The sequence below is a fragment of the Variovorax sp. MSC1_012 genome, assembly GCF_023667525.1.
GTDB classification, from domain to species: Bacteria; Pseudomonadota; Gammaproteobacteria; order Burkholderiales; family Burkholderiaceae_C; genus Variovorax; species Variovorax beijingensis_B.
On sequence record NZ_JAMOZJ020000002.1, the window covers coordinates 1181036 to 1237576 of the forward strand.

General features: G+C 67.7%; 54 protein-coding genes and 1 pseudogene (2 of these 55 only partly in view). 42 read left to right on the forward strand and 13 right to left on the reverse strand.

Features of this window, described 5'->3' with window-relative positions; all coding sequences use genetic code 11:
• Positions 1-249, forward strand: partial view of a LysR substrate-binding domain-containing protein gene (locus L1081_RS31060; RefSeq protein ID WP_489417323.1) — the end only. It extends 621 nt beyond the left edge of the window; 249 of the gene's 870 nt are visible here — the last part of the coding sequence; the start codon falls outside the window, past its left edge; it ends in the stop codon at positions 247-249.
• A 29-nt stretch (positions 250-278) separates the two neighbouring features.
• Here L1081_RS31060 and L1081_RS31065 read toward each other — a convergent pair whose 3' ends face one another.
• Complete coding sequence (locus tag L1081_RS31065) at positions 279-554, reverse strand: hypothetical protein (RefSeq protein ID WP_489417324.1); 276 nt, start codon at positions 552-554, stop codon at positions 279-281.
• Positions 555-711: 157 nt separating this feature from the next.
• Between L1081_RS31065 and L1081_RS31070 the strand changes: the two genes are divergently transcribed.
• The 7 genes from L1081_RS31070 to L1081_RS31100 all read left to right on the forward strand — a co-directional run bounded on the left by L1081_RS31070 (position 712) and on the right by L1081_RS31100 (position 7375).
• Complete coding sequence (locus tag L1081_RS31070) at positions 712-1629, forward strand: LysR family transcriptional regulator (RefSeq protein WP_319435317.1); 918 nt, start codon at positions 712-714, stop codon at positions 1627-1629.
• Between the two features lie 127 nt (positions 1630-1756).
• On the forward strand, positions 1757-2149 hold the full coding sequence (locus tag L1081_RS31075; protein WP_489417325.1) for a cupin domain-containing protein: 393 nt from the start codon (positions 1757-1759) through the stop codon (positions 2147-2149).
• 47 nt (positions 2150-2196) lie between these two features.
• A complete protein-coding gene (locus L1081_RS31080; RefSeq protein ID WP_489417326.1) occupies positions 2197-3270 on the forward strand; it encodes a TRAP transporter substrate-binding protein DctP in 1074 nt (357 codons plus the stop codon).
• Positions 3270-3890 carry a TRAP transporter small permease subunit gene (locus L1081_RS31085; protein WP_489417327.1) on the forward strand — a complete coding sequence of 207 codons (621 nt, stop codon included), beginning with the start codon at positions 3270-3272 and terminating at the stop codon, positions 3888-3890. The genes L1081_RS31080 and L1081_RS31085 overlap by 1 nt, the downstream gene beginning before the upstream one ends.
• The gene (locus L1081_RS31090) at positions 3887-5287 is read left to right on the forward strand and encodes a TRAP transporter large permease subunit (protein ID WP_489417328.1); all 1401 of its coding nucleotides are present in this window, start codon (positions 3887-3889) and stop codon (positions 5285-5287) included. Before L1081_RS31085 ends, L1081_RS31090 begins: the two co-directional genes overlap by 4 nt.
• 22 nt (positions 5288-5309) lie before the next feature.
• A complete protein-coding gene (locus L1081_RS31095) occupies positions 5310-6029 on the forward strand; it encodes a DUF2848 family protein (protein ID WP_489417329.1) in 720 nt (239 codons plus the stop codon).
• A gap of 14 nt (positions 6030-6043) precedes the next feature.
• Entirely contained in the window at positions 6044-7375 is a 1332-nt protein-coding gene (locus L1081_RS31100; RefSeq protein ID WP_489418016.1) for an amidase, read from the forward strand.
• A 234-nt stretch (positions 7376-7609) separates the two neighbouring features.
• Here L1081_RS31100 and L1081_RS31105 read toward each other — a convergent pair whose 3' ends face one another.
• Positions 7610-7978, reverse strand: coding sequence for a hypothetical protein (locus tag L1081_RS31105; protein ID WP_489418026.1), 369 nt, complete (start codon positions 7976-7978; stop codon positions 7610-7612).
• On the opposite strand from L1081_RS31105, the pseudogene L1081_RS31110 reads away from it, so the two are divergent.
• Together L1081_RS31110 and L1081_RS31115 are read left to right on the forward strand one after the other, a co-directional pair.
• A pseudogene (locus tag L1081_RS31110) lies at positions 7863-8525 on the forward strand (hypothetical protein); the annotation flags it as partial. The gene L1081_RS31105 and the pseudogene L1081_RS31110 sit on opposite strands and share 116 nt — an antisense overlap.
• Before the next feature lie 639 nt (positions 8526-9164).
• A complete protein-coding gene (locus tag L1081_RS31115) occupies positions 9165-10964 on the forward strand; it encodes a hypothetical protein (RefSeq protein WP_489418017.1) in 1800 nt (599 codons plus the stop codon).
• Positions 10965-11069: 105 nt separating this feature from the next.
• Here L1081_RS31115 and L1081_RS31120 read toward each other — a convergent pair whose 3' ends face one another.
• A complete protein-coding gene (locus L1081_RS31120; RefSeq protein WP_489417330.1) occupies positions 11070-11444 on the reverse strand; it encodes a hypothetical protein in 375 nt (124 codons plus the stop codon).
• Between the two features lie 22 nt (positions 11445-11466).
• On the reverse strand, positions 11467-12417 hold the full coding sequence (locus tag L1081_RS31125) for a LysR substrate-binding domain-containing protein (RefSeq protein ID WP_489417331.1): 951 nt from the start codon (positions 12415-12417) through the stop codon (positions 11467-11469).
• A gap of 52 nt (positions 12418-12469) precedes the next feature.
• Here L1081_RS31125 and L1081_RS31130 point away from each other — a divergent pair, with 52 nt between their 5' ends.
• Both L1081_RS31130 and L1081_RS31135 read left to right on the forward strand, forming a co-directional pair.
• Positions 12470-13468, forward strand: coding sequence for a tripartite tricarboxylate transporter substrate-binding protein (locus L1081_RS31130; RefSeq protein WP_489417332.1), 999 nt, complete (start codon positions 12470-12472; stop codon positions 13466-13468).
• Complete coding sequence (locus L1081_RS31135) at positions 13468-14781, forward strand: FAD-dependent oxidoreductase (RefSeq protein WP_489417333.1); 1314 nt, start codon at positions 13468-13470, stop codon at positions 14779-14781. The genes L1081_RS31130 and L1081_RS31135 overlap by 1 nt, the downstream gene beginning before the upstream one ends.
• On the opposite strand, the gene L1081_RS31140 is transcribed toward L1081_RS31135, so the two are convergent.
• On the reverse strand, positions 14756-15004 hold the full coding sequence (locus L1081_RS31140; protein ID WP_489417334.1) for a hypothetical protein: 249 nt from the start codon (positions 15002-15004) through the stop codon (positions 14756-14758). The genes L1081_RS31135 and L1081_RS31140 overlap by 26 nt on opposite strands.
• On the opposite strand from L1081_RS31140, the gene L1081_RS31145 reads away from it, so the two are divergent.
• The 13 genes from L1081_RS31145 to L1081_RS31205 all read left to right on the forward strand — a co-directional run bounded on the left by L1081_RS31145 (position 15003) and on the right by L1081_RS31205 (position 34301).
• Positions 15003-16313: a hypothetical protein gene (locus L1081_RS31145; protein WP_489417335.1), complete on the forward strand. Its 1311-nt coding sequence runs from the start codon at positions 15003-15005 to the stop codon at positions 16311-16313. The two genes, L1081_RS31140 and L1081_RS31145, sit on opposite strands and share 2 nt — an antisense overlap.
• Before the next feature lie 292 nt (positions 16314-16605).
• Positions 16606-19278, forward strand: coding sequence for a pyruvate dehydrogenase (acetyl-transferring), homodimeric type (gene aceE, locus L1081_RS31150; protein WP_489417336.1), 2673 nt, complete (start codon positions 16606-16608; stop codon positions 19276-19278).
• Positions 19279-19286: 8 nt separating this feature from the next.
• Complete coding sequence (locus tag L1081_RS31155; protein ID WP_489417337.1) at positions 19287-20570, forward strand: 2-oxo acid dehydrogenase subunit E2; 1284 nt, start codon at positions 19287-19289, stop codon at positions 20568-20570.
• 12 nt (positions 20571-20582) lie between these two features.
• Positions 20583-22346 (forward strand): dihydrolipoyl dehydrogenase, encoded by a 1764-nt coding sequence (gene lpdA / locus L1081_RS31160; protein WP_489417338.1) that lies wholly within the window; start codon positions 20583-20585, stop codon positions 22344-22346.
• A 9-nt stretch (positions 22347-22355) separates the two neighbouring features.
• The gene (locus L1081_RS31165; RefSeq protein WP_489417339.1) at positions 22356-23156 is read left to right on the forward strand and encodes an alpha/beta fold hydrolase; all 801 of its coding nucleotides are present in this window, start codon (positions 22356-22358) and stop codon (positions 23154-23156) included.
• 17 nt (positions 23157-23173) lie between these two features.
• Positions 23174-25459: an NADP-dependent malic enzyme gene (locus L1081_RS31170; RefSeq protein ID WP_489417340.1), complete on the forward strand. Its 2286-nt coding sequence runs from the start codon at positions 23174-23176 to the stop codon at positions 25457-25459.
• Positions 25460-25472: 13 nt separating this feature from the next.
• Complete coding sequence (locus tag L1081_RS31175; protein ID WP_489417341.1) at positions 25473-26870, forward strand: C4-dicarboxylate transporter DctA; 1398 nt, start codon at positions 25473-25475, stop codon at positions 26868-26870.
• 32 nt (positions 26871-26902) lie between these two features.
• Positions 26903-28237: an FAD-dependent oxidoreductase gene (locus L1081_RS31180; protein WP_489417342.1), complete on the forward strand. Its 1335-nt coding sequence runs from the start codon at positions 26903-26905 to the stop codon at positions 28235-28237.
• A gap of 48 nt (positions 28238-28285) precedes the next feature.
• Positions 28286-29470 carry an acetyl-CoA C-acyltransferase gene (locus L1081_RS31185; RefSeq protein WP_489417343.1) on the forward strand — a complete coding sequence of 395 codons (1185 nt, stop codon included), beginning with the start codon at positions 28286-28288 and terminating at the stop codon, positions 29468-29470.
• A gap of 39 nt (positions 29471-29509) precedes the next feature.
• Entirely contained in the window at positions 29510-30265 is a 756-nt protein-coding gene (gene phbB / locus L1081_RS31190) for an acetoacetyl-CoA reductase (RefSeq protein WP_489417344.1), read from the forward strand.
• A 10-nt stretch (positions 30266-30275) separates the two neighbouring features.
• Positions 30276-30929: a DUF6781 family protein gene (locus L1081_RS31195; RefSeq protein ID WP_489417345.1), complete on the forward strand. Its 654-nt coding sequence runs from the start codon at positions 30276-30278 to the stop codon at positions 30927-30929.
• A gap of 172 nt (positions 30930-31101) precedes the next feature.
• On the forward strand, positions 31102-32937 hold the full coding sequence (locus L1081_RS31200; RefSeq protein WP_489417346.1) for an ATP-binding protein: 1836 nt from the start codon (positions 31102-31104) through the stop codon (positions 32935-32937).
• Complete coding sequence (locus L1081_RS31205; protein ID WP_489417347.1) at positions 32934-34301, forward strand: sigma 54-interacting transcriptional regulator; 1368 nt, start codon at positions 32934-32936, stop codon at positions 34299-34301. Before L1081_RS31200 ends, L1081_RS31205 begins: the two co-directional genes overlap by 4 nt.
• Before the next feature lie 57 nt (positions 34302-34358).
• Here L1081_RS31205 and L1081_RS31210 read toward each other — a convergent pair whose 3' ends face one another.
• The 4 genes from L1081_RS31210 to L1081_RS31225 are packed head-to-tail and all read right to left on the reverse strand — an operon-like array spanning position 34359 to position 37644.
• Positions 34359-35576: an FAD-dependent oxidoreductase gene (locus L1081_RS31210; RefSeq protein ID WP_489417348.1), complete on the reverse strand. Its 1218-nt coding sequence runs from the start codon at positions 35574-35576 to the stop codon at positions 34359-34361.
• Positions 35577-35580: 4 nt separating this feature from the next.
• On the reverse strand, positions 35581-35898 hold the full coding sequence (locus tag L1081_RS31215) for a Rieske 2Fe-2S domain-containing protein (RefSeq protein ID WP_489417349.1): 318 nt from the start codon (positions 35896-35898) through the stop codon (positions 35581-35583).
• An 8-nt stretch (positions 35899-35906) separates the two neighbouring features.
• Positions 35907-36377 carry a nuclear transport factor 2 family protein gene (locus tag L1081_RS31220; protein ID WP_489417350.1) on the reverse strand — a complete coding sequence of 157 codons (471 nt, stop codon included), beginning with the start codon at positions 36375-36377 and terminating at the stop codon, positions 35907-35909.
• Position 36378: 1 nt separating this feature from the next.
• Positions 36379-37644 (reverse strand): SRPBCC family protein, encoded by a 1266-nt coding sequence (locus tag L1081_RS31225; RefSeq protein WP_489417351.1) that lies wholly within the window; start codon positions 37642-37644, stop codon positions 36379-36381.
• Positions 37645-37772: 128 nt separating this feature from the next.
• Between L1081_RS31225 and L1081_RS31230 the strand changes: the two genes are divergently transcribed.
• Positions 37773-38687: a LysR substrate-binding domain-containing protein gene (locus L1081_RS31230; RefSeq protein WP_489417352.1), complete on the forward strand. Its 915-nt coding sequence runs from the start codon at positions 37773-37775 to the stop codon at positions 38685-38687.
• Between the two features lie 24 nt (positions 38688-38711).
• Here the strand turns inward: L1081_RS31230 and L1081_RS31235 are convergent, their stop codons facing one another.
• Positions 38712-39428 (reverse strand): GntR family transcriptional regulator, encoded by a 717-nt coding sequence (locus L1081_RS31235; RefSeq protein ID WP_489417353.1) that lies wholly within the window; start codon positions 39426-39428, stop codon positions 38712-38714.
• Between the two features lie 60 nt (positions 39429-39488).
• Between L1081_RS31235 and L1081_RS31240 the strand changes: the two genes are divergently transcribed.
• From L1081_RS31240 to L1081_RS31315, 16 genes are all read left to right on the forward strand, one after another.
• On the forward strand, positions 39489-41183 hold the full coding sequence (locus tag L1081_RS31240; RefSeq protein ID WP_489417354.1) for a thiamine pyrophosphate-dependent enzyme: 1695 nt from the start codon (positions 39489-39491) through the stop codon (positions 41181-41183).
• Positions 41184-41242: 59 nt separating this feature from the next.
• Complete coding sequence (locus L1081_RS31245; protein ID WP_489417355.1) at positions 41243-42217, forward strand: tripartite tricarboxylate transporter substrate-binding protein; 975 nt, start codon at positions 41243-41245, stop codon at positions 42215-42217.
• Between the two features lie 4 nt (positions 42218-42221).
• On the forward strand, positions 42222-42944 hold the full coding sequence (locus L1081_RS31250) for a VOC family protein (protein WP_489417356.1): 723 nt from the start codon (positions 42222-42224) through the stop codon (positions 42942-42944).
• Between the two features lie 98 nt (positions 42945-43042).
• Positions 43043-43342 (forward strand): YlcI/YnfO family protein, encoded by a 300-nt coding sequence (locus L1081_RS31255; protein ID WP_489417357.1) that lies wholly within the window; start codon positions 43043-43045, stop codon positions 43340-43342.
• Positions 43339-43650: a type II toxin-antitoxin system RelE/ParE family toxin gene (locus L1081_RS31260; RefSeq protein WP_489417358.1), complete on the forward strand. Its 312-nt coding sequence runs from the start codon at positions 43339-43341 to the stop codon at positions 43648-43650. The genes L1081_RS31255 and L1081_RS31260 overlap by 4 nt, the downstream gene beginning before the upstream one ends.
• A complete protein-coding gene (locus L1081_RS31265; protein ID WP_489417359.1) occupies positions 43637-44590 on the forward strand; it encodes an AraC family transcriptional regulator in 954 nt (317 codons plus the stop codon). The genes L1081_RS31260 and L1081_RS31265 overlap by 14 nt, the downstream gene beginning before the upstream one ends.
• 221 nt (positions 44591-44811) lie before the next feature.
• On the forward strand, positions 44812-45531 hold the full coding sequence (locus L1081_RS31270) for a pirin family protein (RefSeq protein ID WP_489417360.1): 720 nt from the start codon (positions 44812-44814) through the stop codon (positions 45529-45531).
• A 140-nt stretch (positions 45532-45671) separates the two neighbouring features.
• A complete protein-coding gene (locus L1081_RS31275; RefSeq protein ID WP_489417361.1) occupies positions 45672-46325 on the forward strand; it encodes an isochorismatase family protein in 654 nt (217 codons plus the stop codon).
• Positions 46326-46342: 17 nt separating this feature from the next.
• Positions 46343-46618, forward strand: a complete 276-nt coding sequence (locus L1081_RS31280; protein ID WP_489417362.1) for a DUF1427 family protein — start codon at positions 46343-46345, stop codon at positions 46616-46618.
• A gap of 104 nt (positions 46619-46722) precedes the next feature.
• Positions 46723-48615 carry an amidohydrolase family protein gene (locus L1081_RS31285; protein WP_489418018.1) on the forward strand — a complete coding sequence of 631 codons (1893 nt, stop codon included), beginning with the start codon at positions 46723-46725 and terminating at the stop codon, positions 48613-48615.
• Entirely contained in the window at positions 48615-49010 is a 396-nt protein-coding gene (locus L1081_RS31290) for a DoxX family membrane protein (RefSeq protein ID WP_489417363.1), read from the forward strand. The genes L1081_RS31285 and L1081_RS31290 overlap by 1 nt, the downstream gene beginning before the upstream one ends.
• Positions 49003-50601 carry an MFS transporter gene (locus L1081_RS31295; RefSeq protein WP_489417364.1) on the forward strand — a complete coding sequence of 533 codons (1599 nt, stop codon included), beginning with the start codon at positions 49003-49005 and terminating at the stop codon, positions 50599-50601. The genes L1081_RS31290 and L1081_RS31295 overlap by 8 nt, the downstream gene beginning before the upstream one ends.
• A gap of 41 nt (positions 50602-50642) precedes the next feature.
• Positions 50643-51464, forward strand: coding sequence for an alpha/beta fold hydrolase (locus tag L1081_RS31300; protein ID WP_489417365.1), 822 nt, complete (start codon positions 50643-50645; stop codon positions 51462-51464).
• A 19-nt stretch (positions 51465-51483) separates the two neighbouring features.
• Positions 51484-52083: an AraC family transcriptional regulator gene (locus tag L1081_RS31305; protein ID WP_489417366.1), complete on the forward strand. Its 600-nt coding sequence runs from the start codon at positions 51484-51486 to the stop codon at positions 52081-52083.
• 31 nt (positions 52084-52114) lie between these two features.
• Entirely contained in the window at positions 52115-52429 is a 315-nt protein-coding gene (locus tag L1081_RS31310; protein WP_124961874.1) for a GNAT family N-acetyltransferase, read from the forward strand.
• Between the two features lie 129 nt (positions 52430-52558).
• On the forward strand, positions 52559-54004 hold the full coding sequence (locus tag L1081_RS31315; protein ID WP_489417367.1) for a catalase: 1446 nt from the start codon (positions 52559-52561) through the stop codon (positions 54002-54004).
• Here the strand turns inward: L1081_RS31315 and L1081_RS31320 are convergent.
• The 3 genes from L1081_RS31320 to acs form a co-directional block, all read right to left on the reverse strand.
• Positions 54001-54930 carry a helix-turn-helix domain-containing protein gene (locus L1081_RS31320; RefSeq protein ID WP_489417368.1) on the reverse strand — a complete coding sequence of 310 codons (930 nt, stop codon included), beginning with the start codon at positions 54928-54930 and terminating at the stop codon, positions 54001-54003. The two genes, L1081_RS31315 and L1081_RS31320, sit on opposite strands and share 4 nt — an antisense overlap.
• Positions 54931-55042: 112 nt before the next feature.
• Complete coding sequence (locus L1081_RS31325) at positions 55043-56017, reverse strand: alpha/beta fold hydrolase (protein ID WP_489417369.1); 975 nt, start codon at positions 56015-56017, stop codon at positions 55043-55045.
• A gap of 123 nt (positions 56018-56140) precedes the next feature.
• A protein-coding gene (acs, locus tag L1081_RS31330; RefSeq protein WP_489418019.1) for an acetate--CoA ligase crosses the window boundary here: on the reverse strand, positions 56141-56541 show its final stretch. The gene runs 1522 nt beyond the window's last position; only the last 401 of its 1923 coding nucleotides appear in the window; the start codon falls outside the window, past its right edge — the gene reads right to left on this strand; the stop codon is at positions 56141-56143.

Genomic DNA, 56541 nt, shown 5'->3' on the forward strand with positions numbered 1-56541 from the left:
CGCATCGTCTATCACAGCTCCAGCCTCGCCGGCCAGCTCGCGGCCGTGGAGAGCGGCCTGGCCGTGGCCGTGTTCACGCGCTGCAGCGTTCCGGCCCACCTGCAGATATTGCAGAACCTGCCCACCGGCTTCGATCTGCCGAAGCTGAAATCGATGGATGTGGCGGCGCTGCGCAGCAAGGTGTCGCTGCGCTCGCCGGCGGTGGATGCCATGTACGAGCAGATGCTGAGGACCTTGAGCCCGGCATAGCTTGGTCGCTTGCAGCCAAGCTGCCCGTGCTATCCGCGCGGATCGGCTTCCGCAAGCGGACGCGTCAACGCCGTCGCCGTGTCCAGCAGGACGATGGCGCGGTCCGGGTCGTGGCCCATGTAGGGGCTGACCAGCAGCTGGCCGATCAGCCGGTCGAAACCGTACCTCACCTTCGCCGGCTCGGGGTGCGCCGCATACATGGCGCGCAGCATCGACACCACCGCACTGACCTGTGTTCCCAGGACCTCCATGGCGCCCAGGCGTCCGCTCGCCTCGAAGACTGCTTGTGGATCTGTGGTGGTCATGCGGCACTCCCGTCTCGGTGTTGAAGCGCCAGAACGTAAAAAGAGGCCTAATGGATTACATTCAGGTCTGAAATACCCAAAACTGGTGACATTTAGGCTCGGTAGTGTGAAATATGTCACGCAGGGCGTAGCCGGCAACTCCTCATAGACTCGTCCGATGAACGTGCGTTTTCTCGAAGCCTTCGTCTGGGTCGCCAAGCTAGGTAGCTTCAAGGCAGCTGCCGAGAAGATGCACACCACGCAGGCCGGCATCTCCAGCCGCATCGCCACGCTGGAAGAGCAGTTCGGCGTGCGCCTGTTCGACCGCGAGCACCGCGGCGTCATGCTTACCTACCAGGGCACCGAACTCATGCCGCATGCCGAACGCATGATCGAGATGCAGGCGCGCATGGTTGCGGCCATGGGCCAGGCCGATGCCTTCTCGGGCATGCTGCGCATCGGCGTGATCGAAACGGTGGCCCACACCTGGCTGCCCGACCTGTTCTCGCGCTTTGCCGAGAAATACCCCAACGCCACGCTGGAGCTGATCTCCGACATCACGCCAAGGCTGCGCGACGACCTGCTGCGCGGCACGCTCGACTGCGCCATCCTGTCGGAAGAGATCACGCCCGGCTTCATCGACAACCGGCGCATCGCCAACCTGGCGATGCGCTGGGTCACGAGCCCCGCGCTGGCACTCAAGTTCCCCTCGCGCAAGCTGCTGTCCTTTGCCGACATCGCCACGCAGCCCATCATCTCGTTCAACCGCGAATCGAGCGTCTACCGCAACATCGCCCAGAACGCGAGCGGCTGCACCAACCTGCGCGTGAGCTACTTCTCGTCGCTGGGCGCGATGATCGACCTGGCGCGCACGGGCTTCGGCACGGCGCTGCTGCCGCTGGCCGTGATCCAGCAGGACCTGCTGCACGGCAAGCTGGTGGTGCTGGATGTCGACCCGGTGCCCATTGCGCTGCCGCTGGTTGCCAGCATGCGGCTGGAGCCGGCGTCGCCCCTGGCCGAGGCGCTGGTCGGCATGGCGCAGATATCGTGCGATCAGTTCATCGCCACCTGCCGCGACGACGTGCTCGCGCCCTGATCCGGCCCACGCCGCGCCCGCGGCTGGGGCGCACCAATGCGCCAGGGCTGTGCATCACGAAATCCTATCGCCCGCCCAAAGAATTTCCCGTTTGACCCTGCAGGGGCGCGCGACAACACTGCGCGCCATGCACAAGCTCATGACCGGAAAAGGACATCGCGAATTCTTCGCGATCCGACCCGATGCGGATGACACCGAATGGTCGCCGGTGCCTTGCACCGCAGGACGCATCGAAGAATTGCTGCTGGCCGACAACCTCGACACCGCCGCATGCACCGGCTCGCGCACCCGCCTGGCCCGCTGGTCGGCCGGCGCGCTGATCGACCGGCCCGTGGTGCACGACTTCCACGAAGAGGTCTTCATCGTCGAAGGCGAGCTGGTGGTTGGCTGCGACGCGGAAGGCGAGGGCGGCGAAGCCTTCGGCCGCTACACCTTCGCCTGCCGTCCGCCGGGCGCGGTGCACGGCCCCTTCGTGTCGCGCACCGGCTGCGTGCTGTTCGAGATCCAGTACTACGAATGAACACCCGTTTCCAGTCCCGGCCTTTTTTCTTGTTCCAGGAGTTCCCGATGAAGCGTTCGCTGTCTTCCCTCGCATCCGTCGCCGTGGCCGCCGCACTGCTGGCCGGTGCCGCCGCCGCCCAGGTGCCGGCCGGCCCGAAGCTCGCCGTGCAGGCCATCACGCAGGTGGCGCCCAACCTGCCGCAGTACACCAAGGTCGACCAGCCGCTGCTGCGCGACGGCATCGCCAAGGCGACCGGCGGGCGCGTGGAAGTCACGCTCTCGTCCTGGCCCGAGCGCAACGTGAACGGCCCCGAAGTCCTGCGCCTGGTGCGCTCGGGCCAGGTCGACATTGCCGCCGCGCCGCTGACCACCGTCTCGGGCGACGTGCCGATGCTCGACGGCGTCGACCTCGCGGGCATGAACGCCGACATCGCCCAGGCCCGCAAGGTGGCCGACGCGATGGTGCCGGTGGCCAACAAGGAACTGCAGCGCCTGGGCATCAAGCTGGTCGCGACCTATCCGTTCTCGGGCCAGATGCTGTTCTGCCGCAAGCCCGTGGCGAGCCTGGCCGACCTCAAGGGCCTGAAGGTGCGCACCAATGGTCCGTCGGCCTCGGACCTGATCAAGTCGCTCGGCGGCCAGCCGGTGTCGCTGGCTTTCGGCGAGGTCTACACCGCGCTGGAACGCGGCACGGTCGACTGCGGCATCACCGGCGCCGGCTCGGGCAACGGCGTGAAATGGCCCGAGGTCACGACGCACCTCTACACGCTGCCGCTTTCATGGTCGACCTCCGGCTACTTCGTGAACCTCGCTTGGTGGAACAAGCTCGACCCGGCCATCCGCGCGCAGTTCGAGAAGACGATGAGCGAGGTGCAGGAAGCGCAGTGGAAGCTGGGCGTGGAAGCCACCAACGACGGCATCGCCTGCAACGTCGGCCGCGCCGCAGACTGCAAGCTGCACACGCTGATGAAGAAGCCCATGGTCGAAGCCAAGCCCGAGGCCGGCGTTGGCGCGTCATTGCAGAAGCACCTGGCCGATGAGGTGCTGCCCGGCTGGATCAAGCGCTGCGGCGAACGCTGCGCGGCGGTCTACACCGACGTGATCGCACCGATCACCGGCATCAAGTACATGGCCAAGTGATGTTCCGCGCACTCGAGTGGGTGAGCGCCAAGGCGGTGACCATCGCCGGCTGGTGCTACCTCGTGATCACCTTGCTGATCTGCTTCGACATCGCGGCCCGGCGCCTGCTGGGCTTCTCGACCGAGGCGACGACCGAAGTCACCGGCTACCTGATGGCCATCGGCATGAGCTGGGGCCTGGCGGGCACGCTGTTCGAGCGCGGCCATGTGCGCATCGACGTGCTGGTGCAGAAGATGCCGCTGAAGCTGCGCGTCTGGCTGCACCTGGCGTCGCTCATCGCGCTCATGGCCGCCTCGGGCTTTTTCGCCTGGGGCGCCTTCTCGCTGACCAAGGACTCGTGGGACTTCAGCGCCACCGACCTGTCGACGCTGCACACGCCGCTGGCGCTGCCGCAGGGCCTGTGGGCCGCGGGCCTGGGCCTGCTGCTGCTGGCCGTGGTCGCGCTGGCCGCGCGTGCCGTGCGCCAGCTCGCTACCGGCGACGCCGACGGCATGGACCGCATGCTGATGGCACGCACCTACATCGACGAAGCCGCCGAGACGCTGGAGGCCGTGGCCGAAGCACAGCAAGGCATGCAGCAGCCCGCCGTGCCCACGGCGGCAGCAGGAGTCTCCCGATGATCGCCATCGTCTTCATCGTCGCCATTGGCATCCTGATTGCCGGTGCATCGCTCTTCGGGGTGCAGGGGCATGCGGCCGCGGCCGCTTCGGCCAGCGTGCCCTGGTGGGCGCTGGCCGCAGTGCTGGTGGCCTTCGTCGGCTTCTTTGCCGGCGGCATCTACGTGGGTGCGGCCCTGGCCGTGCTCTCGCTGCTGGCGGGCTTCGGCCTGTCGGACCGCCCGTTCTGGAATTTCATCGGCGAGATGATCTGGAGCCCCTCGACCAACTTCGTGCTGGTGTCGGTGCCGCTCTTTTTGCTGATGGGGGAGGTGATGCTGCGCGCCGGCCTCTCCGAGCGGCTGTACCGCGCGCTCAACATCTGGATGGGCCGGCTGCCCGGCGGGCTGCTGCATACCAACATCGTCTCGTGCGGCGTGTTCTCGGCCGTGGCCGGCTCCAGCGTGGCCACCGCCGCGACCATGGGCTCGGTGGCGCTGCCGTATTTCGAGAAGAGCCACTACCCGCCGAAGCTGGTGCTGGGTTCGCTCGCCGCCGGCGGCGCGCTGGGCAACCTGATCCCGCCAGGCATCACCTTCATCATCTACGGGCTGATCACCGAAACCTCGGTGGGCGCGCTGTACCTGGCGGCGGTGGGGCCGAGCATCCTGGTGGTGCTGCTGTTCACCGCGGTCATCCTGTACTACAGCTACCGGCTGAAGCTGCACGGCGACGAGGCCTCGAAGGCCATCGGCTGGAAGCACCGCATCGCAAGCCTGTCGGACCTGGTGCCCACGGCGCTGCTCATTGCGCTGGTGCTGGGCACCATCTACGCCGGCTGGGCCACGCCCACCGAGTCGGCCGCGCTCGGCGTGGCGGGCAGCCTGCTGCTGGCGCTGGTCGACCGTAAGCTCAAGTGGAAGATGCTGGCCGAGTCGATGCGGGCCACCGCGCGCACCACCTCGATGATCGCGCTGATCCTGTTCGGCGCGTACTTCCTGAACTACATCCTGTCGTCGCTGGGCATTCCGCAGATGCTGGCGAAGTTCCTGACCGGGCTGCCGTTCCCGGGCTGGGTGATCATGCTGGTGATCATCGGCTTCTACCTGGCGCTGGGCACCTTCATGGAAGGCATGTCGATGGTGATCACCACCATTCCGCTGCTGTTCCCGGTGGTCACGGCGCTTGGCTACGACCCGATCTGGTTCGGCGTGGTGATCACCATGCTGGTCGAGATCGCCATGATCAGCCCGCCCGACGGCACCGTGCTCTATGTGCTGCAGGGCATGCGGCGGCAGCCCGGGCCCATCACCGACGTCTTTGCGGGTGTGCTGCCCTTCATGTTCGTCTACATGCTCGCGATCATCGTGCTGATGGTGTTCCCCGCCATCGCGCTGTGGCTGCCGGCCCATCTCATGTGACCCCCTGTTCACGGAGCCTTTCATGTCATTGACCCTTTCCTTCGCCTGTGAAAGCGTGGCGGCCGACGGCACGCGCTCGGCGCAACTTCTATCGGTGCCGGCGCGCCAGCTCGTGATTGCCGGCTGGACCGGCCGCGACGCTGCCGCCATTGCCCACCACATCGAAGAGCTCGAAGCCATCGGCGTGCCGCGGCCGTCGAGCGTGCCGCTGTACTACCGCGTGAGCGCCGGGCTGCTCACGCAGTCGGCCGCCATCGAGGCCCTCGGCGCGCAGAGCTCCGGCGAAGCCGAGCCGATGCTCTTCTGCGCCGCCGGCGAGTGGTGGCTCACGGTGGCTTCCGACCACACCGACCGCCGCGTCGAGACCTACTCGGTCGCGGTGTCCAAGCAGATGTGCGCCAAGCCGGTCGCAACCACCGCCTGGCGCTGGCGCGACGTGGCGCCCTACCAGGACGAGCTGCATCTGCGCTCGCGCATCCTGGAGGAGGGCCGGTGGATCGACTACCAGCAGGGCACCTTCGCTTCGATCCGCCCGCTGGCTGCGCTGCGCGATGGCATCTACCAGGCCGAAGGCGGCGACGAAGGCCGCTTCATGACCTGCGGCACGCTCGGCGCCATTCCCAACGGCAAGGGCGAGGGCATTCGCCCGGCCACCGAGATGGAGCTCGAGATCCACGACCCGCGCCTGAAGCGCAGCATCGTGCACCGCTATGCCGTGCAGGCGCTCGAGGTGGTCGCGTGACGGCCGCCGCCGGGATGGACATCACCACGCTGCGCGGGCGCATCGCGCGCGGCGAGGTGTCGCACGAAGCCGTGGTGGCGCGGGCGCTCGAAGACTCCGAAGCACCGGCCGCACGGCACGTGTTCACGAAGCGCTACGCACAAGCGGCGCTGGCCGCCGCGCGCCATGCCGATGCGGCGCAGCGCGCCGGCGTCGTGCTGCCCGCGCTGGCCGGCCTGCCCGTCACGGTCAAGGACCTCTACGACGTGGCGGGCGAAACCACCATGGCCGGCTCGGTCGTGTGCGAGGGCGAACCCGCGGCGGCCGCAGACGCCGTGGCCGTGGCCCGCCTGCGCAGCACCGGCGCGGCCATCATCGGCAAGACCAACATGACCGAGTTCGCCTTTTCCGGCGTCGGCATCAACCCGCACCACGGCACGCCGCGCAATCCCGCGGATGCCGCCGTGGCGCGCATTCCCGGCGGTTCGTCGTCGGGCGCCGCGGTGTCGGTGGCGCTGGGCCTTGCCGTCGCGGGCCTGGGCTCCGACACCGGCGGCTCCATCCGCATTCCCGCGGCCCTGTGCGGGCTCGTCGGCTTCAAGAGCACCCAGGCTCGGGTGCCGCGCACCGGGGCCTTCGAGCTTGCGCGCTCACTCGATACCGTCTGCGCCATGACGCGCAGCGTGGCCGATTGCCTCATCGTCGATGCCGCCATTGCCGGCACGCCGCTCGCGGTGCGCCGGCGCCCGCTGCAGGGCCTGCGCCTGGCAGTGCCGCGCACGCTGATGTTCGAGGGCATCGAGCCGGCCGTCGCGCGGGCCTTCGACCGTGCGGTGAGCGCGCTGTCGGCGGCGGGCGCCATCGTGGTCGACGTCACGCTCGCAGAACTGGCCGAGATCGCCGGGATCAACGCGCCGGGCGGCTTCTCGCCCGTCGAGGCGTCGGCCGTGCATCGCGCGCGCATCGGTGCGCAGCGCGAGCGCTTCGACCCGCGGGTCGCGGTCCGCGTGGACCTTGGCATGTCGGTCGGCGCCGCCGACTACCTCCTGATGCAGGACCGCCGCCGCGACTGGATCGGCCGCGTCGAAGCGGCGCTCGAAGGTTTCGACGCCTTGCTCTGCCCCACCGTGCCGATCGTCGCGCCGGCCATCGACGCGCTCGCGGCCGACGCCGAATTCTTCAAGGCCAACGGCCTGCTGCTGCGCAATACCTTCGCCATCAATTTCCTCGACGGCTGCGCCTTCAGCCTGCCGTGCCACCGCGACGGTGAACTGCCGGTGGGGCTGATGCTTTCCTCCGTGCGTGGGGACGATGCGCAGCTCGCGGGCGTTGCGCTGGCGGTGGAGAGATCGTTGGCCGACTGCTGATATCGCGGCCGGATTCGATGCCGTGTTACGTGGTACGTGATCCCCCACGTAACGTAGCAACAGCCAAAAGCTTGGGTGCCTGTGACGAACGGCGCTGCTTCCACCGCACGCACGAATAGCTAAAAATCCTTTCGAATCAACGACTTGCAATAAATCGCACGAGGTTTCCCCGGAGTGGAAGGGCAGTGGCACGCATGTTGCCACTTGTGACCATCCAACCAACGAGGAGGCCTCTCACATGACCGCGTCGCAGACATCGATTCCATCCACTTCCGGAGCCGTCAACAACGACGTTGCACCGGTGGTCATCGCCCAAGCTACGGTGACCCCCATCGCTCCGATGGGATCGTCCACAGTGCCGCCGGTCGCCGCCTCCGGGCCGTCCAGCATCGGATCGCTTTCCAATGCCACTCCCGGCACCGCGCTGATTCGCGACGGCGTCCGGATTCCCGTGGACGGCAGCCACGCCCTGCTCACCGGCGACCGCGTGCTGGTCCCCGAAGGCGGCCAGGCCAACGTGTTGTTTCCCGGCTCGCCTTCCAACAAGGCGCCGTTGGCCGGCGTCTTTACCGGCGGCACCGACGCAACGCTCGGATCGACCAAGCTGCCGGGCGGCCTCGAGCAGGTGAACGTCGACGTCGCCGCGGGCGACCTCAAGATCACGCCGCCCGACAACGATGCTGACGCAGCAGCAGTCGCCGTCACCAAGGCGCATACCGGCGCAGCCGGCATCGGCCTGGGCGAGTTCGCGCTTGGCGCACTCGGCGCGGTCGCGCTCGGCGCGGCATTGAGCGGCGGTGGCGGCAGCGACGGCGGAACGGTTCCGTTCTTCCTTGGCAGCGGGGGCGGTACGGGAGGCGGGCTTGATGATGGTGACAGCGACAGCGACAGTGATGCTGATGCTGATGCTGATGCTGATGCTGATGCTGATGCTGACGCCGATGCTGACGCCGATGCTGACGCCGACGCCGACGCCGACGCCGACGCCGATGCCGATGCCGATGCAGATGCAGATGCAGATGCAGATGCAGATGCAGATGCAGATGCCGATGCAGATGCCGATGCAGATGCCGATGCCGATGCCGATGCAGACGCTGATGCCGATGCCGATGCCGATGCCGATGCCGATGCAGACGCTGATGCCGATGCCGACGCTGATGCCGATGCCGATGCCGATGCCGATGCCGATGCCGATGCCGATGCAGACGCAGACGCAGACGCTGATGCTGATGCTGATGCTGATGCCGATGCTGACGCCGATGCTGACGCCGATGCCGATGCCGATGCCGATGCCGATGCCGATGCCGATGCCGACGCTGATGCCGATGCAGACGCTGACGCCGATGCAGACGCTGACGCTGACGCCGACGCCGATGCCGATGCCGACGCTGATGCCGACGCTGATGCCGATGCCGATGCAGACGCTGACGCCGATGCTGATGCTGATGCTGATGCTGACGCTGACGCTGACGCTGACGCTGACGCTGACGCTGACGCTGACGCTGACGCTGACGCTGACGCTGATGCTGATGCTGATGCTGATGCTGATGCTGATGCTGATGCTGATGCTGATGCTGATGCTGATGCTGACGCCGATGCAGACGCTGATGCCGATGCCGATGCCGATGCCGATGCCGATGCTGACGCCGATGCAGACGCTGATGCCGATGCCGATGCCGATGCCGATGCCGATGCAGACGCTGATGCAGATGCAGATGCAGATGCAGATGCAGACGCCGATGCAGACGGCGATCACCTCCTCGATCCGGGCGATGACCTCGCCGGCGGCTTGATCGGCTCGACCGATGACAACCTGGGCCTGGGTGGTTCACTCACACCGGTGCCCGGCGTCATCGATGGCGCGACCGACCTGATCGACGACATCGTGTCTCCGATCCTGGGCGAAGAGTTCACGCGGGACGATCCGAACCAGTTCGATCCGGTGGACGACTTCACCGAAACAGTGGTCGACAGCGTGGACGGCGTGGCCGCGCCCATCGTCGACGCCTTGCTGGGCGAAGGCGCCACCGATGCACTGGTCGGCCAGGTCGACCACGTCACCGACGCGCTTCAGAACGGTCTGGACAACCTCGTGGGCGAAAACGGCATCCTGAGCGGCGCGACCACGGCGCTCGGCCTCGACGGTGTCCTGGAAGACCTCGTGGGCGACGGCGGCGTCGTCGAAAACGTGGTCGAAGGCGTGCTGGGCGAGAACAGCCTGCTGAGCGGTCTGATGCAAGAAGAAGGCCTCGTAGGCGGCCTGCTCGCCGAAGACGGCCTGGTCGGTAACCTGCTGGGTGAAGACAGCGCCGTCGGCGGCCTGCTGGGCAACGTGCTGAGCGACGAAGGTGTCATCGGCGGCCTCCTGGGTGAAGACGGCGTGCTGGGCGGCCTGCTCGGCGGACCGCTGGGCCAAGAGGGCCTGCTCGGTGGCCTGCTCGGCGGTGACGGTGCACTCGGCGGCCTGCTGGGCGGCGACGGCTTGGTCGGTGGCCTGCTGGGCGGAGAAGGCACACTCGCCGGCGTGCTGGGCAGCGAAGGCCTGACCGGCAGCCTGCTCGGTCAGGACGGCGTGGTGGACAACCTGCTCGGCGTGAACGGCGTCGTCGGCGGCCTGATCGGAGACAGCCCGCTCGGTGGCCTGCTGGGCGGCGAAGACGGCCTGCTCGGCGGTCTGACCGACGGCGTGCTGGGTGACGATGGCCTGCTCGGCGGCCTGTTGGGTGAAGACGGCGTGGTCGGCGGCTTGCTGTCCGAGGACGGCGTGCTGGGCAACCTGCTCGGTGGCGATCTCCTGGGTGGTGACTTGCTTGGCGGCGACCTGCTCGACGGCGTGCTGGGCGAAGACGGCCTTGTCGGCAATCTGCTCGGCGGTGACCTCCTGGGTGGTGATCTGCTCGGCGGCGATTTGCTCGATGGCATCCTTGGTGAAGACGGTCTCGTCGGCAATCTGCTCGGTGGTGACCTCCTGGGTGGTGATCTGCTCGGCGGTGACCTGCTCGATGGCGTCCTCGGTGAGGACGGCTTGGTCGGCAACCTGCTTGGCGGCGACCTCCTGGGCGGTGATCTGCTCGGCGGTGACCTGCTCGATGGCGTCCTCGGTGAAGACGGCCTGGTCGGCAACCTGCTTGGTGGCGACCTCCTAGGTGGTGATCTGCTCGGCGGTGATTTGCTCGATGGTGTCCTCGGTGAGGACGGCTTGGTCGGCAACCTGCTTGGCGGCGACCTCCTGGGCGGTGATCTGCTCGGCGGCGACCTGCTCGATGGCGTCCTCGGTGAAGACGGCCTGGTCGGCAACCTGCTCGGTGGCGACCTCCTAGGTGGTGATCTGCTCGGCGGTGATCTGCTCGACGGCGTGCTGGGTGAAGACGGCCTCGTCGGCAACCTGCTCGGTGGTGACCTCCTGGGTGGCGACTTGCTCGGCGGTGACCTGCTCGACGGCGTGCTGGGTGAGGACGGCCTTGTCGGCAACCTGCTCGGCGGCGACCTCCTGGGAGGAACCATCGCTCCGATCACCAGCCAGGTCGATCAAGGGCTTGGCGGCAGCGGAACGCCGGTTGCCAGCATCCTGGACAGCCTGCTGGGCTGATCGATGATCCGGCCACCGTCCTTCTTCGAGAGGGGCGGCGGTGGATGCTGCTGAAAAGGGACGGGCCTTCGCGGCCTGTCCCGGACAAGCCCGCGCAGATCTGGCTCAGCGCAACGCTGCGGCCGGATCGGCGCGGCGCACTTCCATCACGCCATGCACAGTGGCCTGCTCGTAGATCGATGGCACGCGCGTGGCCAGGTGCAGCAGGATGCGCGGTGCGTGGGTCTTGACAGACCATCGCAACAGGATTCCGGCCGCCACCAGCGGCCCACCTATCCATGGATGGCCGGCCAGCGCCAGGGCGATGCCCGGGCCGATGAGAGCAATCGCCAGCGGCATGGCGTACGTCCGGTGAGACACGAAAGCCGCTGCCAGCGCGGGATTGACGATCACGCGAAAGCGCCCTTGCGGCAAGCCTTGGCGGAATTCCTCGAAAGGGACGTGTTCGGCCGTGTCCCGCATTTCGCTTTGATTGTTCATGCGCTGCATTCTGACGCGGTGTTCAGCCGCGCCCCGCCTGCTTTAGCGAGGCCGCCGCCAGTTCGATCATCCGCTTGCCGAGCACCGACGGCGCGAAGCCCTCGTGCGCGAGCGCGAAGATGCCCAGCAACGGACTGCCGACGATCGGCCGGAAGTCCAGCTCGCTGCTGCGACAGGCGCGCGCCGTCAGGTCGTCCACGATTGCAATGCCAGCGCCGCAGGCTGCCAGCGCGCAGGCCATCTGGCCGGAACGCACCTCGACCGATGACGCCGCCTCCACCTGGCTGCTGGCGCACCAGTCGGCAATGATGCGGCCCTGTGGCGTGTCCCGGCTGAACGAGATCAGGCGCTCATTCAGCACATCGCGGGGATGCAGCAAGCGTTTCGACGTCAGCGCATGACCCCTGGGGAACACGCAGACAAGGCGCCACTGTCCGATCGGTTTCGATGCCAGCAGTGCGTTGTCGGTCGGGATGGTCGAGATCGCGAGGTCTGCTTCGCGGCGGATCAGGCGGCCGAGCATTTCGCGGGTCGGCAGCGTCTCCAGGTAGATCCTGGCGGCGGGATATTCGCTTGCCAGCGCCGCCACGGCGCGCGGCACGGCGACCAGCGCGGTGCTCGGGCTGGCCAGCACGCGCAGCGACAGCCGCGCGCCCGACTTGAGCTCCTCGGCGCGCTCGGTCACCCGACGGATGCCGCCATACACCTCGGACACTTCTTCGTGGAGGGCCTGCGCTTCCGGGGTCGGCAGCAGCCGGCCCTTCTTGCGCTCGAACAGGCGCAGGCCCAGCTGCAGTTCGATGTGCGCGAGCATGCGGCTGATGCCCGGCTGCGACACGTGGAGCAGGCGCGCGGCATCCGTGACGGAGCCAGCCAGCATCACGGCGCGAAATACCTCGATCTGTCTCAGGTTCATCTGGCCTCCGGATAACACGATGTTATGGGAACGCCAGATCTTGGTATTGGCTGGCAAAGGCGCCGCTTCCTATGATCGATCGCACACCCCCAGGACGAGAGACAGGCGAATGATCGAACACCTTCCGACAATGAACCGGCGTGCGGTGCTTTCCACCGTCGCGCTTGCCCTTGCCGTCGCCTATGCAGGACGCGGCCTGGCCGCACAGGCCTGGCCAAGCAGGACGGTGCGCATCATCGTGCCGTTCGCACCGGGCGGCGGCGCCGACAGCTCGGCGCGCGTGCTGGCCGAAGTGATGGCGCCGGAACTGGGGCAGAGCGTCATCGTGGAGAACCGGCCGGGCGCCGGCAGCGCCATCGGCGTGATGGCCGCCGCGCAGAGCAGGGACGGCCACACGCTGCTCATGGGCAGCAACAGCATGGTGATCAATCCGGTGCTGAATCCGTCGACCGGCTACGACGTGGCGCGCGACTTCGACGCGGTGGGCATGGTGTCGGCGCAGCCGCTGGTCCTGGTCGTGCCTGCGTCCTCGAAGATCGCCAGCTTTGCCGAACTGGTCGCCGAAGCGAAGGCACGACCCGGCACGCTCACCGCCGGCAACAGCGGCAACGGCACGCTGGCGCACCTGACGGCCGAGCTGTTCGCGATCCAGACGCAAACCGCGATCACCAGTGTTCCCTACAAGGGTGAGAGCGCGCTGGTACCCGATCTGATCGGAGGCCTGGTTTCTTGTGGATTCCTGAACCTGCCCAGCGTGATCGCGCACATCCGCTCGGGCCGCCTGCGCGCGCTGGCCGTGTCTTCGCCCGCACCCGTGGCCGCGCTGCCGGGCGCGCCGACGCTGCGGTCGCTCGGGCAGCCCAGCCTCGAAGTGCAGGGCTGGGCCGCACTGGTCGCGCCGAAGGGCACGATTCCAAAGGAAGGCCTCGCCCGCCTGGAAACGCTGCTGGTGCAGGCCCTGGCGAGCGATGCCGTGAAGGCTCGCTTCGCTCCCTTGGGCGTCGAGCCCGTCGCGAGCGGCCGAGATGCCACGGCGCAATACCTGAAAGACGAGGGGACGCGCTGGCAACAGGTGATCAAGGCACGCGGCATCAAGGCCGACTCGTGATGGAAGACCAGAGCTTCGGCTATCGCATCGCAAGGACGATCGACGCGGATGTGGTTGTCTGCGGCGGCGGCGTTGCAGGTGCCATGGCGGCGGTTGCGGCCGCGCGCGGCGGGGCTTCGGTGGTGCTGGTCGAACGCTACGGCTTTCTCGGCGGCAATGCCACGGCCGGCGCCGTCGCGCAGTTCAACAGCTGGCAAACCGCCAACGGCCGCCGGGTGATCGGGGGCCTGGCCGACGAGGTCGTGATGCGGCTCGAGAGGTACGGCGGCGCCGGCCGGCACGCGAGCTTCGTGATGTCGACGGGCCACAGGATGGACCGCGTCGAATACGCGCCCGAGGTACTCAAGCTGGTGCTGGACGACATGATCCAGGAAGCCGGCGTGCGCCCGCTGCTGCACGCCAGCGTGCTCGACGTCCGGGCGACCGGTCGACACATCGATGCCGTGCACGTGCTGACCAAGAGCGGCGTTGTCGAATTGCGCGCGCAGGTGCTGATCGACGCTTCCGGGGACATCGATGCGCTGAAGCGCGCGGGCGCTGCTTTCCTCGAACTCGACGATGGCGAGGCACTGCAGCCGGCCACCATGATGTTCCGCTTCGGGCCGATCGACTTCGCGCGTTTCGAAGCCCTTTCGAAAACCGAGATCGCGGCCCTGGCGCGGCGCGGCTACGACGAGGGGCAGTTGGCGCGCGCCGCGTTGCACGCGAGCCGCGATCCCTTCAGCACCGACAGCTGGTTCAATATCGGCCGTCTCGGCATCGACGCCACGGACGCGATGGCCCTGGGCGCCGCCGAGATCGAGGGCCGGCGCCAGGCCTGGAATGCGGCCCAGTACCTGCGGCGATGCGTGCCGGGTTGCGAGGCAGGCCAACTGCGCGCATTCGGCACGCAGGTTGGCGTTCGCGAAACGCGCCGCATCCTCGGCGACCATGTCCTGACCAGCGAGGAACTGCTGCGCCCGGAGCAGTTCCCCGATGCGATTGCCGCCGGCGCATATCCGATCGACATCCATCCGGCTGCCGGCGGAGAGCTGCGCTACGAAGGGCTCGGCGGCGACCACGCGTACCAGATTCCATACCGCAGCCTGATTCCGGTCGGTTTCGACAACGCACTGGCGGTCGGTCGCGGCGTCTCGGCGACGCATAGCGCGCACGCCGCGATCCGCGTGATGACCATCTCGATGGCCGTGGGCCAGGCGGCCGGCGTGGCGGCTGCAATGGCCGCGCAGCCGAAGCAGGCCGGGCGCGTTCGTGCGGTGTCGATGCCGGCACTGCGCGAGCGGCTGCTCAAGGACGGGGCCAAGCTGGCCTGACCCGAAGGATCTGCGACACGGAATGTTGCTTCGACATTCCTTTTTTGTCGGCCGCAATCCGAATGCCATCCATGGCTGTCGCAAGTCGGATCCCGAAGCGACACTCCATGTCACTTTTCGCTTCGATTCGTGCGTTCTTCGCCGGCAGCAGGCGCGGGTATGGATCGTGCACCTCGTGCCGCGGCAGCTGATTGCCTTCATTCTCAAAAAAAATCTTTTTCATGATCATGTTTTCCCGGCGATGCGTTTCCGCACTGATGCTTTCGGTGCTCCTGTTCGGCTGCGGTGGCGGAGGCGGCGGTAGTCAAGGTGGCGGCGTGGCCGCCCCGATCGGCCTGGTCGGCGCCAACAGCGGCGGCCAAGGCAGTGCTGGCGGCAGCCAGGGTGGCGATGGCCAAAGCGGCGGTGGCACGAGTGGTACAGGCGGCACAAGTGATACGGGTGGCACGGGCGGCACGGATGGAGGCGTTTCGCCCACCCCGGCGACCACCGCGTTGGTGACCAGGCTCGGCAAGCCCGCGCGCGTGCTGCTCGGACTCGGCGCGGGCAATACCCTCGCGCAGATGAAAAGCCAGGACATCCATCCGGACATCGTCGACGCGTATCTCGTGGGCGTGGGCGCAGGTGCCTGGCCCACCTGGAACAGCCCGGAAGGCGCGTACATCACCTACACCGCACAGGCCGCCCAGGCCTACGGAGCGGTCCCGATGTTCACGCTCTACCAGATGGCAACGAACGGCGAAGGCAACTTGAGCATCCTCAACGACACGGCCTTCATGAACAGCTACTGGGCGCAGGTGCGATTGATGTACCGGCGCATCGCAGCCCTTGGTACGCCCGTCCTGATCAACCTGGAGCCGGACTTCTGGGGCTTCGTCGCGGCGCAGGCGCCGTCTCGCGACGCGACGCAACTGGCGGCCCTGGTGAACAGCCAGTCCGAATGCAGCGGCTTGCCGAACACCGCCGCGGGCCTGGGCCAATGCCTGGTGCAGATGGGCAGGCAGATCGCACCCAAGGCGCTGCTGGGATTCCCGCCCGCGTTCTGGAACGGCACCGCTGCCGAGGTCGGCGCGCAGATGCGTGCCGTGGGGGCGCACCAGGCGGACTTCATCGTCGCCCAGACGAGCGACCGCGACGCGGGCTGCAGGGAAGTTGCATCGCCGCCTGTGGAATGCACCGGGCGAAGCGGCCCCTTCTACTGGGACGAAAGCAACGTCGCCAGCCCGAACTTCCACGAGTCCCAGCGCCAGATTTCGGACTACCGCTCCGCACTGGGCAACGGGCTGCCGATCCTGTGGTGGCAGACGCCGATGGGCGTGCCCTCCGCCACGCCGGGCGGCACCGATTTGCACTATCGCGACAACCATGTCGACTACATGCTGCGCAACGCCCAGGAGTACGGCGACACCCATGCCTTCGCGATCGTCTTCAGTTCCGGAGGCTCCGTTCAGACCTCGATCAGCACCGATGGCGGCCAGTTCGCCCGCCTGTCGGCTCAGTATCTCGCACGCGGCGGCGCCGCCTTGAAGTAGCAGCGATCGGCAACGGCGGGGCATGGCACTCCTGCCCTTGTCGCGCCCCGCATGAGAGGCTGGCGTAGCGTCAGGGTTCACCCCAATCACCGGTCCGGCGATTCGGACGGCGTTGTCGGCGCGCATCCGGATCGTCGGCAGGGCGCTCACTTCATTCCTGCCTCGTTCCCCATGAAATCAACGACTTAGCGTGCCTTGCGCGCCGCGCGCCGCGTGGCACATCGATTGCTCTGTACCAAGGCCGGCCGCATCGCCCGATGCAGGTCCCGGCCATGACACAGGAGACAAACCGATGAGCACCATGGGTGATCTTGACCCCACGGAAACCGGCGAATGGGTCGACGCACTCGGCGCGGTCCAACAGCACCGCGGCAGCGAGCGCGCCAACTTTCTGCTGAATCGCCTCGTCGACGAGGGCCGCCGCGACGGCGTGTACGTGCCGCGCTCGCTGAACACGGCCTACAAGAACACCATCCCGCCCGAGAAGGAGGAAAAGTCGCCCGGCAACCGCGAGATCGAGCACCGCCTGCGCTCGATCGTCCGCTGGAACGCGATGGCGATCATCCTGCGCGCCAACAAGGATTCGTCCGAACTCGGCGGCCACATTGCGAGCTTCCAGTCGGCGGCCACGCTCTACGACATCGGCTTCGGCCACTTCTGGCATGCCGCCACCGACACCCACGGCGGCGACCTGCTCTTCATCCAGGGCCACAGCTCGCCCGGCATCTACGCGCGTGCCTTTCTCGAAGGCCGGCTGAGCGAGCAGCAGCTGCTCAACTACCGCCAGGAGTCCGAGGGCAACGGCATCCCGTCGTACCCACACCCGTGGCTCATGCCCGACTTCTGGCAGTTTCCCACCGTGTCGATGGGCCTGGGCCCGTTGATGGCGATCTACCAGGCGCGCTTTCTCAAGTACCTTCACGGCCGCGGCCTCGCCGACACGGCGCCGCGCAAGGTCTGGGCCTTCATGGGCGACGGCGAGATGGACGAGCCCGAATCGCTCGGTGCCATCTCGCTCGCGGGCCGCGAGAGCCTGGACAACCTCGTGTTCGTCATCAACTGCAACCTGCAGCGCCTGGACGGCCCGGTGCGCGGCAACGGCAAGATCGTGCAGGAGCTGGAGAGCGTGTTCCGCGGGGCCGGATGGAACGTCATCAAGGTGCTCTGGGGCAGCGGCTGGGACGCGCTGCTCGCCAAGGACAAGAGCGGCAAGCTCTTGCAGCGCATGGAAGAGTGCGTGGACGGCGAGTACCAGGACTTCAAGAGCAAGAGCGGCGCCTACGTGCGCGAGCACTTCTTCGGCAAGTACGACGAGACCCGCGCGCTGGTCGCAGAGATGAGCGACGACGAGATCTGGGGCCTCACGCGCGGGGGCCATGACCCCGAGAAGGTGTTTGCCGCCTATGCCGCCGCCGTCAGGCACAAGGGCCAGCCCACGCTGATCCTGCCCAAGACGGTGAAGGGCTACGGCATGGGCGAATCGGGCGAGGGCCAGATGATCGCGCACCAGGCCAAGAAGATGACGCAGGACGCGTTGCGCGGCTTCCGCGACCGCTTCCAGATCCCGGTGTCGGATGAAGAGCTGCCCAACGTGCCCTTCATCCAACTCGCCGAGGACAGCCCCGAGATGAAGTACCTGCGCGAGCGCCGCACAGCGCTCGGCGGCTACCTGCCGCAGCGCCGCCGCAAGTCAGTCGCGCTCGAGATTCCGCCGCTTTCCACCTTCGAGCGCCTGCTCAAGGACACCGGCGAGCGCGAGATCTCCACCACCATGGCCTTCGTGCAGATGCTCGGCACGCTGGTGCGGGACAAGGCCATCGGCAAGCACGTGGTGCCGATCGTGCCCGATGAGTCGCGCACCTTCGGCATGGAAGGCATGTTCCGCCAGCTCGGCATCTGGTCCTCGCTCGGCCAGCTCTACAAGCCGCAGGACGCCGACCAGCTGATGTACTACCGCGAGTCGAAGGACGGGCAGGTGCTGCAGGAAGGCATCAACGAGGGCGGCGCGATGTCCAGCTGGATCGTCGCAGCCACCTCGTACAGCACGAACAACGTGCCGATGATTCCGTTCTACATCTACTACTCGATGTTCGGCCTGCAGCGCGTGGGAGACCTGGCCTGGCTGGCCGGCGACATGCGCGCGCGCGGTTTCCTCTTGGGCGGCACCGCGGGGCGTACCACGCTCAACGGCGAAGGCCTGCAGCACGAAGACGGCCACAGCCACATCCTGGCCGGCACCATTCCCAACTGCGTCTCGTACGACCCGACCTTCGCCTACGAGGTGGTGGCCATCGTGCGCGACGGCATGCGCCGCATGTACGCCGAGCAGGAGGACGTGTACTACTACATCACCCTTATGAACGAGAACTACCCGCACCCCGGCATGCCCGAGGGCAGCGAGGCAGGCATTCTCAAGGGTCTCTACCAGCTCAGCGACGGCGGCAAGACGCCGAAGAAAGGCCACCGCGTGCAGCTCATGGGCAGCGGCACCATCCTGCGCGAGGTGATGGCCGCGGCCGAGCTGCTCAAGAGCGACTTCGGCATTGCCGCCGATGTGTGGAGCGCCACCAGCTACAACGAGCTGCGCCGCGACGGCATGGCCGCCGAGCGATGGAGCCGGCTGCACCCGACCGAGCCGGCGCGCAAGAGCCACGTCGAGCAATGCCTCGAAGGCCACGAGGGCCCCGTCATCGCGGCCACCGACTACATGCGCAACTACGCCGACCAGGTGCGCGAGTACGTGCAGGCCGCGGGCCGGCGCTACACCGTGCTGGGCACCGACGGCTTCGGCCGCAGCGACTACCGCCGCAAGCTGCGCCGCTTCTTCGAGGTCGACCGCTGGCACGTGGCCGTGGCCGCGCTCAAGGCGCTGGCCGACGACGGCGTCATCAAGCACGCCGTGGTGGCCGAGGCCATCGAGAAGTACGGGCTCGATGCCGAGCGCGCCGCCCCCTGGACCGTGTGAGGCACGACATGAGCAATGCAATCGACATCAAGGTGCCCGACATCGGCGACTTCAGCGACGTGCCCGTCATCGAGATCTTCGTGAAGGTCGGCGACACGGTGAAGGCCGAAGACCCGCTGGTCTCGCTCGAATCCGACAAGGCGACGATGGATGTGCCCGCGCCGATCTCGGGCGTGGTGACGGCCATCGGTATCAAGATCGGGGACAAGGTGAGCGAAGGGTCGATGATTCTTTCGCTGGCTACGGGCGATGCGCCTGCGGTGGCGGCCGCTCCCTCACCCCAACCCTCTCCCGCGAGCGGGAGAGGGAGTGAAGCGGCGGCGGCGGCGCTGCCTCCCGGCAATGCGGAGGTCGAAGCCGGCTTCGCGCTCGCCTACGCGGGCCCCGCCGTGCGCAAGCTCGCACGCGAACTCGGCGTCGACCTCGGCAAGATCAAGGGCACCGGCGACCATGGCCGCATCGTGCGCACCGATGTCGAGAGCTTCGCGAAGGGTGGCGGTACGTCTGCTGCAACGGCTGCGTCCAAGGCCGCACCCGCAGGCGGTGGCGTCGGCGGCATCGACCTCTTGCCCTGGCCCAAGGTCGACTTCGCCAAGTTCGGCCCGACCGAGCGCCGGGAACTGCCGCGCATCAAGAAGATCAGCGCCGCCAACCTGCACCGCAACTGGGTCGTCATCCCGCACGTGACGACGCACGACGAGGCCGACATCACCGACCTCGAGCAGTTCCGTATTCAGATGAACAAGGAGCTGGAGAAGTCGGGCGTGAAGATCAGCATGCTGCCCTTCATGATGAAGGCGGCCGTGGCCGCGCTGAAGAAGTTCCCCGAGTTCAACGCCAGCCTCGACGGCGATGCGCTGGTGCTCAAGAACTACTGGCACATCGGCTTCGCGGCCGACACGCCCAACGGGCTCATGGTGCCGGTGATCCGCGACGTCGACAGGAAGACCGTGCCCGACATCGCCAAGGAGATGGGCGAGCTCGCCAAGCTCGCGCGCGACGGCAAGCTCAAGCCCGACCAGATGTCGGGCGGCACTTTCACCATCAGCTCGCTCGGCGGCATTGGCGGCATCTACTTCACGCCGATCATCAACGCGCCCGAGGTCGCCATCATGGGCGTGTGCAAGAGCTACTGGAAGCAGCACTCCGCCGACGGCAAGACCTGGACCTCGCGCCTCACGCTGCCGCTGTCCCTGTCGTGGGATCACCGCGTGATCGATGGCGCCGCCGCCGCGCGCTTCAACGTCTATTTCGCCAACGTGCTCGCCGACCTGCGGCGCGTGCTGTTCTGAAGGAAGCTCCCAATGGCACACATGGTGGAAGTCAAGGTCCCGGACATCGGTGAATTCAAGGATGTTGCGGTCATCGAACTGCTGGTCAAGCCGGGCGAAGTCATCGCGGTCGATACCGGGTTGATCATGGTGGAGTCCGACAAGGCCTCGATGGAGATTCCGTCTAGCCATGCGGGCACGGTGAAGGAGCTGAAGGTCGCGCTCGGCGACAAGGTCAGCGAAGGCTCGGTGATCCTGGTGGTGGAGACGGCGGCGGCCTCACCTTCACCCCAACCCTCTCCCGCAAGGGAGAGAGGGAGCGAAACCGCAGCCGCACCCGCGTCCGTGCCGGCACCCACGGCCGGCAGCTACGCCGGCAAGGCCGACGTCGAGTGCGAGGTGCTCGTGCTCGGCGCCGGCCCCGGCGGCTACTCGGCCGCCTTCCGCAGCGCCGACCTCGGCATGAAGACCGTGCTGGTCGAACGCTACGCCACGCTCGGCGGCGTGTGCCTCAACGTGGGCTGCATCCCTTCGAAGGCGCTGCTGCACACGGCCGGCGTCATGGACGAGGTGAAGCTGCTCGCCGGGCACGGCATCAAGTACACCGCGCCCGAGATCGACATCGACGCGCTGCGCGGCTTCAAGGACGGGGTGATCAAGAAACTCACCGGCGGCCTCGCGGGCATGGCGAAGGCGCGCAAGGTCGAGGTCGTCACCGGCGTCGGCAGCTTCCTCGATGCGCATCACGTCGAGGTGACGGGCGAGGACGGTGGAAAGCGCGTGGTGAGGTTTGCCAAGGCCATCATCGCCGCGGGCTCGCAGGCCGTGAAGCTGCCCTTCATGCCTGACGACGAGCGCGTCGTCGATTCCACCGGCGCGCTGCTGCTCAAGGGCATTCCCAAGCGCATGCTCGTGATCGGCGGCGGCATCATCGGTCTGGAGATGGCCACGGTGTACTCGACGCTGGGCACGCGCATCGAAGTGGTCGAGATGCTCGACGGCCTGATGCAGGGCGCCGACCGCGACCTCGTCAAGGTGTGGGAGAAGTTCAACTCGCCGCGCTTCGACAACGTGATGCTCAAGACCAGGACGGTCGGTGCCAAGGCGACCAAGGCCGGCATCGAAGTGAGCTTCGAAGGCGAGAAGGCGCCTTCGGCCCCGCAGCTCTACGACCTCGTTCTGGTCGCCGTGGGCCGCAGCCCCAACGGCAAGAAGATCGCCGCCGACAAGGCCGGCGTGGCCGTCACCGAGCGCGGCTTCATCGAGGTCGACAGGCAGATGCGCACCAACGTGCCGCACATCTTCGCCATCGGCGACATCGTGGGCCAGCCCATGCTTGCCCACAAGGCCGTGCACGAGGCGCATGTGGCGGCCGAGGCGGCGCACGGCGATCCGGCGTTCTTCGATGCGCGACAGATTCCCTCGGTGGCCTACACCGACCCCGAGGTGGCCTGGGCCGGCAAGACCGAGGAGCAATGCAAGGCCGAGGGCCTGAAGATCGGCAAGGCGGTGTTCCCGTGGGCCGCTTCGGGCCGCGCGATTGCCAACGGGCGCGACGAAGGCTTCACCAAGCTGCTGTTCGACGAGGCCACGCACCGCATCGTCGGCGGCGGCATCGTTGGCACGCATGCGGGCGACCTGATCAGCGAGCTGTGCCTGGCCATCGAGATGGGCTGCGAGCCCGCCGACATCGGCAAGACCATCCACCCGCACCCGACACTCGGCGAATCCATCGGCATGGCGGCCGAAGTGTTCGAGGGACACTGCACCGACCTGCCGCCGGTGAAGAAGAAGTAGGCCGCCACCATGCCGCTCGCACTGGCTTTCGAGGCGCTGGGATCGGGGCCCCCGGTGGTGATCCTGCACGGCCTGTTCGGCGCCGGATGCAACTGGGCGCGGGTTGCACAGGCGCTGGCTGCGGACCACCGTGTCTACCTGCCCGACGCCCGCAACCACGGTGCTTCGCCCTGGGCCGAGTCCATGTCGTACGCCGAGATGGCGGGCGATGTGCTCGCGCTGGTCGAGCAAGAGCACTTGCAGCGCCCCTTCGTGATCGGCCACAGCATGGGCGGCAAGACGGCAATGGCCCTCGCGCTGTCGCACCCGCAGGCCCTCGGCGGCATCGCCGTGATCGACATCGCGCCCGAGAGCTACGCCGACCAGTTCTCGTCGTACGTGTCGGCCATGCGCAGCCTCGACATGACGAGTGCCGCCAGCCGCCGCGAGATCCGCGAGGCGCTGGCCGGCAGCCTCAGCGCCGAGGCCCCGGTCGATTTCCTGATGCAGAACCTGCGCCGGCAGAACGACCGTTTCGACTGGCGGCTCAACCTGCTGGCCACGGGCCTGTGCATGCGCGAACTCTGCGGCTTTCCCGAAGCTTTGCGCGAAGCGCGCTACGACGGACCCACGCTCTTCATCCACGGCGCGGAGTCCGGCTACGTGCGGCCCTCGTCGCTCGCGGGCATCCGCGCGATGTTTCCGCACGCGGAGGTCGAGCGCGTTGCCGATGCCGGCCACTGGGTGCATGCCGACCAGCCCGCGGCGCTCCTGTGCGGCCTGCGCGACTGGCTGGCCGATGCCGGCGCGGCAGCCCCTGCCCCTCTTTGACATTCCACGGAGACACCATGTCCGACGACAAACTGCGCGAAGCCGCCCTCGACTACCACCGCTTTCCCACGCCCGGCAAGATCTCGGTGAACCCGACCAAGCCGATGGCCACGCAGCGCGACCTTGCGCTCGCGTATTCGCCCGGCGTGGCCGAGGCCTGCATGGAGATCGCGCGCGATCCGGCCGAGGCCATGAACCTCACCTCGCGCGCCAACCTCGTGGCCGTCATCACCAACGGCACCGCGGTGCTGGGCCTGGGCAACATCGGCGCGCTGGCCGGCAAGCCGGTGATGGAAGGCAAGGCCTGCCTCTTCAAGAAGTTTGCCGGCATCGACGTGTTCGACATCGAGCTCGACGAGAACGACCCCGACGCGCTCATCGACACCATCGCGCGCATGGAGCCCACCTTCGGCGGCATCAACCTGGAGGACATCAAGGCACCCGAGTGCTTCTACATCGAGAAGAAGCTGCGCGAACGCATGAAGATCCCGGTCTTCCACGACGACCAGCACGGCACCGCCATCGTCGCGGCCGCCGCCATCCTCAATGCGCTGCGGCATGTGAAGAAGGACATCCGCGAGGTCAAGCTGGTGGCCTCGGGCGCCGGTGCGGCGGCGCTGGCCTGCCTCGACCTGATCGTGAGCCTGGGCCTGCCGATGCAGAACATCTACGTGTCCGACAGCGCGGGCGTGGTGTACACCGGCCGCAAGGAACAGATGGACCCGAACAAGGCCCGCTATGCGCAGGAGACTTCGGCGCGCAAGCTCGCCGACGTGATCGGCGGCGCGGACATCTTCCTCGGCCTCTCGGCCGGCGGCGTGCTCAAGCCCGAGATGGTGAAGGAGATGGCGCGCGACCCGATCATCCTCGCCATGGCCAACCCGGCGCCGGAGATCCTGCCGGAAGACGCGCTGGCCGTGCGGCCCGATGCGATCCTGGGCACCGGCCGGTCGGACTATCCGAACCAGGTCAACAACGTGCTGTGCTTTCCGTTCATCTTCCGCGGCGCGCTCGATGTGGGCGCGACCTCGATCAACGAGGAGATGAAGCTTGCCGCGGTGCGGGCCATCGCCGAACTCGCGCATGCCGAGATTCCCGAGGTGGTGGCGCAGGCCTACGGCGCGCTCGGCCTGCGCTTCGGCCGCGACTACCTGATCCCCAAGCCCTTCGATCCGCGGCTGATCGAGGCGGTTGCGCCCGCGGTGGCGCAGGCCGCGGTCGACAGCGGCGTGGCAACGCGGCCCATCGCCGACATGAAGGCCTACCGCCAGCGCTTGTCGCAGTTCGTCTACCAGTCGGGCAGCAGCATGCAGCCGCTGTTCGCAGCCGCCAAGCAGTCGCCCAAGCGCGTGGTCTACGCCGAGGGCGAGGACGAGCGCGTGCTGCGCGCCGCGCAGGTGGTGGTGGACGAAGGCCTGGCGCGGCCGCTGCTGCTGGGTCGCCCCGAGGTGATCGCCGAGCGCATCGCGCAGTACGGCCTGCGCCTTGCGCTGGGCACCGACTGCGAGGCCGTCGACCCGCTCGATGCGGCCGTGCATGGCGATGCGGCCGAGGCCTACTACCAGCTCAAGCGGCGCGAGGGCGTCTCGCGCCTGGTGGCGCAGACCGAGATGCGCAGCCGCGGCACGCTGCTGGCGGCGATGCTGGTGCGCCAGGGCCGTGCCGACGCCATGCTGTGCGGCACGCTCGGCGGCTACGGCGATCACCTGCGCCATGTGCGCGATGCGATCGGCCTGCGCGCGGGCGCCAGGACCATGGCCGCGATGCAGATGCTGATGCTGCCGGGGCGCCAGCTCTTCATCTGCGACACGCACGTGAACCGCGACCCCGATGCCGCGCAGATCGCCGAGATCGCGCTGCTCGCGGCCGAGGAGGTACGCCGCTTCGGCGTGACGCCGAGCGTGGCGCTCTTGTCGCACTCGAACTTCGGCGGCTCGAACGCAGCCTCGGCCGTGAAGATGCGCGAGGCGCTCGCGCTCATCAAGGCGGCCGATCCGCAGCTCGCGGTGGAAGGCGAGATGCGCGGCGACGCGGCGCTGTCCAAGACCATCCTCGACCACGAGTTTCCGGATTCGGCGCTGGAGACCGAGGCCAACGTGCTCGTCATGCCCAACGTCGACGCGGCCAACATTTCGTACAACCTGCTGCGCATGGCGGCCGGCAGCGGCATCACGGTAGGCGGCATCCTGCTGGGCGCGGCGCGCTCGGTGCACATCCTCACGCCGTCGTCCACCGTGCGCCGCATCGTCAACATGACAGCGCTGGCGGTGGTCGATGCCAACTCGCACCGCAATGCGGCCTGAGGAGGGTGCGGCCATGAACGACACCGTGACGCCGCCGGCGTCTGAAATTGTTCAGGAGATTCCCGTGGACCAACCATCCGTCGCACCCAAGCCCTTCTACAGATCGCTCTACTTCCAGGTCATCACCGCCATCGTGCTCGGGGTGCTGCTGGGGCACTTCTGGCCCGACACGGGCGCATCGATGAAACCGCTGGGCGACGGCTTCATCAAGCTCATCAAGATGATCATCGCGCCGATCATTTTCTGCACGGTGGTGGTCGGCATCGCGGGCATGGAAGACATGAAGAAGGTCGGCAAGACCGGTGGCCTGGCGCTCTTGTACTTCGAGATCGTGAGCTCCATCGCACTGGTGGTGGGCCTGGTGATCATCAACATCGTGCGCCCTGGCGCCGGCATGAACGTCGACGTGAGCCAGCTCGACGCCAAGAGCGTCGCGGCCTACACCGGCCCCGGCAAGATGCAGAGCACCACCGACTTCCTGCTCAACGTGATTCCGAACACGGTGGTCGATGCCTTCGCCAAAGGCGAGATCCTGCAGGTGCTGCTGATCGCGGTGATGTTCGGCTTTGCGCTGCACAAGTTCGGCGGCCGCGGCACGCTGGTGTTCGACGTGATCGAGAAGGGCTCGCACGTGCTCTTCGTGATCGTGGGCTACATCATGAAGGTCGCGCCCATCGGCGCCTTCGGTGCCATGGCCTTCACCATCGGCAAGTACGGCGTGAGCTCGCTGCTGCAGCTGGGCCAGCTGATGGCCACTTTCTACCTGACCTGCCTCTTGTTCATCTTCGTGGTGCTGGGGGGCATCGCGCGCTTCCACGGGTTCAGCATCTGGAAGTTCATCAAGTACATCAAGGAAGAACTGCTGATCGTGCTGGGCACCTCGTCGAGCGAGTCGGTGCTGCCGCGCATGATGGCCAAGCTGGAGAACCTGGGCGCCAGGAAGTCGGTGGTCGGCCTGGTGGTGCCCACGGGCTACTCCTTCAACCTGGACGGCACCTCGATCTACCTGACGATGGCGGCGGTGTTCATCGCGCAGGCCACCAACACCGACATGACCCTCGCGCAGCAGCTCACGCTGCTCGCGGTGCTGCTGCTCACCTCGAAGGGTGCGGCGGGCGTCACGGGCAGCGGCTTCATCGTGCTGGCGGCCACACTGTCGGCCGTCGGGCACGTGCCAGTTGCGGGGCTCGCGCTGATCCTGGGCATCGACCGCTTCATGTCGGAAGCCCGCGCGCTGACCAACCTGATCGGCAACGGCGTGGCCACGGTGGTGGTCGCCAAGTGGACCAATGACCTGGACACCGTGCGCATGAAGCGCATCCTGGACAACGAGACATCGGCCGAAGCCGACACGCCCGAGGCGGTGCTGGACAAGGTCGAGACCCACATGCCCGTGGCCCAGCCGCGCTGAGGCGGCCACATGCCTGTACGGAACAGCCCGCCATGAACAGCCCCGTGCAGAAGCACCGCGTCGTCATCGTGGGCGGTGGCGCCGGCGGCCTGGAACTGGCCACGCGCCTGGGGGATTCGCTGGGCAAGAAGGGGCGAGCGGACGTCACGCTGATCGACAAGCACCGCACCCACGTGTGGAAGCCCAAGCTGCACGAGATCGCCTCGGGCAGCATGGACATGAGCGCGCACGAAGTCGACTACCTCGCGCAGGCGCACTGGCACCACTTTCGCTTCCGGCTCGGCGAGCTGACCGGCATCGACCGCGAGCGGCGCGAAGTGCAGGTGGCGCCGTACCTGGACGACGAGGGCCGGCTGGTCACGCCCGAGCGCGCCTTCGGCTACGACACGCTGGTGGTCGCCATCGGCAGCCTCAGCAACGACTTCGGCACCCCCGGCGTGCGCGAGCACGCGCTGCGGCTCGAATCGAAGGCCGATGCGCAGCGCTTTCACCAGCGCATGGTCAACGCCTGCATCCGCGCGCATGCGCAGGCCACGCCGCTGCGGCCCGAGCAGCTGCACGTGGCGATCATCGGCGCAGGCGCCACGGGCGTGGAGCTGGCGGCCGAGCTGCACCGCACCACGCGCGAAGTGGTGGCCTACGGGCTGGACCGCGTGGATGCCGAGAAAGACATCCAGGTCAGCGTGATCGAAGCCGCCGACCGCGTGCTGCCCGCATTGCCCGCGCGCATGTCCGCCGCCACCGAGGCGCTGCTGCGCAAGCTGGGCGTGGATGTGCACACCTCCGCCAAGGTGGCCGAGGTGCTGCCCGAGGGCGTGCGCCTGGCCGATGGCCGCGTGCTGCCGGCCGAGCTGGTGGTGTGGGCCGCGGGCGTGAAGGCCGCCGATTTCATGAAGGACATCGCGGGGCTGGAAACCAACCGCAGCAACCAGCTCGCGGTGCTGCCCACGCTGCAGACCACGCGCGACCCAGACATCTTCGCCATCGGCGACTGCGCCGCCTGCGACTGGCCCGAGGCCAACGGCGGCAAGGGCGGCCTGGTGCCGCCGCGCGCGCAGGCGGCACACCAGCAGGCCTCGCACGTGGCGGCGCAGATCCGCCGGCGCCTGGGTGGAAAGACGCTTCAGCCCTACCGCTACCGCGACTTCGGCTCGCTGGTGTCGCTGGGCGAGTTCAGCACCGTCGGCAACATGATGGGCGGGCCAGTCGGCGGCAGCCTGATGATCGAAGGCCGCTTCGCGCGGCTCATGTACATGTCGCTCTACAAGATGCACGAGCTGGCGCTGCACGGCATCGTCAAGGTCTCGCTCGACACGCTCGCCCGCCTCATCACGCGGCGCACCGAACCCCACGTCAAGCTGCATTGAGCCCTCGACGCAGCCATTTCTTTCGCACCAACCCCCAAGGAGACTCTCATGTCAGACGATATCGTGATCGTGGCCGCGCAACGCACGGCGGTCGGAAAGTTCGGCGGCACGCTGGCCGGCACGCCCGCGCCGGAACTGGGCGCGCATGTGGTGAAGGGACTGCTCGAGAAGGCCGGCGTGCCGGGCGATGCGGTGTCCGAGGTCATCATGGGCCAGGTGCTCGCCGCCGGCGCAGGGCAGAACCCGGCGCGGCAGACAGTCATCAAGGCAGGGCTGCCGATTGGCGTGCCGGGCCTCACCATCAACAAGGTCTGCGGCTCGGGCCTGAAAGCCGTGATGCTCGCGGCGCAGGCCGTGAAGTGCGGCGATGCCGAGATCGTGGTGGCTGGCGGCCAGGAGAACATGAGCATGGCGCCGCACGTGCTGCCCAACTCGCGCAACGGCCAGCGCATGGGCGACTGGAAGCTGGTCGACACCATGATCGTCGACGGCCTGTGGGACGTCTACAACCAGTACCACATGGGCACCACGGCCGAGAACGTGGCCAGGAAGTACGGCATCACGCGCGAGATGCAGGACGCGCTCGCGCTCGCCTCGCAGCAGAAGGCCGCGGCCGCGCAGGACGCGGGGCGCTTCGACGACGAGATCCTGCCCTTCAGCATTGCGCAGAAGAAGGGCGAGCCGATCGTCTTCGCTGCCGACGAGTTCGTGAACCGCAAGACCAGTGCCGATGCGCTCGCCGGTCTGCGCCCGGCCTTCGACAAGGCCGGCTCGGTGACGGCCGGCAATGCCTCGGGCCTGAACGACGGCGCGGCCGCGGTGCTGGTGATGTCGGCCTCGCGCGCCGCCGCGCTCGGCCTGCAGCCGCTGGCCGTGATCCGTGCCTATGCGAGCGCGGGCCTGGACCCGTCGCTCATGGGCATGGGCCCGGTTCCCGCTTCTCAGCTCGCGCTCAAAAGGGCCGGCTGGAAGGCGCAGGACCTGGACCTGATGGAGATCAACGAAGCCTTCGCGGCGCAGGCCTGCGCGGTCAACCGCGAGATGGAATGGGATACCAGCCGCATCAACGTGAACGGCGGCGCCATCGCCATTGGCCACCCCATCGGCGCCTCGGGCTGCCGCGTGCTGGTGACGCTGCTGCACGAGATGCGCCGCCGCGGCGCCAACAAGGGCCTGGCCTCGCTGTGCATCGGTGGCGGCATGGGCGTGGCCCTGGCCGTGGAACGGGCCTGAGCGGTTTTCTTAAGTCACAACGCACCAAGGAGAAAGCAGATGAGCGAAAGCAAGCAGCAACACGTGGTCCTGGTCACCGGCGGCATGGGCGGCCTGGGCGAGACGATCTCCACCAAGATGGTCGATGCGGGCTACAAGCTCGCGGTGACTTACTCGCCGGGCAACAAGTCGCACGCCGACTGGGTGGCGCAGATGGCTGAGCGCGGCTACCAGATCCTGGCCGTGCCCTGCGACGTGGCCGACTACGACTCCTGCGCACGGGCCGTGAGCCAGGTCCAGGAAGCCCTGGGCCCGGTCGACGTGCTGGTCAACAACGCTGGCATCACGCGCGACATGACCTTCAAGAAGATGGACCAGATCAACTGGAACGCCGTGCTGCGAACCAACCTCGACAGCCTGTTCAACATGAGCAAGCAGGTGGCCGACGGCATGGTGGATCGGGGCTGGGGCCGCATCATCAACGTGTCGTCGGTGAACGGTTCGAAGGGCGCGTTCGGGCAGACCAACTACTCGGCCGCCAAGGCCGGCGTGCACGGCTTCACCAAGGCGCTGGCATTGGAAGTGGCGAAGAAGGGCGTGACGGTGAACACCATCTCGCCCGGCTACATCGGCACCAAGATGGTCACGGCCATTCCGAAGGAAGTGCTCGACAGCAAGATCCTGCCGCACATTCCCGTGGGGCGCCTGGGCAAGCCCGAGGAAGTTGCGGGGCTGATCATCTACCTCGCATCGGAAGAAGCGGCGTTCGTGACCGGCGCCAACATCGCCATCAACGGCGGCCAGCACATGCAATGAATGCACGACCATGATCCTCAAGAACGGCATCGATCAGGCCGCGCTGGTCACCAAGTTCACCGACGCCTCCGCCAGGCAGGGCGAAACCATCCGCCAGGCCGTGCACGAGGCCACGCTCAAGGCGCTGCAGAGCCGGGGGCTCACGCTCGCGAACATCCGGCAGGTGCTGGGCACGGTCACCAAGGCAGCCTCGGCCGGCGCGCAAGGCAGCAAGCTGCCCGCGCCCGACGTGGAGGCACTGCTGGCCAAGGCCTTCGCCGGCATGGACGGCGCGCTGGAGCAGGCGGTGCTGGCCAACCAGCGCGCACTGCAGCAGCTGGTCGACCAGGGCGTGAGCCTGCGCGAGACGCAGCTCAAGAAGGCGCTCGCCGACATCGAGAAGATGGAAGACACGCTGCTGGCCAGCGTTCGCAAGGCAGCGCCGGTCGACGGCCCTTGGAGCGGAGTCCTCCAGGCGATGCAGGGCAAGGGCACCGGCACCGGCGCGCGCGCCACAGCGGCGCTCGAACAGCTCATGGAAGACACGCACAAGAACCTGCGCGACGGCCGTGCGCTGAGCCTGCGCGCCTCGCAGGCGATGCTCGACAGCTACACCACGCTGGTGAGCGGGGTGCTGATCGGCATGTCCGAGGCCCTGAAGCAGGGCGGGGCGGCGAAGCGATGACCCTCGCCGGCCATCGCGCGCTGCACCGTGTTCCCCGGCCGGGTCTTCCGCGGCAGGGCCGGTGAACTGCGCCATGCCCGACCGGACGCCGACTCTGCACGAAATGTTGCAGGACGCACGCCACCGGGCAGCCACTGATGCGGCGTTCACGGCCTTGTGCAATAACGGGTTCATGATTTCACGGGAGCCGGCCCGGCGCTTCGATTTGCCTCTACACAGCTCCAGACGATGGCGCGGCCTGCCGCGCTGGTGCGGCGCGCTGGCGCTGGTGGCCGCGGCCGCCTTCGCCGGTCATCACTTCGCCATGCAGAACGGCCTCGCGCGCCTGAACGAGGCGGCCGACCACCGGCTCGACATGCTCGCAACAGGGCTCGATGCCGACCTGGCCCGTTTCGAGTATCTGCCTGCGCTGCTGGAGATGACGCCCATCGTCCCCGCGCTGCTCGGCACGCCCTCGGACGTGTCGCTGCGCGACGCGGTCAACCGCTACCTCGACGGCGTCAACGCCGCCGCGGGCGCCGAGATGCTCTATGTGCTGGACGCCGCCGGCACCTCGCTGGCGGCTTCCGACTGGAACCGTCCCGGCACCACCGTCGGCCAGGACCTGTCGTTCCGACCCTACGTGATCGATGCATTGGGGCAGGGCAAGGGCCGCTTCTACGGCGTCGGCATCACCAGCCGCAAGCCCGGCTACTACCTCTCGTACGCCCTGCGCCGCGACCAGCCCGCGCGCGGCGTGGTGGCTGTCAAGGTCAACCTGGAGGAGACCGAACGCGCCTGGCGCAAGCTGCCGGGCGACGTGGCACTGATCGACCAGCGCGGCGTGGTGATCCTCGCCACCCGCGAAGACCTCAAGTTCCGGCCGATGCTGCCGCTCGACGCTTCGCAGCGGGCCGAGGTGCAGCGCTCGCGCCCCTACGGCGAGGCCGGCCTGCAGCCGCTGCAGTGGACGCTGAAGAAGACGCTGGCGCGCGATGTGAAGGTGATCGCGCTCGACGGCGTCGACCAGTTGGCCTCGACGCGTTCGCTGCGCGGTGCACCGTGGCAGCTGCTGGCGCTCGACGACTTGGCGCCGGTGCGCGTGGGCGCGCGCAACGCCGCCATCACCGCGAGCCTTGCAATGGCGGTGCTGCTGCTGATCGCTGTCACGCTGTGGCAGCGCCGCCGCGCCGTGCGGCAGAAGCTGGCCAACCAGGCTGCGCTGCAGGCGGCGCACGACACGCTCGAGTCGACCGTGGTGGCGCGCACCGCGCAGCTGCGCGCCGCCCAGGGAGAGCTGGTGCATGCCGGCAAGATGGCGGCGCTGGGCCAGATGTCGGCCGGCGTGGTGCACGAGCTGAACCAGCCGCTCACCGCGATGCGCACGCTCTCGGAGAGCGCCGCCATCCTGCTCGACAAGAACCGCTTCGACGACGTGCGCGGCAACCTGCAGCGCATCCGGGGCATGGTCGACCGCCTGGCGCGCCTGACCTCGCAACTCAAGACCTTCGCGCACAAGAGCGAACTTCCGCTCGCGGCGGTGCCGGTGGCGCGAGCCGTGGCCGACGCGCAGGCCATCGTGGCCGAGGCGACGAAGAAGAACGGTGTCGCCATCGAGGTCGACGTGCAGCCCGCGAGCCTGAGCGTGATGGCCGAAGAAGCCGCGCTGGGCAGCGTGCTCGTCAACCTGATGCGCAACGCCATCGACGCCATGCAGGCCTCGCCCCGGCGCAGGCTGCGGCTCGAGGCGCGGCCGCAAGAGGGCCGGGTGATCCTGCGCGTGAGCGACACCGGACCGGGCATTCCACCCGACATCCTGCCGCGCCTGTTCGAGCCCTTCGTCAGCAGCAAGCCGGCGGGCACGGGCCTGGGCCTCGGGCTCGCGATCTCGGCACAATTGGTGCGGGCCATGGACGGCACGCTGGGTGCAGCCAACCTGCCGGAAGGCGGCGCCTCGTTCGTCGCCGACCTTCCGGCCGCCGTCCAGGCCATTCTTATTCCCACCCCTACAGGAGTGATCAACAAGTGAGCCTAGCCCCTGCCATCCGGGTGATGCTGGTCGAGGACGACGAAGACGTCCGTCTCAGCACGACCCAGGTGCTGACCCTGGCCGGTTTCGAGGTCGAATCCTTTGCAAGCGTGGAGCGCGCACGCGGCCACATCAGCTTCGGCGTGCCGGCCATCGTGGTCTGCGACGTGCGCCTGCCGGGCCTGAGCGGCACCGAATGGCTGCGCGAACTGCACAGCACCGATGCCGAGCTGCCCGTGATTCTGGTCACCGGCCACGGCCATATCGCGATGGCGGTGCAGGCCATGCGCGAGGGCGCCTACGACTTCATCGAGAAGCCCTTCAGCTCCGAGCGGCTGGTGGCCATCGTGCGCCACGCCGTCGAGCGCCGGCAGCTTTCGCTGCAGGTGCGTGCGCTGCGCGACGCGCTGGAGAACTGGAACGGCATCCAGTCGGTGCTGATCGGCCGGTCGGCCCAGATGCAATTGGTGCGCCGTACCGTGATGACGCTGGCCGAAACTTCGGCCGACGTGCTGATCTACGGCGAGACCGGCACCGGCAAGGAACTCGTCGCGCGCTGCCTGCACGACCACAGCGAACGCCGCCGCCAGCATTTCGTTCCACTCAATTGCGGCGGCCTGCCCGAGGCGCTGGCCGAGAGCGAGCTGTTCGGCCACGAGGCCGGCGCCTTCACCAGCGCCAACCGCGTGCGCGTGGGCAAGTTCGAATATGCCAACGGCGGTACGCTCTTTCTCGACGAGATCGAGAGCATGCCGATGGCGGTGCAGATCAAGCTGCTGCGCGCGCTGCAGGAGCGCAGCATCGAGCGCATCGGCTCCAACAAGGCCATTGCCTTCGACTGCCGCGTGGTGGCCGCAAGCAAGGACGACCTGAAGGAAATGAGCGACCGCCAGAAGTTCAGGGCCGACCTGTACTACCGGCTCGGCGTCGCCTTCATCGAGCTGCCGCCGCTGCGCGAGCGGCGCGAAGACATTCCCCTGCTGTTCGAGCACTTCACGCTGCTGGCCGCGAGCCGCTACGAGCGTTCGGCGCCGCTGCCCACCAACGCGCAGCTGGCCGACCTGATGGCTTACGCGTGGCCGGGCAACGTGCGCGAACTGCGCAACGTGGCCGACCGTTACGTGCTGGGCCTGCTCGGCGAGCGCCTGACGCAGACCCGCGGCACCGGCGAGGGCTCGCCGGCGCTGCCGCGCGCGCTGCCGCAACAGGTCGAATCCTTCGAGCGTGCGGTGATCGTGGAGGCGCTGCGCAAGCACCAGGGCGACCAACCAGCCACGGCCGCCGCTCTCGCCATCGCGCGGCAGACGCTGCACGACAAGCTGCGCAAGCTCGGCATCGCGGCGGAAGAGTTCAAGTCCCAGTGACCCGCGGAGCGGCCTGTGCCCTGACGATCGCTGGGTACAGGTAACGGAACCGCCGCCTCACAGCCTGGCGAGCGGCACCTGCAGGTCGGCGAGCTGCGCCGCATCGACGCTGGTGCGGCGCTCGATCAGCCGCCGCGCGAAGCGCAGGTCGCGCGCGGCGTTGGGGCCCAGCGCCGCAACGACCTTGCCGGCGTCCAGGAAGAACATCACGAAGCTGCTGGAGTTCCGGTCGCCGCGCACGACCACATCGTGCGCCGGCGCGGGCATGCCGAAGATCTGCAGGTTGACCTCGTACTGGTCCGACCAGAACCAGGGCAGCGGCTGATGATTCACCGCGATGCCGAGCGCGGCGCGCGCGGCGGCAATGCCTTGCTCCTGGGCGTTCTGCCACGATTCGAGCCGCATCCGCCGCCCCGCCCATTCGCAGTGCCATGCGGCCACGTCGCCCGCGGCCAGGATGTCGGGATCGGATGAGCGGCATTGCGAATCGACCAGCACGCCGCCCTCGCATGCCAGGCCTGCCTCGCGTGCGAGTTCGTCGTTGGGGACCAGGCCAACACCGGCGAGGACCGCATCGCATTCGAACTCGCGCCCATCGCCGAACGAGGCGGTGAGGCCACCTCGCGCGTTCTGCGCCAGGCGCTCGATGCCCGTGCCGAGCCGGACATCGACGCCATGGGCGGTATGGAGTTGCAGCAGATAGTCGGATATTTCCGGTGGAACAGTGCGCTCGCACAGCCGGCCCGTCGCTTCGACGACGGTCACGTCGAGGCCCTTCTTCCGGGCCGTCGCGGCCACCTCGAGCCCGATCCAGCCGCCCCCGACGACGAGCAGCCGCCTGCCGGCAGACAGCACGGCACCGAGCGCCGCCGCATCCTCGATGCTGCGCAAGCTGAAGACGCCGGGCAGATCTGCACCGGGGATGTTCAGGCGACGCGCCCGGCCGCCGCTGCAGAGAATCAGCTTGTCGTACGAAAGATGCGCTCCACGCGTCAAGTGGAGCTGCTTCGCCGCCCGGTCGATGAAGGTCGCGCCGACATTCGGCCGCCAGTCGATGCCCAGCGCATCGAAGGCCTCCGGTTTCTGCAGATGGGTCGTGTCCGCATGCGCATCCCCGGAGAGCACCGCCTTGGACAGCGGCGGGCGTTCATAGGGACGATGGGGCTCGTCGCCGATCAGCACCACGCGTCCCGCGAAACCCTCGCTGCGCAGCGTCTGCGCGGCCCAGCCGCCGGCCTGGCCGGCGCCCACGATGACGATGGTCTCGATGTCCATGGCTTCAGTCGAGCGAGAGGAACACCCGGCCCGCATCGATCTTCACCGGGTACGAGCGGATCGCCTCGGTCACCGGCGCGCAGGTCGGCTTTCCATTGCGCACGTCGAACTTGCCCTGGTGCAGCGGGCACTCGATCTCGTGCCCTTCGAGGAAGCCCTCGCACAGGCGGGCATGTCCGTGGGTGCACACGTTGTCGGTCGCATAGATCTGGCCGTCCACCTTGTACAGCGCAATGTCGCGCCCGTCGACCTGCATGCCGACGACATCATCGGTGGGCACCTCGTCGACCGCTGCGGCGTCGGTCCATTGGAAATCGCTCATGGCTGGCCTCAGAGGGGATAGATGACGGAGTTGGGGATCATTTCGCTGTCGTAGATGACCTGGCGCGAGGCGAACTTCAGCCCCTCGGCGGTGCGCACGACCACATCGATGTAGCGCCCCACGCTGAAGACGCTCGAAAGTTCGGACAGTTTGGTGCGGAACACCGCGTAGTTGGCCTCGCACTCGAAGCGGTCCGCATCGGCCTTCAGCACGAGCGGCGTTCCGACGACGTGGCGCTGGTAGTAGGGGTCGTGGAACAGGGTCTCGCGGATGCCGTAGACGCGGTCCTTCAGCATGCCCTTGCTCTCGAACGAGAGCGTGGCCAGCGGAAAGCCGCGTTCGTGGTTCTCGCGCGGCTGCAGGCGGTAGCTGCAATCGTCCGTGAAGAATTCCGGCCAGAGTTCCCATTGACCCGAGCTCACGGCCTGGGCGTAGCGGGCGTAGAGCTGGGTCAGCTCGAAGTAGTCCTGAAAGTTCATCTCAAGCCTCCATCACCTTGCGCCAGTATTCGTACATGCCCCGGATCAGGGTCTCGGTGACCATGTGGTCCGTGTCGCCGACCTCGCGGCCGCCGAGTTCGGCGAGCGTGCGGTGGAAGGGCTTCTGCTCGAAGCCTTTCTGCGAGAGCTCGATCACCTCCCCGTCGTCGGCCGAGACGAAGCCCGCCGGTCCGAAGAGATTGGCCTGGCGCAACCGACGCAAGGTCATCGCGTCGTCGTCGTCCTCGAAGCCGAAGTGCGTCCAGACGAAATCGAAGGCGCCGGGGCCGCTCGGCTGGATGTGCCGGGTCGAGACGCTGTTGACCTGCTGCTGGAAGATCACGCTCGGGAACAGCGTCATCATCACGGCCGTCGGGCCGCGCCACCACGGCTCGGGCACGATGTCCAGGAAGCGGTCGTCGTTGAGCTTCATGCTTTCCTTGAAGCTCGATACCTGGGTGACCTGGTCCGCCTTGCCGCTCGCGCCGCGCGTCGAGATCATCGCGGCGTGCCGGTGATGGCGGTCCATCTTCAGCTCCGACTTGTTGTCGGCGCGCCAGAGCCCGAAGGTGACGAACCAGGTATGCAGCAGGCCCGGGTGGTACGGGTCCTTGATGTTCTCCTGCATCAGCTTCCAGTTGCCGGGAATGCGCTGGCGGTTGTAGCCGAGGATCGTCAGCTTGCGGCCATTGAACAGCCGGTCGAAGTAGCCCAGGATTTCCGGGCCCATGAAGTCCTCGAGCGATTCCACCTCTGCATCGAAGGACGCGAACACGACGCCGCCGCGCGTGGCAACCTCGAGCTTGTTGAGGCCGTGGTCGGCCGGCTTGAAGTCGGCCGGCATCCCGCCGTTCACCTTGCCGTCCTGCTTCACGCCACGGCGAAAGGGCACGCCCTGCAGGTCGCCGCCGAGCGAATAGTTCCACTGGTGATAGGGGCAGGTGAAGCCGCCGGCCTTGCGGTTGCCGTGCCGCTCGCGGCAGAACTGCATGCCCCTGTGCGCGCACACGTTTTCCACCACGCTGATGGAGTCTTCCGCATCCCGGACCATGATCACCGAGCGCTCGCCGATCACCGTGCGTTTGAAGTCGCCGACTTCCGGAATCTCGGCCTCCAGGCCCACGTAGCACCAGTGGCCCCGGTAGAAGAGGCGCTCGAGCTCGCGCCGGTGCTGGTCGGCATCGGTGTAGGCCATGAAGGGAATGCGGCTCGTGCCCTTGTCTTCCCAGCGGATCTGCTGCGGAAAGACGGCGGATGTGTCGTCCATTTTTTGTCTCCTGTGCGGCCGCGTCGCCCGGGCCGCTCGTCTCATGGTCCCCCATGATCGGCAGTTCGGGCCCATCGTTCAATAGAATGTGCCGAATACTTTATATAGATTTCGCGAATGGGGACGCCGTGGAGCTCAAGGACATCGACCTCAACCTGCTGGTGGTGTTCAACCAGTTGCTGATCGATCGGCGGGTGTCGAAAGTGGCGACAAATCTCGGCCTCTCGCAGCCGGGCGTGAGCAACGCGCTGGCGCGCCTGCGCAAGCTCACCGACGACCCGCTGTTTCTTCGAACGCCCAAGGGCATGGAGCCGACGCCTTTCGCCGAGCAGCTGGCCGCGCCGACCGCGAGCGCGCTGCAGACGATCCATGCCGCCATCAACCAGCGGAGCTCGTTCGATCCGGCCACCTCCACACGCGCCTTCACCATCGGCATGACCGACATCGGGGAGATCTATTTCCTGCCCAAGCTGATGCAGGAGCTGGCGCGCGTGGCGCCGGGTCTCTCGATCAGCACCGTTCGCAACACGGCGGTCAATCTCCAGGACGAGATGGAATCCGGCCACGTCACGCTGGCCATCGGCCTGCTGCCGCAGCTCAAGAGCGGCTACTTCCAGCGGAGGCTGTTCAAGCAGCACTACGTCTGCATGTTTCGCCGGGGGCATGCGCTCGACAAGCGCCAGATCTCGCTGGCCGAGTTCTCAAAGGCCGATCATGTGGTCGTGGTCTCGGAGGGAACCGGCCACGGCAAGGCGGACGAGCTTCTCAGCCGCAAGAAGATCGTGCGCAAGGTCGTCCTGACCGTGCCGCACTACGTCGCGGTCGGCCATATCCTGCACGGCTCCGACCTGGTGGCCACAGTGCCCGAGCGGCTCGCCCAGGCCCTGGCCGAACCGTTCGGCCTGTCCCATGTGCGGCATCCGGCCAGGCTGCCCGAAATTGCGATCAGCCTGTTCTGGCACGGCCGCTATCACCGGGACCCCGCCGTTGCGTGGCTGCGCGCCTTGATCGTGCGGCTTCATGGGGAGGGTGGGCCGGTTTGAGCTTGCGCCGGCGCCGGGTGTCTTTCAGCGCACGGCCTCGGGTGGCAGGTAGATCCTCGCCAGCCCCTTGGCAATCGCCTCCACGATCTGCTCCTTGCGCAGCCCGATGTGCGCCTTGAGCGCCTGTTGCGCCGCCGCCTCGTCGCGCGCCTGCAGGGCCTTGAGGATCTGCAGGTGCTCCTTCTGCGTGGCATTGCGCCCCACGTTCTCCATGTCGATCCAGCGGATGAACCGGATCCGTTCGTTGAGCACGCCCAGCATTCGGCGCAGTTCCTGGTTGCGCGCCATGTCCGCGATGCGCAGGTGGAATCCCTCGTCGAGTTCGACCAATTGCTCCACCGGCGTGTCCGGCGCGGCCTTCTGGCTGGCGGCCAGGTAGGCCTTGGCCTGGGCGATCTCCTCGTCGGTGGCCCGCTGGATCGCCAGTGACAGGCAGGCGCTTTCGACGGCCACGCGGGCCTCGTACAGGTCGAGCGTCTCCTGGACATCGAGCGGCCGCCGAACGAAGCCGCGCGACGCAGGCAGCAGGAAGCCGTCGTTCACCAGGCGGGCCAAGGCTTCGCGCACGGGGGTGCGGCTCACACCCAGGCGCTGCGACAGCTCGATCTCGCTCAGGCGCTCGCCGGGCTTGAGCTGGTAGGAGATCGCCATCTTGCGCAGCGCCTCGAGAACACCCGAGCCGCGTTCGCGGCGCATTTTGGAGATGGGCGCGGATGCCCCGCGCCTGCTTGTGCTTGGCATGTTTTTAAGTATACTGAAATGAATTCTTAACTGATCACGATCCGCTGGAGCTTATCGAGAATGTCTTCCATGAACGGCGCCGATGCGATGGTGCGCATGCTGCAACTCAACGGCGTCAAGCACATCTTCGGATTGTGCGGCGACACCAGCCTTCCCTTCTATGACGCGCTGGCGCGCCTGGACCACGGCATCGACCACGTGCTCACGCGCGACGAGCGCAGCGCGGCCTACATGGCCGACGCCTATGCGCGCGTGACGGGCAGGCCCGGCATCTGCGAAGGCCCCAGCGGCGGCGGCGCCACCTATCTGCTGCCCGGCCTGGTGGAAGCCAACGAGTCGGCCATCCCGGTGCTGGGCATCACCTCCGACGTGTCGGTGGGGGCGCGCGGCAAGTTTCCGTTGACCGAACTGGACCAGCAGGCGCTCTACCAGCCGCTGACCAAGTGGAACACCACCGTCGACCGCGTGGACCAGATCCCGCATGCGGTGCGCAGCGCCTTCCGCGCCATGGTCACGGGCCGGCCCGGCGCCACGCACATCTGCCTGCCCTACGACGTGCAGAAGCACGCCATCGATCCCTCGGAGGTCTGGGCCCAGCCGGGGCACGACCGCTACCCGGCCTATCGCTTCGCGCCGGACCCCGCCGAGGTCGAGCGCGCGGCGGCCATGCTGGCGGCGGCGCGCTGCCCGGTCATCGTGTGCGGCGGAGGCGTGGTCATCTCCGGCGCCCACACCGCGCTCGAGACGCTGGCCACCCGGCTGAATGCGCCCGTTTGCCTCACGATCAGCGGCAGCGGCAGCCTGCCCGGCAGCCATCCGCTCAATGCCGGCGTGATCGGCACCAACGGCGGCGTGGAGGCCACGCGCGACGTGATCGCCCAGGCCGATCTGGTGCTCTTCGTCGGGGCGCGCGCGGGCTCCACCACCACCGAGCACTGGAAGATGCCGGCGCGCGAGGTCGCCATCCTGCACCTGGACATCGACCCAGGCACCATCGCCACCAACTACCGGACCGACGTGGCCCTGGTGGGCGACGCGCGCCTGGGCTTGGCGGCGCTGGCTGACGCGGTGCATGCGCGCAGCGCGCAGCGCCCGGCCGATGCGGTCGACGGCCGAGCCATCGTGGCGCGCAGCCGCGTGCGCAAGCAGGCCTTCTTCGCCAGCCTGGCGCACTCTGCCGACCGACCCATCAAGCCCGAGCGCGTGGTGGATGCGCTGAACCGCCTGTTGCCGGCCAAAGCCGTGGTGGTGGCCGACCCAGGCACGCCATGCCCGTACTTCGCGGCCTATTTCGATGCGCCGCAAGCGGGCCGCCACTTCATCACCAACCGCGCCCACGGCGCACTCGGCTTTTCCATGGCCGCCGGCGTCGGTGCCGCCTTCGGCCGGCCCGACGCCATGGTGGTCTCGATCATGGGCGACGGCAGCTTCGGCTTCACCTGCGGCGAGATGGAAACCATCGTGCGGCGCGGCGTGCCGCTGAAGATGATCGTGTTTTCCAATTCGGTGTTCGGCTGGATCAAGGCCAGCCAGAAGACGGGCTACGAGGCGCGCTACTTCTCGGTGGATTTCGACCGCACCGACCACGCGCGCGTGGCCGAGGCCTTCGGCGTGAAGGCCTGGCGGGTCGAGGACCCCGCCGAGCTGGAGCCGGCGCTGAAGGCGGCACTGGCGCACGACGGCCCGGCGCTGGTGGACGTGATCTCGCAACAGCTGCAAGACACGGCCGTGCCGGTCAGCCAGTGGATGGGCTGAGTCGCCGCTTCACCGAGATCCAGGCTTCACGCGCAGCATTGATGAAAGGCCAACAGAAGATGCAGATCCGATTCAACAGACGCCAGGTCCTGGCGGCCGCGGCCGCCGCTGGCTTGTGCGGCGGCGCGGCAGCGCAGTCCTCGGACGCGCCGCTGCACATGGTCGTCACCTTTCCGCCCGGCGGCAGCACCGACATCGCCGCGCGCATCATGCAGCCCGAACTCGAAAAGCGCCTGGGCCGCCCGGTCGTGGTAGAGAACAAGCCCGGCGCGGCGAGCCAGCTGGCCACCAACTACGTCGCCAAGTCGGCGCCCAACGGCAACACGGTGCTGGTGAGCTTCGACACGCACGCGATCAATCCCATCGCCAAGGCCAGGCTGCCCTACGACACTTTCAAGGACTTTGCCGGCATCACCCTGGCGGTGCGCTTTCCGCTCGTGATCGGCGCCTCGGCCTCCGTGCCGGCCAAGGACCTGCGCAGCTTCATTGCCAGTGCGCGCAAGGAACCCGCGCGCTACAGCTACGCATCCACCGGCGTGGGCTCCATGAACCACCTGGTCATGGAAGACATCAAGCGCCGCGCCGGCATCTACGTGCTGCACGTGCCCTACGGCGGCGGCGGACCGGCGGTGCAAGCCGTGCTGGGCGACGTCTCGCAGCTCACGCTGCTGAGCTACGCCGCGCTCAAGGGCCAGATCGCCGCAGGCAAGATCAAGCCGCTGGCCGTCACCGGTGCGAAGCGCCTGCCCGAACTGCCGGACGTGCCCACGGTGGCCGAGTCCGGCTTTCCGGGCTTCGAGGCCTATTCCTGGATCGGCATCTTCGCGCCCTCGGGCACGCCGGCCGACAAGCTGTCCACGCTGACCGAGGGATTCCGCGCCGCGCTGCGAGCACCCGAGGTCCATGGCAAGCTCACCCAGGCAGGCTTCGAGGTCATGGCCACGGACAGCGCCGGCGTCGACAGGCATGCCCGCGCCGAGTACGAGCGCTGGGCCGCCTTCGTGCGCGAAACCCGGCTCAAGCTGGAGGAGTGAAACCATGGTCATGGCGCTGGACCATGTGGTGATCGCGGTGGCCTCGCTGGAGCAGGCGATGGCCGACTACCGGCGCGCCGGCTTCACCGTGGCCGCGGGCGGCAAGCATCCGGGACGCAACACCGCCAATGCGCTGATCGTGTTCGAGGACGGCAGCTATCTGGAGCTGATCGCATATTCGGCGCCTTCACCCGAAGAGCGCTGGTGGCGCGTGCTGGAGGCGGCGGGCGAGGGCCTGGTCGACTTCGCGCTGCTGCCGCGCGACATCGATGCGGCCACGGCCGATGCACGCGAACGCGGCCTGGTCGAACTCACGGCCGTGCCCGGCGCGCGGAATCGGCCCGATGGCGTGCGCATCGCGTGGAGCTCGGCGCGCCAGCAGCGCCATGACCTGCCGTTCCTGTGCGCCGACATCACGCCAAGGTCGCTTCGGGTGCCCGAAGGCGAGGTCCGACGCCATCCCAACGGCGCAACAGGCATCGCCGCCGTCCAGGTCATGGTGCGGGACATGGCGGCCAGCCTGGCGCGCTACCGCATGCTGCTGGGCCCCGACGCCGTGGAGGCCGGTGTCGTGCGGCTGCAGGGCTGCGAGATTGCGCTGCATGCGGAGCGGGACAGGGCGCGCGGCGAAGGGCCGGGCGCGATCACGTTGTCGGTCGATGCGCCCCGCGAGGGCTTGCGGTTCGATCCGGCGCTCACGCACGGGGTTGCGATTCACGTCCGGTAGGCATTTTTGGCCCGTGAGGCCCTCATGTTTACCGCGACGGCGTCAACAATGCAGTCCTGTCGCTCGCTTCGCATAGCAATTGCGCTACAATGGCTTGCATGAAGACCGCCCAGTTGCCTCCCGTGCGCGTCGAGCAATCGGTTCGCGATGAAATCGAGAGCGTTCTCCGCCAAGGAGAAAGCCTGTCGCAGTTCGTGGAAAACGCGGCAGTGCAGGCTGCTCAGCGGCGCAAATCTCAGCAAGAGTTCCTGGCGCGTGGCCGCGAATCACTGAAGCGTGCGAAGAAGAGCGGCGAGTACTATTCTGCCAAGGACGCACTCGACGCGATGCAGGCGCGCCTCGATGCGCGCATTTCGCAACTTGCGCAGGGGCAGCGCGGCAAGGCCGATCGCTCGTGACCTATGCAGTCACCCTGACGCGCGAAGCGCTCGAGGATCTCCTGCATCTTGAGGACTTTCTCATCGAGTCCGCTCTGCGGCATGGAGATCTGGATCTGCCGAGCCATGCAATATCGGCCATCCGCACAGAGTTTCGAATTCTGGAGACAAACCCGTTCACCTGCCGCATTGCCGATGCCGACCCGCTCGAGCGCGAACTGGTCGTCCCGTTTGGGGCTTCCGGATATGTGGCGTTGTTTCGAATCATCAGCGAACAAGAGGTCGTGGTGGCTGCGGTCCGCCACCAGCGCGAAGATGACTATCACTAGATGGGGCTCCACCCAGTCGGCTGGTTCCATTCTTCCTTCCGGCTGCCAGCTTGGCCAACGTCTGGCCATGCAGTACGGCGTGGACGCGGTGCAGTCGCTCGTGAGCAGGACGCGCCGGGGGTGCGAACTGGGCGTTGCGCGCATGCACTATGAGTTGCCGCACCTGTTCGTGCTGGCGCCTCTGCCGGCCGAAGACGCCTTCCTGCTCAGCGTGGAAATCAATCCGGGCGGCAGCCGGCGCATCGTCCGGGACGGCGATTCACGCCAACTGGGCCTGCAGCGGGAAGGCGCCTTCCACATCGCCGACCTGTCGCAGCGCGCGTCGGCATATGTCAGCAGCCCGTTTCACTCTATGTTCTTCCACTTGTCGCGCGCCACGCTCGATGCGTTCGCCGAAGAGATGGAGATGCCCCGTCGCGTCAACGGGCTGCGCTGCGATGCCGGCACGGTGGACCCCGTGATCGCCAACCTGGGCCGCGCGATGCTGCCCGTGCTGATGCATCCGCAGGAGGCGAGCCGGCTGTTCGTGGACCATGTGGCGCTGGCCTTGAAGGCGCATGTGGTCCATGTCTACGGCGATGTGGGCGGCACCGCGCCTGTACGGACGCGGGGGCTTGCGCCCTGGCAGGAGCGCCGCGCGAAGGCTTTCCTGATCCAGCACCTTGCGGGTGACGTATCGCTGGCCGATGCGGCGCGCGAATGCGCGCTGTCGCGCAGCCACTTCAGCAAGGCCTTCAAGCAGACCACCGGGCAGACGCCGCATGCCTGGCTGGTGGGCCAGCGCATCGAGACGGCGCAGCGCCTGCTGCAGGACCCCGAGCTCTCGATCGCGCAAGTGGCGATGGCTTGCGGTTTTGCCGACCAGAGCCACCTGACCCGCGTGTTCTCGGCCCGCACAGGTACCTCGCCGGCACGCTGGCGCCGCAGCCGGGCCGACTGAAGCCCCTGCCGCCGCAAGCATCCCGCGGCGGCGTGGGCGAGCCCTGTCTGGCGCATCTGAGACACGCCCCAAAACGATGATCGAAAACTTCGATCATTGCTGCCAAAAAGTTTCGCCAACAGACCCTCGTTGAGGGAAGAAGATTCAGTCCTAGCTCGGAGATTTCCTTCGAGACCTGTTTTGAGTTCAATCGAATTCATCGAATCAGAAAGGCTTGAATCATGTTGGAAATTCGCAATGCCGACGACCGTGGACTCGCGGACTTCGGCTGGCTGAAGTCTCGCCACACTTTTTCCTTCGGCCATTACCACGACCCGGCGCAGGAAGGCTTCTCGGATCTGCTGGTGATCAATGACGACCGTGTGCATCCGGGCCGCGGCTTCGGCACCCACCCGCACCGCGACATGGAGATCTTCTCGTACGTGCTCGAGGGTGCGCTCGAGCACAAGGACTCGATGGGCACGGGCTCCGTCATCCGCCCCGGCGACGTGCAGATGATGAGCGCGGGCACCGGCGTGCGCCACAGCGAGTTCAATTCGTCCGCCACCGACCCGCTGCGCTTTCTGCAGATCTGGATCACGCCGAATGCCAAGGGCGTCGCGCCCCGCTATCAGCAGGTGCATTTCGCGCCGGAAGAAAAGCGCGGCCGGCTGCGGCTGATCATTTCGCCCGAAGGCAGCGACGGCTCGCTCGCCGTGCATCAGGACGCCCGCGTCTACGCGGGCCTGTTCGACGACGATGAAACCACGTCGCTCACGCTCGGCCCCAACCGCCATGCCTATGTGCATGTGGCGCGCGGCAGCGTCGAAGTCAACGGCCAGCGGCTGGGCGAGGGCGACGGCGCGCGCGTGCGGGGCGAACAGCGCATCGACCTGGCGCGCGGCGAAGGCGCCGAGGTGCTGGTGTTCGACCTGCGGCCGAACGAGTTGCCTTCCTTCTGACAACCCATGCGCGCCGTCGGCCGGCGCGGACGGCAAATGTCCAAACGGCCTCACTAATCGACAAGACATGCGTTCTCGCAGAAACGAGGATGCATGGCACGGAAAAGCCCCCTTTTTATCGTCAACTCACGGAGAGTCCCATGTCCATCCAAGCCACCCCCGCCGCCGGCGCCAAGCTGCTCACTCCCACCGACCACACGCTGGTGATGATCGACTTCCAGTCGCAGATGGCCTTTGCCACGCACTCCATCGATGCGGTGAACCTGCGCAACAACGCCGCTCTGGTGGCGCAGGCCGCGGCCGGCTTCAAGGTGCCCACCATCCTGACCACGGTGGCCGAGAAGAGTTTCTCGGGCCCGATGTTCAGCGAGATCACCGACGCCTTCCCGGGCCAGAAGATGCTCGACCGCACCTCGATGAACACCTGGGAAGACGCCGCCGTGATCGAGCGCGTGAACGAGATCGGCAAGAAGCGCATCGTGCTCGCGGGCCTGTGGACCGGCGTGTGCATCGTGGGCCCGGCGCTGTCGGCCATCGACCAGGGCTTCGAGGTGTATGTGATCGCCGACGCCTGCGGCGACGTCTCGGCCGAGGCGCACAACCGTGCGATGGACCGCATGGTGCAGGCCGGCGCGCAGCCGATGACCTCGCTGCAATACCTTCTCGAGCTGCAGCGCGACTGGGCCCGCACCGACACCTACGAAATGACCACCGGCATTGCCAAGAAATTCGGTGGTGCTTATGGTCTGGGCGTGACTTACGCGAAGACCATGTTCGGCGCCCACGAAGGCTGAACGCCGCGGTGAACAAGATGAAGCCCTACGTCCTGTCGCTCGCGCTTGGCCTGCTGGTCGGCGTGATCTACGCACTGTTCCAGGTGCGCTCGCCGGCCCCGCCGGTCATCGCCCTGGTGGGGCTGCTCGGGATACTGCTCGGCGAGCAGATCCCGCCGCTCATCAAGAGCGTGATCAAGCCGCAGGCCGCTGCGACGTCGTGGCTGCAGCACCAGGTCAAGCCGCATGTGTTCGGCGAACTGCCGCAATGCGCCAAGGCCGAGCCGGGCGCCTCTGCGCGCAAAGACGCATGAACGATCCGCTCGACGAACAACGCCGCCGGCTGTGCCTGGGCACGCTGGGCGCCGCCGCCCTTGCCGGAACGGCAAGCGCGCAAACCACCCGAAGGAAACCCGACATGGCTGGTACCGCCACCCCCGACCTGATCCTGCACAACGGCCGCTTCACCACGCTGGACCGCGCCAATCCCACGGCGAGCGCCGTGGCCATCAAGGATGGCCGCTTCCTGCGTGTGGGCCGCAGCGAAGACGTGCTGCCGCTGGCCGGCAGCCACACCCGCGCGATCGACCTGCACGGCAAGCGCGTGCTGCCGGGGCTCATCGACAACCACCTGCACATCATCCGTGGCGGCCTCAACTTCAACATGGAGCTGCGCTGGGACGGCGTGCGCAGCCTGGCCGACGCCATGGGCATGCTCAGGCGCCAGGTGGCCGTCACGCCTGCGCCGCAATGGGTGCGCGTGGTGGGCGGCTTTACCGAACACCAGTTCGTGGAGAAGCGCCTGCCGACCATCGCGGAGCTCAACGCGGTGGCACCCGACACGCCGGTGTTCCTGCTGCACCTGTACGACCGTGCGCTGCTCAACGGCGCCGCCCTGCGCGCCGTCGGCTACACCAAGGACACGCCCGCGCCGCCCGGCGGAGAGATCGTGCGCGACGCGGCCGGCAACCCGACCGGACTGCTGCTGGCCAAGCCCAATGCGTCGATCCTCTACGCAACCTTGGCCAAGGGCCCGAAGCTGCCCTTCGAATACCAGCTCAATTCCACGCGCCACTTCATGCGCGAGCTCAACCGCCTGGGCGTGACCGGCGCCATCGACGCGGGCGGCGGCTTCCAGAATTTTCCCGAGGACTACCAGGTGATCCAGCAGCTGGCCGATGCCGGCCAGCTCACCATCCGCCTGGCCTACAACCTGTTCACGCAGAAGCCCAAGCAGGAGAAGGAGGACTTCCTCCACTGGACCGCCACCTCGAAGTACAAGCAGGGCGACGACTACTTCCGCCACAACGGCGCGGGCGAGATGCTGGTGTTCTCGGCCGCCGACTTCGAGGACTTCCGCCAGCCGCGCCCCGACATGGCCCCCGAGATGGAGGGCGATCTCGAAGAGGTGGTGCGCGTGCTGGTGCAGAACAAGTGGCCGTGGCGCCTGCATGCCACCTACGACGAGACCATCGATCGCGCGCTCGGCGTGTTCGAGAAGGTGAACCGCGACACGCCGCTCGCCGGCCTGAACTGGTTCTTCGACCATTGCGAAACCATCTCGGAAAAATCGATCGACCGCATCGCCGCGCTGGGCGGTGGCATCGCGGTGCAGCACCGCATGGCCTACCAGGGCGAATACTTCGTCGAGCGCTACGGCGCCGGCGCGGCCGAGGCCACGCCGCCGGTCAAGCGCATGCTCGAGAAGGGCGTGAAGGTGTCGGCCGGCACCGATGCGACGCGCGTCGCCTCGTACAACCCATGGGTGTCGCTCTCGTGGCTGGTCACGGGCAAGACGGTGGGCGGCATGCAGCTGTATCCGCAGCGCAACTGCCTGGACCGCGAGGCCGCGCTGCGGATGTGGACCGAGAACGTGACCTGGTTCTCCAACGAGGTCGGCAAGAAGGGCCGCATCGAAGCCGGCATGTTTGCCGACCTCGTGGTGCCCGACCGCGACTTCTTCGCCTGCCCCGAATCGGAGATTGCCGACACCACCGCGCTCCTGACCATGGTCGGCGGCAAGGTGGTCTACGGCGCCGGCCCGTTCGCCGCGCACGACGAAGGCGCGCCGCCGCCGGCCATGCCCGACTGGTCGCCGGTGCGCCGCTTCGGCGGCTACGCCGGCTGGGGCGATGCCGCCGAGGGCGCACCGCTGCAGAAGGCGATGCGCCACGCGGCCATGTCCTGCGCCTGCGCCAACGACTGCAACGTGCACGGCCACCAGCATGCGACGGCCTGGAGCAGCAAGTTGCCGATCGCCGACCTCAAGAGCTTCTGGGGCGCGCTCGGCTGCGCCTGCTGGGCGGTGTGATGCGCTGGACCATTTCGCCCGCCGTGCGCTGGCTCGCCTTGCTGCTGCTGTGCGCGGCCTACCTGCAGGGCGGGCTCAACAAGGCCATGGACTTCAACGCGGCCATCGCCGAGATGAACCACTTCGGCCTGTCGCCCGCGGGGCCGCTGGCCGCAGCGGTGATCGTGCTGGAACTCGGCGCCGCCGCGCTCATCCTCACGGGCTTCCATCGCTGGCTCGGTGCGCTGGCGCTCGCAGGCTTCACCTTGATGGCAACCTTCGTGGCACTGCGCTTCTGGGAAATGCCGCAACCGGAGCGCTTCATGGCGGCCAATTCCTTCTTCGAGCACCTGGGCCTGGTCGGCGGCTTCGTGCTGGTGGCCTGGCACGACCTGAAGGAGCGCGCGAATGGCTGATCCCGCGGGTGCCACCCAGGCCACGAAGCCGAGCAGCAGCTTCGCACCGCTGCGACAGCCGGTCTTTGCCGTGCTGTGGGCGGCCACCGTGCTCGGCAACATCGGCAGCTTCATGCGCGACGTGGCGAGCTCGTGGCTGGTGACCGACCTGTCGGCCAGCCCCACGGCGGTGGCGCTGATCCAGACCGCGGCCACGCTGCCGATCTTCCTGCTCGCGATCCCGGCCGGGGTGCTGTCCGACATCCTCGACCGGCGGCGCTTCCTGATCTTCGTGCAGCTGGTGCTGGCGGCCGTGAGCGGCACGCTGCTGCTGCTCTCGCACACCGGCTCGCTCACCGTCGAGTACCTGATTGCGCTGACCTTCGTCGGCGGCATCGGCGCGGCGCTGATGGGGCCGACGTGGCAGTCGATCGTGCCCGAGCTGGTGCCGCGCGCCGACCTCAAGAACGCGGTGGCGCTGAACTCGCTGGGCATCAACATCGCGCGCTCCATCGGCCCGGCCGCGGGCGGCCTGATCCTCGCGAGCTTCGGCGCCGCCGTCACCTACGGCATCGACGTGCTCAGCTATATGTTCGTGATCGCGGCGCTGCTGTGGTGGAAGCGCCCGGCGGCCGTCGACAGCGGCCTGTCCGAGAACTTCCTGGGTGCCTTCCGCGCCGGCCTGCGCTACACGCGCGCCAGCCGCGAGCTGCACCGCGTGCTGCTGCGCGCGGCGGTGTTCTTCCTGTTCGCGAGCTCGGTCTGGGCGCTGCTGCCGCTGGTGGCGCGCCAGATGCTCGGCGGGAGCGCCGGCTTCTACGGCATCCTGCTCGGCGCCGTGGGTGCGGGCGCCATCGGCGGCGCGCTGGTGATGCCGCGGCTGCGCGCGCGGCTCGATGCCGACGGCATGCTGCTGCTGGCCTCGCTGCTCACCGCCGGCGTGATGGGCAGCCTGGTCTTCGCGCCGCCGCAGTGGCTCGCGGTGCTGTTGCTGCTGGTGCTGGGCCTGGGCTGGATCATTGCGCTCACCACGCTCAACGGCGTGGCGCAATCGATCCTGCCGAACTGGGTGCGCGGCCGAGGGCTGGCGGTCTACCTGACCGTCTTCAACGGCGCGATGGCGGCCGGCAGCCTGGGCTGGGGCCTGGTCGCGCAGGAGATCGGCGTGCCGTACACGCTGGTGGCGGGCGCCGCCGGCCTGGCCGTCATGGCCCTGCTGTTCCACCGCGCACGCCTGCCCACCGGCGAGTCGGACCTGCAGCCCTCGAACCACTGGCCCGAGCCGCTGGTCGCCGAGCCCGTCGCGCACGACCGCGGCCCCGTGATGGTGCAGGTCGAGTACCGCATCCGCAAGGAAGACCGCCCGGCGTTTCTCGATGCGATGAAGCGGCTGTCGCTGGAGCGCCGGCGCGACGGCGCCTACGCCTGGGGCGTGACCGAGCACACCGGCGACCCGGAGCGCGTGATGGAGTGGTTCCTGGTCGAGTCCTGGGCCGAGCACCTGCGCCAGCACCACCGTGTGTCGCATGCCGATGCGGACCTGCAAGGCGAGGCCACGCGCTTTCACATCGGCCCCGGCAAGCCCGAGGTGCACCACTTCCTGTCTCTCTGATTTCCTTCTTCTCTCTTTCTTTTCGTCAAACTGGAAAAACCATGACCACACTCACACTGCGCGACGGCACCGAGCTCTACTACAAGGACTGGGGCTCGGGCCAGCCCATTCTCTTCAGCCACGGCTGGCCGCTGAGCGCCGACATGTGGGACGCCCAGATGCTGTTCTTCGCCGAACGCGGCTACCGCGCGATCGCCTTCGACCGCCGCGGCTTCGGCCGCTCCAGCCAGCCGTGGACCGGCTACGACTACGACACCTTCGCCGACGACATCGCCGAGCTGATCGAGAAGCTCGACCTGAAGGACGTGATCCTCGCAGGCTTCTCGATGGGCGGCGGCGACGTGGCGCGCTACATCGCGCGCAAGGGCAGCGCGCGCGTGGCGAAGCTCGCGCTCATCAGCGCCGTGACGCCGCTGTTCATGAAGACGCCCGACCATCCCGTGGGGCCCGACGCGTCGGTGTTCGCCGGCATCCGCGCAGGCCTGGCCGCCGACCGCCCGCAGTTCCTCGATGACTTCAGCACGCTCTTCTACGGCACCAACCGCCCCGGCGCGAAGGTGTCGCAGGGCATCTTCAAGCAGACGCTGCAGATCGCGCTGCAGGCCTCGGCCAAGGCCACCATCGACTGCGTGACCGCGTTCTCCGAGACCGACTTCCGCCCCGACATGGCGAAGATCGACGTGCCCACGCTCGTGATCCACGGCGACGACGACCAGGTGGTGCCCATCGAGGCCACGGGCAAGCTCGCGGCCGAGATGATCAAGGGCAGCCAGCTCAAGGTCTACGCCGGCGCGCCGCATGCCACCTGCACCACGCACAAGGACCAGGTGAACGCCGACCTGCTGGCGTTCATCCAGGCCTGACCGTTCGCCGGACGCGGGCATGCAAGGCGCCTACGGCGATCTCCTGGGGCGGTACTTCGAACTGCCTTCCGCGCCCGCCCTCGTCATGCTGCCCGCGCCGAAGACGCCCTTCGTTGCCACGCGCATCACCTGCCTGCCCGACCAGCTGGGCATGAAGCAGGAGATCCCGCCGCAGGACGCCTTCGCCGTGACCCTGCACCTTGCCGGCGTCAGCCACCACGAGCTCTGGGTGCGGGGCCGGCCTTCGGTGGTGCGCGGCTACGTGCCCGGGGCGATCAGCATCGTCGACCTGCGCGACGAGGTGGCGAGCTACCTGGGCAGTCCGCTGGACGCCCTTCATTTCTACGTGCCGCGCGCGCTGGTGGACGCCGTGACCGATGCGGCGGGGCTGGCGCGCGTGAGCGGCCTTGCCTGCGCGCCGGGGCTGGTCGATCCCGTGATGGGAAACCTGGGCGCGGCGGTGCTGGCCTTGCTCGAGGGGCCGCAGCGCGCGAGCTCGGCGACGAGCGAGCACCTGGCGATCGCGATCTGCGCGCACCTGGTCCATCGCTTCGGGAACACGGCCACCGGCGATGCGGCCGCGTCCCAAGCCCCGCGGCATTCGCGGTGCATGCACTGAACGCCACCTCCGACCATCCAGGACCTTTTTCATGACCACGCCTTCCTCACCCTCCGTTCAAGACAACCCGTCGAAGCACCGTTTCGAGTTCGCATCGCAAGGCGAACGCGCGGTCGCGATCTACAGCCTGGCGGGCGACGTCATCACCTTCATCCACACGCTGGTGCCCGAGGCACTGCAAGGGCAGGGCGTGGCCCGGCAGCTGGTGCTCGCGGGCCTGGCTTCCGCGCGCGAGCGCGGCCTGCGCGTCATTCCGCAGTGCCCGGTGTTCGCGGCTTACATGCGCTCGCATCCCGAGACGCACGACCTGCTGGCCGGCGAAGGCCGCACGCTGCTGGGCCTCTGAGGCGGCCTGGCGGCTGCTTTGCACATTCGTGCGCCCCCCGGGGGCATTCAAGGCGGGCGACTCTTGTTCAAGACACGGGCGCGTCGGCGCGGTACACATCCCGTCGAGACATCCCGCATCAAGAATTCCATGACCCACCCCCACAGCAGACCCCCGACCCTGACCACCGCGGGCGGCGCGCCCGTCGCGGACAGCCAGCACTCGATCACCGCGGGTCCGCGCGGACCGATCCTGCGGCAGGACTACCAGATGAGCGAGAAGCTGGCCTACCTGGCACGCGAACGCATTCCGGAACGGGTGCTGCACGCCAAGGGCGCGGCCGCCTTCGGCACGCTGCGCATCACGGGCGACATCTCGCGCCACACGCGCGCACGGGTGCTCCAGCCGGGGCAGTGCACGCCCGTGCTGGTGCGTTTCTCGGGGCTGGCGGGCGAGCAGGGCTGCGCGGACGCGGAGCGCGACCTGCGCGGCTTCGCCATCAAGGCGTACACCGAGGAAGGCAACTGGGACCTGGTCGGCAGCCACCTGCCGGTCGCCTGCATCCGCGATCCGCAGAAATTTCCCGACCTGGTGCGGGCGCTGAAGCGGCATCCGGTGCGGCACGTGCGCTCGCCCACGGCGATCTGGGACTTCTGGTCGCTCTCGCCCGAGAGCCTGCACCAGATCGTGATGCTGTTCTCCGACCGCGGCCTGCCGGCAGGCTTTCGCCACATGCACGGCTATGGCACGCATGCCTTCGGGCTGGTCAACGCAGCCGGCGAGCGGGTCTGGGCCAAGTTCCACCTGCGCACGCTGCAGGGCATCCGGTGCCTGACACATGCCGAGGCCCGCGAGCTGATCGCCGACGACCGCGAAAGCGCACAGCGCGACCTGTTCGACGCGATCGAGCGGGGGGAGCTTCCGCGCTGGTCGCTGCAGATCCAGGTGATGGACGAGGCGCAAGCGGCGCAGCTGCCGTTCAACCCGTTCGACGCGACCAAGGTCTGGCCGCAGCGGGAGTTCCCGCTCGTCGAGGTCGGCGTTCTCGAGCTCGACAAGAACCCCGACAACTACTTCGCGCAGGTCGAGCAGGCCACCTTCAATCCGGCCAACATCGTGCCCGGCATCTGCTTTTCGCCCGACAAGCTGCTGCAGGGGCGGCTGCTGGCCTATGCCGACGCACAGCGCTACCGCGTGGGGACGCACCACGAGGCCCTGCCGGTGAACCGGCCGAGGTCGCCGGTGCATACCTATCACGCGGACGGCGCGATGCGCCTGGACGTTCCGGCCCGCACCGATGCCTACTATGAGCCCAACTCGTTCGGAGGACCGCGCCCGGACCGCACGCTCGTCGAACCGCCGCTGCCCCTGGACGGCGACGCCATGCGCTTCGATGATCGCCAGGGGCTCGGGGACCATGCGCAGGCTGCCGCCCTGTACCGCCGCATGGACGACGGCCACAGGCACCGGCTGCACGAGAACATCGCAAGATCGATGGCCGGGGTGCCCGAGGCGATCCAGAGACGCCAGATTGCGCACTTCCGGCTCGTCGACCACGCGCTGGGCGAGGGCGTTGCGCAGCGGCTCGGCCTCTAGCTTCCGACCCGCATCCTGCGCCGCCAGGTGCCTGGCGGGGCGCCGGAATGCTGGGAGAAAACGCGGGTGAAGTGGCTTTGATCGGCAAAGCCGCAGGCCGCCGCAACGTCCGCCAGCGGCATGTCGAAGTCGATGAGCAGCGCGCGAGCCTGCTCCAGCCGCTGCGCAATCAACCATTGATGCGGCGTGTACCCGGTGGTCTCGCGAAAGGCGTGGATGAAATAGCTGCGCGACAGACCGCACGCATCGGCGATCTCGGTGATCGAGATGCTGCCGTCGATGCTGCTGCGCAGCATCTCCTTGGCCCGCACCTCGTGCGCGCGCGACAGGAGCCGGTGGGTCCGGGGCGCCGTCGCGGCCGCGCCGCCGTACGTTTCAACGAGGTAGCTCGTCATGGCGACACTCAGCTGATCGACGAACAGCGTGCTCGCGCCGGCGGGGTGCTCCAGTGCCGGCGTCAGGGCCGCCGCCAGGTTGAGCAGCACCTCGTCCCGGACGCCCACCACGCGGGCGAGGCTTGCAACGCGCTTTCCGTCCTTTTCGTCGATGGCCCGCTCGAGGCTGGCATGCGAGATCTCGAGCAGCACGAAATCGAACGGGCGCCGGATGTCCGCGCGGTAGCGGTCCGAAAAACTGCGGATGTAGATGGAGCCCTTGTCGAAATCGTGGCTGGAGGCGCGGGGCCCATCGAGAATGCGCCGGCTGTGGCCATCGCGCAGCGAGACTCCGAGCAGCACGCCGCGCGCGCTCGCCTCGGTCTCCACGTGATGGAGCTGGGGCACGTCCATCGTCTTGCGATGGATCGCGATCCCGTTCGCGCGCAGGCCCTGGTCCCGTTGAAGATGATGGGCCGTGCAGCCCAGGGTGTCCTTCGGGGCGGGATCGAGGCGCTGCGATGAGGAAGCTTCCTGGATCGACGGGGGCATGGTGCTGTCTTGTTTGCGATGGAAGGCCTGGGTGCCTTGCTGGAGATTCTGCACCGAGTCGAGCGCCGCGGCAGGAGGCCCTGACGGCCTCCTGCGGTCTCAGCCGGCGGCCTCAGCTCTTGAAGAACGCGAGCAGGTCGGGATTGATGAGGTCGGCATGGGTTGCGCACATGCCGTGCGGCAGTCCCGGGTAGACCTTCAAGGTCGCGTTCCTGATGAGCTTCGCGGTCATCTCGCTCGAGATCCCGATCGGCACGACCTGGTCGTCGTCGCCGTGCATCACCAGCGTCGGCACGTCCATCTTCTTTAGGTCCTCGGTGAAGTCGGTCTCCGAGAATGCCTTGATGCCGTCGTAGTGCGCCTGGATGGAACCCATCATGCCCTGCTGCCACCAGTGCTCGCGGATGCCTTCCGAGATCTTCGCGCCGGGACGGTTGAAGCCGTAGAACGGCAGCGTGAAGTCCTTGAAGAACTGCGGCCGGTTGCTGGCCACAGCCGCGCGGATGCCGTCCAGCACCTCGATGGGCACGCCGTTGGGATTGGCCGCGGTCTTCCGCATCAGCGGGGGCACCGCGCTGATCAGCACGGCCTTGGCAACCCGCTTGCTGCCGTGCCGGCTGATGTAGCGCGCCACCTCGCCGCCGCCCGTGGAATGGCCGACATGGATGGCCTTGCGCAGGTCGAGCGCTTCGGTGAGCGCGGCCAGGTCGTCGGCGTAGTGGTCCATGTCGTGGCCGGTCGCGCCCTGGCTCGAACGCCCGTGCCCGCGCCGGTCATGCGCGATGACGCGAAAGCCCTGGCGCAGGAAGAACAGCATCTGGCCGTCCCAGTCGTCCGCGCTCAGCGGCCAGCCGTGCGAAAAGACGACGGGCTGTCCGCTGCCCCAGTCCTTGTAGTAGATCTGGGTGCCGTCCCTGGTCGTGATGGTGTTCCTGGAGGTTGTGCCTTTTCCGCTCGGAAGCGGGGACGCGGCGCTTGCCGCGAACGGCATTCCCGCGGCCGCGGCCAGGCCGGCGCCGGTGGCGAGCAGTTGCCGTCGCGAAGGAACGGAAGAGGGGGTGCCGAGGGGGTCTGGTTCAAGTGCCATGTTCGTTCAAGAGGGATTGGAAAGGTCTGGAGGCCGCAGACGAGCCTACGCATCACCGATCGAACTGGCTTGAACGATCTAACACTCAGTTGTCTGTTTGTTCGCAGGAATGCCCGACACCACTCAATTCCGCTCCGACAATTGCGCCAGGATGGCCGGGTTCTCCAGCGTCGACGTGTCCTGCGTGATCGGCTCGCCCTTGGCCACGGAGCGCAGCAGCCTGCGCATGATCTTGCCGCTGCGCGTCTTCGGCAGGTTGTCGCCAAAGCGGATGTCCTTGGGCTTGGCGATCGGGCCGATCTCTTTTGCGACCCAGTTGCGCAGCTCGTTCGCGATCTTCTTCGCCTCGTCTCCGGTCGGGCGCGCGCGCTTCAGCACGACGAAGGCGCAGATCGCCTCGCCGGTGGTGTCGTCGGGGCGGCCGACCACCGCGGCTTCGGCCACGAGCGCGGTGCACGACACCAGCGCCGATTCGATCTCCATCGTGCCCATGCGGTGGCCCGAGACATTGAGTACATCGTCGA

Bases quoted from the DNA above. Each gene is read 5' to 3' on its own strand.
- L1081_RS31130 (WP_489417332.1), top strand. From the start codon at position 12,470: ATGATCGAACACCTTCCGACAATGAACCGGCGTGCGGTGCTTTCCACC.
- L1081_RS31265 (WP_489417359.1), top strand. From the start codon at position 43,637: ATGACTATCACTAGATGGGGCTCCACCCAGTCGGCTGGTTCCATTCTT.
- L1081_RS31195 (WP_489417345.1), top strand. From the start codon at position 30,276: ATGATCCTCAAGAACGGCATCGATCAGGCCGCGCTGGTCACCAAGTTC.
- L1081_RS31300 (WP_489417365.1), top strand. From the start codon at position 50,643: ATGACCACACTCACACTGCGCGACGGCACCGAGCTCTACTACAAGGAC.
- L1081_RS31245 (WP_489417355.1), top strand. From the start codon at position 41,243: ATGCAGATCCGATTCAACAGACGCCAGGTCCTGGCGGCCGCGGCCGCC.
- L1081_RS31165 (WP_489417339.1), top strand. From the start codon at position 22,356: ATGCCGCTCGCACTGGCTTTCGAGGCGCTGGGATCGGGGCCCCCGGTG.
- L1081_RS31270 (WP_489417360.1), top strand. From the start codon at position 44,812: ATGTTGGAAATTCGCAATGCCGACGACCGTGGACTCGCGGACTTCGGC.
- L1081_RS31185 (WP_489417343.1), top strand. From the start codon at position 28,286: ATGTCAGACGATATCGTGATCGTGGCCGCGCAACGCACGGCGGTCGGA.
- L1081_RS31100 (WP_489418016.1), top strand. From the start codon at position 6,044: ATGGACATCACCACGCTGCGCGGGCGCATCGCGCGCGGCGAGGTGTCG.
- L1081_RS31275 (WP_489417361.1), top strand. From the start codon at position 45,672: ATGTCCATCCAAGCCACCCCCGCCGCCGGCGCCAAGCTGCTCACTCCC.
- L1081_RS31250 (WP_489417356.1), top strand. From the start codon at position 42,222: ATGGTCATGGCGCTGGACCATGTGGTGATCGCGGTGGCCTCGCTGGAG.
- L1081_RS31315 (WP_489417367.1), top strand. From the start codon at position 52,559: ATGACCCACCCCCACAGCAGACCCCCGACCCTGACCACCGCGGGCGGC.
- L1081_RS31095 (WP_489417329.1), top strand. From the start codon at position 5,310: ATGTCATTGACCCTTTCCTTCGCCTGTGAAAGCGTGGCGGCCGACGGC.
- L1081_RS31280 (WP_489417362.1), top strand. From the start codon at position 46,343: ATGAAGCCCTACGTCCTGTCGCTCGCGCTTGGCCTGCTGGTCGGCGTG.
- L1081_RS31090 (WP_489417328.1), top strand. From the start codon at position 3,887: ATGATCGCCATCGTCTTCATCGTCGCCATTGGCATCCTGATTGCCGGT.
- L1081_RS31305 (WP_489417366.1), top strand. From the start codon at position 51,484: ATGCAAGGCGCCTACGGCGATCTCCTGGGGCGGTACTTCGAACTGCCT.
- L1081_RS31085 (WP_489417327.1), top strand. From the start codon at position 3,270: ATGTTCCGCGCACTCGAGTGGGTGAGCGCCAAGGCGGTGACCATCGCC.
- L1081_RS31210 (WP_489417348.1), bottom strand. From the start codon at position 35,576: ATGGACATCGAGACCATCGTCATCGTGGGCGCCGGCCAGGCCGGCGGC.
- L1081_RS31235 (WP_489417353.1), bottom strand. From the start codon at position 39,428: ATGCCAAGCACAAGCAGGCGCGGGGCATCCGCGCCCATCTCCAAAATG.
- L1081_RS31070 (WP_319435317.1), top strand. From the start codon at position 712: ATGAACGTGCGTTTTCTCGAAGCCTTCGTCTGGGTCGCCAAGCTAGGT.
- L1081_RS31135 (WP_489417333.1), top strand. From the start codon at position 13,468: ATGGAAGACCAGAGCTTCGGCTATCGCATCGCAAGGACGATCGACGCG.
- L1081_RS31120 (WP_489417330.1), bottom strand. From the start codon at position 11,444: ATGAACAATCAAAGCGAAATGCGGGACACGGCCGAACACGTCCCTTTC.
- L1081_RS31180 (WP_489417342.1), top strand. From the start codon at position 26,903: ATGAACAGCCCCGTGCAGAAGCACCGCGTCGTCATCGTGGGCGGTGGC.
- L1081_RS31215 (WP_489417349.1), bottom strand. From the start codon at position 35,898: ATGAGCGATTTCCAATGGACCGACGCCGCAGCGGTCGACGAGGTGCCC.
- aceE (WP_489417336.1), top strand. From the start codon at position 16,606: ATGAGCACCATGGGTGATCTTGACCCCACGGAAACCGGCGAATGGGTC.
- L1081_RS31310 (WP_124961874.1), top strand. From the start codon at position 52,115: ATGACCACGCCTTCCTCACCCTCCGTTCAAGACAACCCGTCGAAGCAC.
- L1081_RS31065 (WP_489417324.1), bottom strand. From the start codon at position 554: ATGACCACCACAGATCCACAAGCAGTCTTCGAGGCGAGCGGACGCCTG.
- L1081_RS31170 (WP_489417340.1), top strand. From the start codon at position 23,174: ATGTCCGACGACAAACTGCGCGAAGCCGCCCTCGACTACCACCGCTTT.
- L1081_RS31325 (WP_489417369.1), bottom strand. From the start codon at position 56,017: ATGGCACTTGAACCAGACCCCCTCGGCACCCCCTCTTCCGTTCCTTCG.
- L1081_RS31220 (WP_489417350.1), bottom strand. From the start codon at position 36,377: ATGAACTTTCAGGACTACTTCGAGCTGACCCAGCTCTACGCCCGCTAC.
- L1081_RS31155 (WP_489417337.1), top strand. From the start codon at position 19,287: ATGAGCAATGCAATCGACATCAAGGTGCCCGACATCGGCGACTTCAGC.
- L1081_RS31075 (WP_489417325.1), top strand. From the start codon at position 1,757: ATGCACAAGCTCATGACCGGAAAAGGACATCGCGAATTCTTCGCGATC.
- L1081_RS31145 (WP_489417335.1), top strand. From the start codon at position 15,003: ATGATCATGTTTTCCCGGCGATGCGTTTCCGCACTGATGCTTTCGGTG.
- lpdA (WP_489417338.1), top strand. From the start codon at position 20,583: ATGGCACACATGGTGGAAGTCAAGGTCCCGGACATCGGTGAATTCAAG.
- L1081_RS31225 (WP_489417351.1), bottom strand. From the start codon at position 37,644: ATGGACGACACATCCGCCGTCTTTCCGCAGCAGATCCGCTGGGAAGAC.
- L1081_RS31285 (WP_489418018.1), top strand. From the start codon at position 46,723: ATGGCTGGTACCGCCACCCCCGACCTGATCCTGCACAACGGCCGCTTC.
- phbB (WP_489417344.1), top strand. From the start codon at position 29,510: ATGAGCGAAAGCAAGCAGCAACACGTGGTCCTGGTCACCGGCGGCATG.
- L1081_RS31080 (WP_489417326.1), top strand. From the start codon at position 2,197: ATGAAGCGTTCGCTGTCTTCCCTCGCATCCGTCGCCGTGGCCGCCGCA.
- L1081_RS31320 (WP_489417368.1), bottom strand. From the start codon at position 54,930: ATGCCCCCGTCGATCCAGGAAGCTTCCTCATCGCAGCGCCTCGATCCC.
- L1081_RS31295 (WP_489417364.1), top strand. From the start codon at position 49,003: ATGGCTGATCCCGCGGGTGCCACCCAGGCCACGAAGCCGAGCAGCAGC.
- L1081_RS31255 (WP_489417357.1), top strand. From the start codon at position 43,043: ATGAAGACCGCCCAGTTGCCTCCCGTGCGCGTCGAGCAATCGGTTCGC.
- L1081_RS31240 (WP_489417354.1), top strand. From the start codon at position 39,489: ATGTCTTCCATGAACGGCGCCGATGCGATGGTGCGCATGCTGCAACTC.
- L1081_RS31200 (WP_489417346.1), top strand. From the start codon at position 31,102: ATGATTTCACGGGAGCCGGCCCGGCGCTTCGATTTGCCTCTACACAGC.
- L1081_RS31175 (WP_489417341.1), top strand. From the start codon at position 25,473: ATGAACGACACCGTGACGCCGCCGGCGTCTGAAATTGTTCAGGAGATT.
- L1081_RS31140 (WP_489417334.1), bottom strand. From the start codon at position 15,004: ATGAAAAAGATTTTTTTTGAGAATGAAGGCAATCAGCTGCCGCGGCAC.
- L1081_RS31290 (WP_489417363.1), top strand. From the start codon at position 48,615: ATGCGCTGGACCATTTCGCCCGCCGTGCGCTGGCTCGCCTTGCTGCTG.